This window comes from Empedobacter sp. UBA5987 (genome assembly GCF_002429865.1).
Classification (GTDB): Bacteria; Bacteroidota; Bacteroidia; order Flavobacteriales; family Weeksellaceae; genus Empedobacter; species Empedobacter falsenii_B.
Window position 1 is genome coordinate 14,656 of record NZ_DJBB01000020.1, and the last position, 40,640, is coordinate 55,295.

A 40,640-nucleotide genomic window follows, 5' to 3' on the forward strand; every position below is an offset into this window, starting at 1 on the left:
CCGGGCTACGCTACACCCCGATAGATTTCATTATCGTGGGTGCAAATGTAAGGTGATTTTTGAAAATTAACCAAATATTTTTAAGAATATTTTTCGGAAACTTTCATATATGTTTCTAAATCTTTATCTCCTCTTCCTGAAAGATTCAGAATCACAATGTCTTGCGGTTTAAAATTAATTTTTTCTAAAGCAGCTAAAGCGTGAGAAGATTCTAATGCAGGAATGATTCCTTCCTCTTTTGTCAACATAAAAGCTGCTTCCAAGGCTTCATCATCTGTTGCATTTAAGAATTCAGCACGTCCCGTTTTGAACAAATGCGCATGCAAAGGACCAACACCAGGATAGTCTAATCCAGCCGAAATTGAATAAGGTTCAACAATTTGTCCATCTTTATCTTGCATCAATAACGTTCGGCTTCCGTGAATAATTCCTTCCGTTCCTTTGATCGTTGTAGCAGCAGTTTCTCCAGATTCAACACCTAAACCAGCAGCTTCAACCGCGATTAATTTAACAGAATCATCATCTAAGAAATGATAAAAAGCTCCTGCAGCATTACTTCCGCCACCAACACAAGCAATCACGTAATCAGGATTTTCTTTTCCATATTTCTCTTTCATTTGCGCTTTAATTTCTTCCGAAATAATCGCTTGGAATTTGGTTACCATTGCTGGATAAGGATGAGGTCCAACGACAGAACCAATGATGTAAAAAGTTTCAGGATTATTGATCCAATAACGAATTGCTTCATTTGTTGCATCTTTCAAAGTTTTACTACCTGATGTTGCTGGAATAACTTCTGCGCCTAACATTTTCATTCGCGCAACATTTGGTGCTTGACGAGCAATGTCAATTTCTCCCATAAAAACGATACATTCTAATCCCATCAATGCACAAACTGTTGCAGTAGCAACACCATGTTGTCCAGCGCCAGTTTCGGCAATAATTTTGGTTTTACCCATTCGTTTTGCCAAAAGTGCCTGACCAATTGCATTGTTGATTTTATGCGCTCCTGTATGATTCAAATCTTCTCGTTTTAAAAGAATATTGGTGTTATATTTTTTTGAAAGATTTGGTGCAAAATACAATGGACTTGGTCGACCAACGTAATCTTTTAATAACAAATTAAATTCGTTTTTGAATTCGTCTGTATCGGCATATTTTGCTAAAGCTTCTGATAATTCTTCACAATTATGATGTAATAATTCTGGAATAAATGCTCCTCCAAACTCACCATAAAAACCTCTTTCGTCAACTTCGTATTTCATTTTGTTTCTTTTTTAATTTTGTTCAATTCGTCCATCAATTGTATCGATAAACTGTTTTACTTCGTCAGTTTTTTTAATTCCTGGTGCTGACTCAAAACCACTATTGATATCAAATCCAATACATCTCGGATGTTGAAAATTTTTCAAGATAAATGCATCTTCCAATGTTATTCCGCCACTTAATAAAAAGGGTGTTGATAACTGATAGTTTGTTAATAATTGCCAATCAAATTTCTTTCCAGTTCCGCCATAATCACTTGATTTTGTATCGAAAACAAAACTATCAACAACTTGTTGATAAGTGGTTAATTGTTGAAAATCTTCAATTGATTTTATACCAACAGCTTTCCAAATTTTAAAGTCTAAAAAATTTTCATCAGTTAATAATCGTTGATGTTTTTGATTGATTAATTCTTCACAAAAGTCTGCTGTTTCATCACCATGTAATTGCACAACATCTAATTTATATTGTTCAACTTTTTCAAGAATATTTTCAATTGATTCATTCACGAAAACGCCAACTTTTTCTGCATTCGGAAAAATTTCAAAAATAGATTCATCTTCTACAAATCGTTTTGATTTTGGATAGAAAATAAAGCCAACATAATCAGGTTCGATTGCTGAAATTTCTTTGAAATTTTCGATGTTATTGTTTCCACAAACTTTTACTTGAAAACGTTTCATTTTGATTCTTTTACAAATTGTTCAAATGCTAAACTAGGATATTCAGCTTTCATAAAATTTTCACCAATCAAAAATGCCTGAAATCCAGCTTGTCTTAGTTCTTTTACTGTTTTAGGATGAGAAATTCCACTTTCCGCAACTTTAATTAAATCGGTTGGTAATTGTTTTAAAATTTGTTTTGATTTTTCAATATCAACTTCAAAATTTTTCAAATTACGATTGTTAATTCCAATCAAATCGATGAATTCATTTACTTTTTCCAATTGATCTTCTGAATGCAATTCTAATAAAACTTCCAAACCAATTTCTTTTGCTGTTTTCGCTAAATGATACACTTCATCTTTCGTCAAACATTCTGCAATCAACAACATCAAATCTGCACCAATCGCTTTCGTTTCGTAGACTTGAAATTCATCAACAATAAAATCTTTGCGCAAAACTGGAATATTCAAAACTTCTTTTGCTTGTTGAAAATCATCAAAACTTCCACCAAAAAATTGTTCATCTGTCAAAACAGAAACCACAGAAGCACCATATTTTTCGTAACCCGAAACGACTTCTTTTACGTTTGCATCTTTGTTGATAAAACCTTTTGAAGGAGATTTACGTTTAAATTCTGCAATAATTCCAGATTTTGATTTATCTAAAATTGAAGCTTTCGCAGATTTTACAGGAAGCAAGAAATTTTCCGAATTTCTAAAACTTTCGATTGATTGAGTTTTTTGTTTTTCTAAAATTTCAATACGTTTTTGTGAGACAATTTCGTCTAATATCGTTTTCATGGTTTCATTAATTTTTGGAATACATTCAAGGCATTTTTACTGTCTAAACTTTCGTTCGCAATCGCTACACATTCGATTAAATCTTTGGTTGGATAAATTGTTTTAAGCGCTAAAGCTGCGTTTGCTAAAACAACTTCTTTTTGTGCTTGAGTTGAATTTCCTTCTAAAACACTTAAAAATATTTTCGAATTTTCTTCGATTGATTTTCCACCTTTTATCTCATCAGGTTGAAGAATACTTAAACCAAAATCTTTACTTTCTAAAACAAGTTCACCCGAATTATTGTACACTTTTGTAGGAGATGTCAACGAAATTTCATCATAACCAGCCAAGGCAGTTGAAATCGAATATTTCACACCCGAATTTTGCATCACATAATGATATAATCGGGCAGTTTTGACATCATAGGTTCCTAAATTTTGGAATTCTGGTTGAACAGGATTCACCAAAGGTCCCATCAAATTGAAAAATGTTTTCACCGCTAAACCTTTTCTAATCGGAGCAACTTTCGCTAAAGCTGGATGAAAAAGTGGCGCATGTAAAAATGTAATTCCAACTTCGTCGAACTCACGTTTCAATTTATCTTGATTAACAGAAAATTCGTAACCAAAATTATCCAACATATTCGAAGAACCACTCACAGATGACGCTCCGTAATTTCCTTGTTTGATAATTTTCTCACCAGCTCCAGCCAAAACAAAACAACTCAATGTTGAAATATTAAAAGTATCTTTTCCATCACCGCCCGTTCCAACAACATCAATCGCTTGTTTTGGTAAATCTACTTTGATGCATAAATCTAACAACGCTCGACGATAACCTTTTAATTCCTCCAACGTAATGTTGCGCATATTAAAAATGGTCACAAAAGAAGCTAATTCGACGGCTGAATATTTTTCTTCCGAAATTTCCACCATAATTTGATACGCTTCATCTTCGCTCAAGGTATAATTTTCGAATAATAAATTTAATAATTTTTTCATTGTTTTAAGCTTCTAACCAATTCTTAATTATCTCATCTCCAAGTGGCGTCAAAATAGATTCTGGATGAAATTGAACACCACGAACATCATAGATTTTATGACGCAAAGCCATGATTTCTCCTTTTGGACCAACTGCTGTAATTTCTAATTCTTCAGGAAAATCTTCGTTCGAAACTACCCAAGAATGATAACGACCAACTTCTAATTTCTTCGGTAAATTATGGAATAAAACTTCGTCTTTTATCACTTCAATTGTTGATTCAACTCCGTGAAAAACTTCTTGCGTATTTAATAATTTCCCTCCAAAAACTTCTCCGATTGCTTGTTGACCTAAACAAACTCCAAAAATAGATTTTGTAGGTGCATATTTTTCGATGATTGGTTTTAATAAATTTGCTTCATCAGGGATTCCTGGACCAGGAGAAAGTAATATTTTATCATAATTATTTACATCTTCCAAAGCGATTCCATCATTGCGAACAACGGTAATATCATCGGCGAATTTCTTCAGCGAATGCACTAAATTATAGGTGAACGAATCGTAATTATCGATAACTAAAATTTTCATAGTTTATAGGTTTTGAGCGATTTCTATTGAGCGACGAAGCGCTCCTAATTTATGATTGACTTCTTGTAATTCATTTTCTTCAACTGATTTGGAAACAACTCCAGCACCAGCCTGAAAATATAAGGTATTTTGTTTGCTGACGAACGTACGAATCGCAATCGCCATATTGATATCTCCGTTAAATCCTAAATAGCCAATTCCACCACCATAAACGCCACGATTTTGATTTTCGTAACCGTCTAATAATTCCATTGCTTTGAATTTTGGTGCGCCAGAAAGCGTTCCTGCAGGAAAAGAATCGGCAAAAACTTTCATTGTATTCACACTCGGATCCAATTGTGCAGTTACTTTCGAAACCATGTGAATCACATGCGAGAAATATTGAATTTCTTTGTATTGCGCGACTTTTACATCAGTAGAATTTTGACTCAAATCGTTACGAGCTAAATCAACTAACATCACATGTTCCTCGTTTTCTTTAGGATCTGCGATTAATTTTTCGGTTAATTCTTTATCCAAAGTTGGACTTCCTGTTCTACGAACTGTTCCTGCAATTGGATGAATTTCTGCATGATTATTATTGATGATAATTTGCGCCTCTGGCGAAGAACCGAAGATTTTATAATTTCCGTAATCGAAATAAAACAAATAAGGCGAAGGATTTACCGAACGTAAAATGCGGTAAACATTGAATTCATCACCCGAAAATTTTTGTTTGAATTGACGAGAAGGAACAATCTGAAAAACATCTCCACGAAAACAAGATTGTTTACATTTTGTGACCATTTCTTTGAATTCATCATCCGTTAAATTCGATTGAATTTCAGATTCGACATTAAATCGATATTCAACAATTGATTTATTATGAACAACACTTTTAATTTCAGAAAATTTAGAAATTGTTTCTTCATTTTGATATTCGATAAACTGAATTTCGTTGTGAAAATGATTGAAGACCACAATATTTTGATAGAACGAATATGAAAATTCTGGAATCGTAGCTTCGTTTCCTTTTGCCGAAAATTTTACTGTTTCGAAATGTGGAATCGCATCCCACGCAATGTATCCGAATAAACCATTTACAGGTAAATCTTCTCCATTTTCAATAGCAAATTTAGAAGTAAATTCTTTGAATTTTTCTGTCAATTCTTGACCATTCAATGCATATTCTTTTGTTTCTCCATTTACATACGTTTCATTCACAATTCCGTTTGTAACCTTAAAAGTCGCGATCGGATTTAGGCAAATAAAAGAGTTAGCATCTGTCTTCGAATGATAGTCAGAACTCTCTAATAATAAGGCATTCGGATAAATATCTCGCAGTTTCAAATAAAGCTGAACAGGAGTCGTTAAATCTGCTAAAACAGTTTCTTTCTGTATCTTAAAAGTTAAATTCATTTGTTAAATATTTAGGTTTAGAGCACAAAAAAAGGCTTGTCGGTTACGACAAGCCTTTTCTACATATAACTGCAAAGAGGTCTTACGAACCAACGTTTTGTTGTTCGATATTCCACCACCAGTTATTTGTAAATAATGTTTTCATTGGGACAAATTTAGAAAGGATTTTGAATTGTACAAATTATTTTTTGATAAATTTTTTAGTTGAGTGAACAATTGATATTTTTGAGTGAATAATAAAAACACAAACAAAATGGAATATAATTATAACAATCTGATTGTTGAAGTAGAAAATAAAATTGCGTTAGTTACTTTAAATCGTCCGCAAGCATTAAATGCATTGAACAAAGATTTATTAAATGATATTTCAAACTTTTTTACGGATGCGGATTCTGATTCTGCTATTCGAGTAATTATTTTGACTGGTTCTGGTGAAAAATCTTTTGTTGCCGGAGCGGATATCAAAGAGTTTGCAAGTTTTGATGGTCGTCAAGGTGAGCAATTAGCTGCAAAAGGGCAAGAAAATGTTTTTGATAAAATTGAAAATTCTAAAAAACCTGTAATCGCCGCAGTGAATGGTTTCGCTTTAGGAGGTGGTTTAGAATTAGCGATGGCGTCTCATTTTCGTATAGCATCAACTAATGCAAAATTAGGATTACCAGAGGTTACATTAGGTTTGATTCCGGGTTATGGAGGAACGCAACGTTTGCCAAAATTAATTGGAAAAGGTCGTGCAATGCAGGCAATTATGACAGCAGATATGTTTACAGCTGAACGCGCGCATGAAATTGGTTTAGTGAATGAAGTTGTTGAGCAAGCTGAATTAATCAACCGTGCTAAAGAAATTGCGACTAAAATCTCTAGAAATTCTTCTGTAGCGATTCGCCATGCGATTAGAGCGATTAATGCATCGGATAAAGACAATGGTTTTGAGGTTGAAATTGAAAGTTTCGGAAATTTATTTGATGAAGAAGATTTCAAAGAAGGAACAACTGCTTTTGTTGAGAAAAGAAAACCTAATTTTAAGTAAATTTTAATTTAAAATAGTTCATATAAAAGCTTCAAGATTACTTGAAGCTTTTTAATTTTACATCATGAAAAAAATAGTTGTTGGATTCATTTTGATGATGAGTTCTATTGTGTTTTCACAAGAAATTTATCAAGTTATAGCGCAAGAAGGATTGACAGTTAGAACAAGTCCGAATGGAAAACGAATTGGTAAAATTCCGTATGGATATCCTGTTAAAATTTCAGAAAAAGGTGAAGCGTTTGCAATTAAAGATAATGGGAAAGCAAAAAGTGGAAACTGGGTGAAATTAGATGTTAGCTCGTCTAAATTAATTTTGGATGAAGGAGTTAATGATTCTTCTGCTCAAGGCGATTTGTATGCGTTTAGTGGTTATTTAATCACACAACAAAATTTTGTCAATCAATTCGAAACAGAAATTTCTACGCACCCAGCTTTTAGCGAATTTTATTTAGCAACAGCTTACAAATGCTTCGCAATTAAAGGCGACTTTTTTGGTGACGGTGTGGTGGATTATTTATATAGAATGATTGATACAAAAGGAAATATCCGTTTATTTATTGTGAATAATATGAAAAAAGGAAGTCAAATTTATGGTTTGGGAGGAGCAAAAGATCCGTTCAAAATTACAAATTATGATTTCGGAACGTTGATGATGATTCCAAAAGGAACGCCACTTTATTCGAATTATAAAGATGGAGTGAAACGAAATTTAAATGGAGTTTCTAAAAATGAAATCGTAACTTTAGATTATGATGCGATTTATGTGCATCAAGATAACGCAAAAGAAGGCGGATTTATTTACCGAAAAGATGGTAAATGGAATTGGCTGAACCAAAAATAAAACTAAAATAATTATGCAAAATATAGAAGGTAAAGTAGCTTATATAACGGGGGGAACAAAAGGAATTGGATTAGGAATTGCAAAATCATTGGTAGAAAATGGTTTGAAAGTGGCAATTTCTGGACGAAACATTGATGATGTTGAAAAAGCTCGTCATTATTTAGGAAATCAAAATGTATTGGCTATTCAGTCGGATGTGAGACATTTCGAAGATGAACAAAATGCAATTGAGCAAATTATTTCTGCGTTTGGACGTTTGGATATTGTGATTGCAAATGCTGGTTTAGGAAAATTTGCGCCAGTTGATGAACTTTCTTTAGAAGATTGGAATGCGATGATTGATACTAACCTGACAGGAGTTTTTCATACAATAAAAGCGTCTGTTGAAGCACTAAAAGTTTCGAAAGGATATTATATTTCGATTGCTTCTTTGGCGGGAACAAATTTCTTTGCGAATGGAGCGGGTTACAATGCTTCGAAATTTGGCGTTGTCGGTTTTACCCAAGCAGCGATGTTAGATTTGAGAAATTATGATATCAAATGTACAACGATTATGCCTGGTTCTGTGACTTCAAACTTTAATGATCATGTGCCAAATTCGGAGGATGGATGGAAAATTCAGCCCGAAGATTTAGGACAAATGGTAGTTGATTTATTGAAAATGAATCCAAATGTTTTGCCAAGTAAAATAGAAGTTCGTCCTACGAAAACAAAATAATTTAAAGATCTCGATAAGAGATCTTTTTTTATGAAAAAAATATTTCGTAATTACCAATAGTTTACATAGTTTCGTGGAAAAATAAGAATACAATAAAGGTATTTTTTTAACGAGCACTTTTTAATGAATTTTAAAAAATCAGTCAATCATTTTCGTCGTACAATTATGCGTCGATTAACAGGAGGAATAGGTGATGGTAATTTGCCAAAGATAGACAAAGAAAAACCTCTTGAACTTAATAGAGTACTGATAAACAGACCCAATCAGCGTTTAGGAAATATTCTATTGATTACACCTTTGATTCAGGAAATTATCCGATATAATCCTGGTGTTAAAATTGACTTATTTGTAAAAGGTAAGGTTGCTCCGATTATTTTTGAGAACTATCCTCAAGTTGATCAAATTATTGAATTACCTAAAAAACCTTTCAAAGAATTGATTCAATACGCTAAAGTTTGGCTAAAAATCAAAAAAAAGAATTACGATTTAGTCATTAATGTTGATAAAAATTCATCTTCAGGACGACTTTCAACTTCTTTTGCGAATTCTAAGTATAAAATTTTTGGAAATGAATTTGAAATGAATTCGAATCAAGAAATTCATATTCATCAAGCGCAATATCCAGTTTATCTGTTTAGAAAATTCATAGAATTATTTAAAAATAAAGAAGGGAATTTAGATATTCCAACTCTAAATATTCAGCTAACAGAGAAAGAATCTTTGAAAGGAGTAGAAATGTTAAATGAATTGATTCAAGATCCTTCAAAGAGAACGTTGGCGTTTTTTACGTATGCAACAGGTGTAAAATGTTATGATGAGGAATGGTGGATAGAATTTTATAATTTATTTTATCCAAAATATTCGCAAGAATATAATCTAATTGAAATTTTACCTGTCGAAAATATTTCGATGCTAAATCATAGATTGCCTACTTATTACAGTAAAGATGTGAGAGAAATTGCAGCTGTGATGAAAAGTTGCGAATTTGTGATTGCAGCCGATTCTGGTATGATGCATTTGAGTTGTGCAGCGCCTACAAAAACAATTGGTTTGTTTAAAGATCAAAGCTTCTTAGAGCGTTATAAACCTTATGGAATAGGAAATGCTGTAGTCTTGATTAATAATGAAGATAAGGGTATTCTTGTTCAAGAAATGGATAAATTATTGGTTTAAAAAAAAACTGTTTTTTATCATCAAACAAAGTTCGTTTCGATTTGATATGAAATAAATTAGCTTCAACAAAAATATTTTAATTTCGTTTGATTATTTCATAGCTTTGTCCTCTGAAATAATTTAAAAATGTCAACAGAGTTTACAATTATCATCCCAATTTATAATGAGGAAGATAACTTGATAAGATTGGAAGAAACAATGAATCAATATCTGTCAAAGTCAATAAAACGGACTGAAATTTTATTGATTAATGATGGTTCTAAAGACAAAAGTTTGGCTCTTATGAAAGAGATTTGTAGTAGAAATCAAGCTTTTCATTATATTTCTTTTGACAAAAACTATGGTTTGTCTGCTGCTATAAAAGCTGGTTTTGACACAGTGAAATCTAAATGGGTTGGTTATATCGATGCCGATTTGCAGACAGATCCTGAAGATTTCAATAAATTATTAGCGTTAGCAGATCAATTTGATTTGGTGACTGGTGTTCGTGCAGATCGCAAAGATTCTTTCGTGAAAAATATGTCATCTAAAATTGCTAATTCTATTCGTAGAGCATTTACCAATGATGGAATGGATGATACGGGCTGTCCATTAAAAGTTATAGATGCTGAAAAAGCGAAAAAAATTCCGATGTTCAAAGGATTGCACCGATTTTTACCAGCTATGATTTTATTACAAAACGGAACGGTTACTCAAGTTCCTGTCAAACATTTTCCACGTATCGCAGGCGAATCAAAATTCAATCTATGGAACCGTTTATTAGGTCCTTTAATGGATTGTTTTGCATTTGTTTGGATGAAGAAAAAATATATCAATTATAAAATTCAAGAAGAAGCATAATGCCAAATTGGGTTATCATCAGTATTGGATTTCTTGCGCAAGCACTTTTTTCGAGTCGCCTTATTTTACAATGGATTGTTTCCGAAAAGAACAAGAAAGTTCTTACACCAAAATTATTTTGGGAAGTTAGCTTGTTTGCCTCTGTTTTGCTATTTTTATATGGTTATTTGCGTCATGATTTTTCAATTATGTTGGGACAAACATTGACGTACTATATCTATATCAGAAATATTCAACTTCAAAATCATTGGAAAGAATTTCCGAAAATAGTACGTATTTTTTTGTATATTTTTCCTGCATTTATTGTTTTATATGGTTTCAATAACGGAATTTTTGATGTAGATTTATTATTCAAAAACGATAAAATTCCGATGTGGCTTTTATCTTTAGGAGTCGTATCTCAGGTACTTTTTACATTTCGTTTCGTCTATCAATGGATTTATTCCGAACGAAAACACGAATCGCAATTACCAATGGGATTTTGGGCCATTAGTTTAACAGGATCATTGTTGATTTTAATTTACGCGATTATTCGAAAAGATCCCGTTTTATTTGTTGGTCATTTTATGGGATTTATCGTTTATGCTCGAAATATATTAATCAAACGAAAAGAGAAAAATGGTTCAGTGGATTAAGCAAAATTCAGTTTTATTTTTAATCATCGTAACAATTTTGATGTTGTTTGTTAATCTTGGCGTTTTACAAACCAACATTATGGAGGCTCGAAACATTATTTCGGCGCGAGAAATGGTACACGATGGAAATTGGATTTTTACCACGCTTAACGGTTTGCCTCGTTATGAAAAGCCACCTTTACCAACTTGGATTACAGCTGTTTTTGGAAGTTTTTTTGGTTTCGAAAACTTTTTTTGGCTACGCATTCCAGTTGTTCTAATTACCATTTTATTAGTCGTTTGGTTCTATAAAACATTAAAGCATTTCGATTTAACAAAACAACAAGTTGTTAATTCTTCATTGGTTTTAATCACTTCATTTTACGTGTTTTTCTCAGGGAGAGATAACAATTGGGACATGTACACGCATAGTTTTGTGATGGGAGCAATATTGTTTTTGGTGAAAGAATTTCAATCATCAAAATTTAATTTATTCAATTTTATTGCTGCATTTTTCTTGTTGGCTTGTTCGATAATGAGCAAAGGTCCAGTTTCGTTGTATGCGTTATTTTTACCTTTTTTAATTGCCTATTTTATTGTTTATAGATACAAATTAGGAAGAAATTTAGGAATTACAATTTTAACGATAATATTATGTTGTGTTGTAGGATTTGCATGGATGATGTATGTGAAATATTTTGATCCAGAACATTTTTTAGCGGCTTCTCAAAAGGAAGTGAACAATTGGCATAGCTATAATACTCGCCCAATTTATTATTATTGGAGTTTCTTTACGCAATCTGGTTTATGGACAATTCCGGCTTTGGTAAGTTTGATTTATCCCTATCTAAAGAATAAAGTTGCAAACAAAAAAGCCTATCAATTTGCTTGGTTATGGACGATTTTATCGGTGGTTTTATTATCTGTAATTCCAGAAAAAAAATCAAGATATTTATTACCAGTTTTAATTCCTTTAGCGATGAATATTGGCTTTTATATCGAATATTTACGATTAGAATTCAAAAATTTATCAAATAAAACTGAACGATATTTTACCAATTTTGCGTTTGGTTTATACGGAATAATAGGAATCGCAATTTCAGTTGGTGTTTTTATTTATACAAAAGATCGTTTGTCAGAATTTTTGGTTTGGTCGATTCCTTTTGCTGTCGTAGGATTAATTTTAGGAATCTCAATTTTTAAAGGATTAAAGATAAAATCATTCGAACAGATATTTTACTCAACTATTTTATTGATGTGCTCAGTTGTTGCGTTTGGATTTCCACTTTCCAAATTAACTTTTTCCGAAGAATTGTATTCTTCTGCTAAAAATCTGAAAAAATTAGAACAACAAAATCAAATCAAAACATACGAATGGCAAAGTTTTGTTCCTGAAATAGTGTTGGATTATGGGACTTCAATTCCTGCAATTAACGATGGAAAGAAAACTATCTTTCCGAAAGAAGAGAAATTTGGAATGTTAGCAAGTCCGTCAGATTCTACTTTTTTTGCGGATCATTTCAATAATTATTCAATCAAAAAAATTGGTGTGGTCGATTTGAATCATTCTTCAAAAAATCAAAAAAATTATAACGATCGTATCCAAAGAAACTATTATTTGATTCAAAAAAAGTGATTAAATTTCGAGTAAAATTTTTAGCTTAAATTTTCGTTATTCTAATAAAATCTTTTGCAGTTTCGGATTCTATTTTTTCTATGTTTTTGGTTAGTGAACAGTTTTGTTTTTGCTCAACATTTTGGGTGGAAAAATCCTAATTTTAGACAAGATTCTGTTCAACTTTCTGATACGATAAAGCTGCAAAATAAAGGAATTTTGTCAGAAAAATTTCAAATTTTAGATTCAATAGGAAATCCAATTTCAAAAGAATTTTATACGATAAATTTTGAACGAAACGAGGTTTATTTCAATTCTTCAATCGCCAAACAAATGGTGAAAATTCAGTATTTTGTTAATCCAAAATTAGCCGAATCTGTTTTTTATGCCAAAAATCCGAATATCATTGTTAATGATGCAAAACCAGTTGATATTTTTCATCGAATAGAACCGAATTCAAAACAAGCGAACAAAGATGTTTTTGATGGTTTGAATAGCAAAGGATCAATGGTTCGTGGAATTCGTTTCGGGAATAATCAAAGTGCGTCTGTGCAATCTTCGTTGGATTTGGAATTGTCTGGAAAATTATCGGATGATATTACAGTAAATGCGGCGATTGCGGATAATAATGTGCCAATAGAATCGGATGGATACACGCAAAATTTGCAAGAATTTGATAAAGTTTACATCGAATTAGCCAGTAAAAATTCGAAAATTAGAGCTGGACATATTGATATTAATACCAATCAAGAACGAGATTTTTTCAATCCATTTAATCAAAAAGTAACAGGTTTACAATTGTCAACTCAGTTAAAAAGCGAAAAATCGTCGACCAATATTTTTGCTTCTGGAAGCATTACACGAGGTGAATTTATGCGTGTTAATTTTGTTGGACAAGACGGAAATCAAGGTCCTTACAGGCTTTCTGGAAAGAATAATGAATTGTATGTGATTATTATTTCGGGAAGTGAAAAAGTATATATTGATGGTGTTTTGTTGGAGCGTGGCGAGCAAAATGATTATGTAATTAATTACAATACAGGAGAAATTTCTTTCACTTCAAACCGGTTGATTACCGCAAATACGCGTATTAATGTGGAGTATTTGTACAATTCTCGAAATTATTCACAAGTTTTACTTTATGGTGGAGCTGAATACGAATCGGAACGATTGAAATTGTCAGGTTTTTTCTTTTCTCAAGGAGATTCGAAGAATAATTCACTTGGAAATGATTTGACAGATGCTGAAAAGCAAATTTTGGCAAATGCAGGGAATGATCCAGATAAAATGTACACCATTTCTGCAGAGAAAACGACGTATGATTCGAATAAAATCTTGTATCGAAAAGTAAATCAAAATGGATTAGATATTTTTGAATATTCGACGGATCCAAACGATGAATTGTATCAAGTGGCTTTCACGTATGTTGGCGCTAATCAAGGAAATTATCGACAAATAAATGCGAATCAAAATGGGAAAGTCTTTCAATATAACGAAGCAATTGCTGGAGTTTTACAAGGTGATTATGAACCAATAAAGCAATTAATTTCGCCTAAAAAGTTGCAGATTTATACGTTGAATGGACAATATCAATTGAGAAATAATGGAAATGTTGGTTTTAATTTAGGTTTGAGTAATTATGATCAAAATTTATTTTCATCGATTGATGATCAAAACAATTCTGGTTTAGCAACTCGTGTTTATGGTGAAAAAACATTTTCTTTCAAAAATTGGAAAATTACACCTTATGCGGAATGGAATTTTATTAATAAAAATTATAAAAGTGCAGAGCGTTTACGAGCTGTTGAATTTGCACGAGATTTTAATTTGGAACAAGAATTAAGTGGCGTAAATCAGAATTTTATCACAGCAAAAATCAATTCATCTTGGAAAGAAAAATTTAATGCACAATATAAATTCGATTATCTTGAAAATACTGGTTTGTACAAAGGTTTGAGAAATCAACTTGATGCAAATTATAAAACTGAAAAAGACGAAATCGTTGCGCAAGCAAATATTTTATCAACAAAAGCAACGCTTCAAAATACCAATTTTGCGCGTTATATGGTAGATGGAAAACGAAAAATTGGAAATAAATTTTGGGTTGGAGCGAGAGTTTGGGGCGAGAATAATGACATGGATGATTTGACAAAAAATCAAAAATCAGATTTAAGTTTTAAATGGAATGAATTTCAGTTGAAAGGAGGTTTTGCAGATTCGCTTGGTCATAAAATCGATTTGACGGTTTATCAACGTCAAGACGATTCGGTTCGTTTAGGGACTTGGCAAAATATTCAACAAAGTAAAGGAGCTATTTTTAATTCAACATTAATACAAAAACAAAATCATCAATTAAATTTAAATTTCCATTATCGACGAGTTAATTATCAATTTTTAGATGCGCCGAACGAAGATTTTATGACAGGAAGCGTAAAATGGTACAAAGCTTTTTTCAATCAAGGTTTACAATTAAATGTAGATTATGAAGTGGGAAGCGGTGTGGAACCGCAGCGTGAATTTCAGTATGTAAAAGTTTCGGATGGAATGGGAATTTACAAATGGACGGATTATAACGGCGATGGAATTGAGCAAATTGACGAGTTTGAAGTGGCAGAATTTATCGACCAAGCAAATTATATTCGCGTGTATACGAATACAATCGAGTATTTGAAAACGAATAAAAATCAATTCAATTTTACGTTGCGTTTTCGTCCAAAACAAGTTTTTAATACCGAAAATGAATTCTGGAATCGTTGGATGTTTCAGCAAAATATCTCGGCAAGTAACTCGTTGCGCAAAGAAGGAACGACGTTAGAATGGAATCCTTTTACGAATTCGGCTCAAATTTTAGGTAAAACAAGAAGTATTCGTTCGTCGATTTTCTTTAATCAAGGAACACAATATAAATGGTCGTCAAATTTTATTTACAATCAACAACAATCCCAAACGTATGTTTACACAGGTTCTGAATACCGTGATTCAGACAGTTATTTGTTGCAAGCGCGTTATAAGATTTTGCAAGATCTAATCGCAAGTTTCGATACTGAATATATGGTGATTAACAGCGATTCTGAATTATTTTTGAGTAGACGATATAAGTTAAATAATCTTCGTTTATCACCAAAAATTACGTATCAAACAGAAAAAAATCTTGTTGCGTCGTTGTTTTATAATTATCAAAATAAGAAGAATGTTTCGGGTGAAGAGCAATTAAATCAGTCGGATTTGGGAACAGAAATTCAATGGAACGGTTCGGATAAAATGAGTTTGTTGGGAAGTTTTAGTTTTATCAACAATAAATTTATCGGAAACCAAGAATCTGTTGTTGGAAATCAAATGATGGAAGGTTTGCGCGCTGGAAATAATTTTGTTTGGCAGTTGCAAATCCAACGGCAAATCACAAGTTTTTTGCAATTGAATATTTCGTATGATGGACGAAAAACCGAAGAAAATAAGCCAATACATACGGGAAGTGTGCAAGTGCAAGCGAGGTTTTAAATAAAAAAAGACGATTTTATAAAATCGTCTTTTTTTATTATTTTTACATTCTATTTACTTCATCTTGATTTCCAGTTTCGCGATTTTTTACTGATAATTTATTACTTCCGAATTTATAATTCAATCCAATTCTTATGCTTTGAGTATCCCATACATTCGCAAAAGTTTGTACGATTCCATTGTTATTTTGTGATAAATATTCTTGCGCTTTGAAAATATCTGTTGCATTCAAACTCAATTCTAATTTTTTATCTAACATCAAATATTTGAACGAAAGATTGAAACGAGCATAAGGTTTTAGTTTATAATTTTGGAAAGTTTCTCCAAAATTTTGAAAATAAATCAAGTTAATAAACATCGTTTTTTGTTGATTAAGCGTAAAATCATTTGTCGAAAATAATGAACTCGACCAACCTTTGAATCGCTTAGAAGAAATTGCAACATTTGCGCTCGAATAAGAAACTTCAAAAGTAGTAACGCTTGACCACCATTTTGTAGGATTTATCGTCATATTTTGGCTCAAACCAAAGCTATCCGAATCTACAAAATTCATCCAAACAAAAGTATTATGTTTTGTGTTCTCATCAATGATTGAAGCTTGATTGACACCATCTCTCAAACTTGAATAATAAAGTCGAGTATCAAATTTTTTGTAAGTAAAAGTAAGTTCTAAATTGTGTGTAAAAGCTGGTTTCAAAAAAGGATTTCCTTCGTTGTAAACATATTCGTTTTGTATCATTCGAAAAGGATTTAAACTTTCGTAATTTGGACGATTGATACGACGCGAATAATTAATTCCTAAACTTTTACTTTTATCAAAAGTATGCAACAAATAAAATGACGGAAACAGTTTGATATAATCTGTTTTATTCGTTTGATTATTTTCTCTCGAAAAACCTTCTGTTTGTGTTGCTTCTAATCTCAAACCAGCTTGCATCTGCCATTTTTCTCCAAACTTTTTACTTCCGTTCAAATAAATTGCTTCGTTATTTTCTTTGTATTTGAAAAGATTCGACAAATTTTCATCAAATGTATAGTTGTAATTTTCGTCTGCTTTATATGCTTCAACCAAATTATTTGATTTTGATTGCGAAAATTTAGCACCAAAACTCCAATTGAAATTTGTTAAAGGAAGTTCTACATCAATTTTTGACGAAAAATTCTCAATTCGATTGTTTAAATTACTTTTTCCACCAAAAAAAGAATCTTCTATTAACTGATTATTTTTGTAAGAATTGGTTGCATAAGTTCTATTCATTGGAGATGAATAATTGGCGTAATCGGCATCAAACGAAATCTTTTTACCTAATGAATCAAGTGCAAATTCTGAATAAAGATTGACCAAAGATTGATTTGTTTTACCATTTTCGAATGAATTTCCTTTATTTGTTTGATAAATTTCGTTCGCTAAATTCTTGAAAAACATTTGTTGTGGATTTTCTGAATTATATTTCGAATTGTTGAACGAAAATTTAGAGCCAATTGTCCATTTATCGGTTAATTTATAATCAACAGAGAATCGTCCTCCAAGATATTTGTTGATATAATCTGTGTAAGAAATGTTATGTCTGCGCGCATCAGAGAAAAATAATTCGTTGTTCCATGTTCTTAGAAATCTTCTATCTCCAGCATTCAATGAAGTCTGAATTGTCCATTTATCTTTTTGTAAATTATAAGCCGCATTGTAGCGCTCTGTGTTTCTTTTGCTTCGCGTATATGATGCGCCAACAGTGGAATTCCAGCTATTATTTTTTATTTTTTTTGTTACAATATTTACAATTCCACTATTTCCTTCTGCCTCATATTTTGCAGGTGGAGTCGTAATGACTTCAATTTTTGAAATATCAGAAGCGCTCATACTTTCCAAATAATTAACCAAATCCGTTTGCGACATATAAGTTGGTTTGTCATCAATCAAAACCATTACAGAATTTTTTCCAGAAACCGCAATATTGTCATTTGTTACATTCAAACCAGGAGTGACGCGTAAAACATCCATTGCAGTTCCGCCAGCAGCTGAAGTAGAATTTTCTACATTGAAAACAAAACGATCGATTTTTCGTTCCATGATTTTCTTTTCAGCTCCAACGACAACTTCTTTCAAGTTTGTAGATGTTTTAATTTCAATCTTTCCTAAATCGATAGAATTATTCAATTGAATATCTTTCTGAAAAACAATTTCTTCAAAATAGTTGATTTCAAATTTGTACGTATTTTTCTTTGCTTCAATAGCGAATTTTCCAAGTTCATCTGTTGTTAAATTGATAATTGTGTCTTGATTAGATAAGGTAATGTCAACATAAGGAAGCGCTTTATTTTGCTCCATAACTTCGCCTGTTAGTGTATAGTTTTGAGCAAATAGAAAACTAGCGCTAAATAAAATGATAAGTTGAATAAATGTTTTCATGTTGAATTAATTTTAAACAAATATTCTCCAAATCGATTCTTTTTGAACTTTAAAATCGACAAACCCTACTATATTATCGACGAATTTGATTAAAACCAAAAACCTCGAGAATCTCTTGAGGTTTTTGATTTAATTTATTTTTCCTTCATAATAAACAGGATTTCCTTTTTCATCGAAACCAATTATAGTTAATTGATAATCTTTTGGTTTATCGTTGTTGAAATATTCTATTTCTGTGTCTTCTCCTGGAGCTGTATACAAATTAGGATTCCAAAATAAAGTACTTCTTATGTCATTCGGAACATCGTTGTAAAGCGATTCGTAATCATCATTGTTAAAATATGGAAGGGATTGATTATAACCACCAATTTGAATTAAATTATTAGGTAACATAGGCGTGTTATCAACTGGCGCATCACTTCCTCGTTTAGAGTAAATTGCAATTGCATTACCAAGTAAACCAGCGCCTTTGAAAATTTTTACCATCGCAATATCTCTAGGATTAATACTAGTTAAATTATCTGAAGTCATTTTCATTTCGTTCCAATAAATTGCAACTTCAGAATTTCTAATTTTTGGAACTCCGTTAGAAACCGTTAATCCTGCAACTCGTCCAGCTAAAAAGTCCATAATATTTGTATAACCTTCTATTGGCTGAGATTCGTTTACGAAATCTATCACAGTTTCGTTTATGTTATTGAACATTCCGCTACTTAATTCATTGTTCAGCTTCTCAGTTTTCGATTTTTTATCCGCTTTTACAACAACTTCTTTCAGACGAATACTTTTATCATTGATGATTTTGATGTTCTGTTTATACGTATTCTGCTTCTCGACTTCTTCTTTATTCGTAATTTCTTCTAATAAATAAGGCGTTGCAGGCAATTTGGATTTATAACTTGTACTTTTATAATTTGGCACAACAGATAAAGTTAAAGTTCCGTTGTTGGCAGATTTTCCATTTTCCGAATTCAAGAAATAATTCATCGCCATTGGCCCATAATAAAACAAATTATTCATCTCGAAGTTTCCTTCATAATCAGTATCAAGCGTTGCAAATTCTTTTCCATTATTCTGCATTTTATAAATAATACTCAACGAAGCATTGCTCAATTCTCTCCCGTTATTATATGCTTTCACTTTGTAGGAAAGATATCTACGATCGTTGTCAATAGTAGGTTTTACGATATTTCCAACCACTAAATCTTCCCAATTAAATCTTTTCCATTTTTCTGTTATTAAAAGCGCATCCAGATTTTCTGAGAATTCATTATTTTTAAAATATTGTGTAGGATGATTAATTTTCGAACTAAAATCTCGCGTCAATAACATTGCAGAAATTAAATTGTCTTCATCATTATTTTTTTGATCTTTGATAACAGCCGAAAAATTAATTTCTTCAGGATATTTTACCTTAATTGTGTTTAATTCTCGTGGATTAGCCGTTGTTTCGAAAGAAATTTCAGGTTTTTTGTACGATTCTTTTGGATTGATAAATATCAAACGATGAGCAACCTGAATATCATTTGCATCAAAAATGGCAATGTTCAAAATACCTTTGTCATTGTCTAAAACCTCTTTTGGAACATAAGTTGAAACCGATTCCACACTTTTTACAATTTGAGAACTCATTACAAGTTCATTATTAATTGTTCCAATAATTTTATGATTCAATAAAGGATTTTCTTGATTGATGCTTTTTAATTGGATCACAATGTCTTTGCTATTTCGAACAACTTTCATCAGAATCCCATCTTTTTTAGCTTCAGGTAAATCAATAATTTGTTGATTTCCTTTTTCGTCATTTAATTGTACTTGATAAGATTTGCCTTCTTCTGCTCTCAACGCAAAAGTCGCAACGTTTTCATCTAGATTATCAAATGTTGTAATTTTATTGGTAGGATTATTTTTCTCGAATACAAAACCATTCCATTTTTTTGGTAAATCTCCGTCCGATTTTAATCTTACAGCAAATTTAGTTGTTTGATTTTGAATAAAATTTCCACCTTCCGCAAAAGCTTTTGCATTCCATTTTAAATTTGGATTTGGAACAAGTTTTAATTTAGAATTTGGATTATAAATCTTGACTTGATTGATATGTTGAAATTCTTCTGAGAAGAAAGTCATGTACGTTGTGTAGGCTCTTACAAAGTAAATTCCTTCTTCGTTTTCGTTTTTGGTATTCAGTGTTCCGTCACTTTCACCGTTCACAATCGGAACCAATTTTCGGTTGATTAATTTTTTGTCTTTATCGTATAATTCAACAATAAGATTTGTAGAAATTAAGCTTGGTTTGTAGCCATTTAATGTATAAGCTTTGAACCAAATATTATCTCCAGCAATGTAATCTTCCTTATCAAATAATAAATAAACTTTTTCTTGAGCGTAATTTGTATCCAGACTTTTTATAGCCGTTTCCAATTTTGATTGCGCAAAAGTTGTAATCGAGCAAAAGTATAATGCGAGTAAATAAATATATTTCATGCGAGAATGATTAATCTAATAGAATGAATTTGAATTCTTAAAATTATCATTATTTAGATGATTTTCATTCATACTTTTTATTAAAATTTATCATAACTTTTGATTGAATGACGATTTTTCTTCTCGAATAATGTTAATTTTTGTTAATGAATTTAATTAAAAGACTTTAACAAAAAAACCTCGAGAATTTCTCGAGGTTTTGATTTATAAAGAAATGTTGTTAGATTAAATTCCGTCAACAATTGCGTTTAATGTTGCAGATGGACGCATTGCAGCAGTTGTTTTAGCAAAATCTGCTTTGTAGTAACCACCAATATCTTGAGGTTTACCTTGCGCTCCGATTAACTCTTCGTTAATTTTTGCTTCGTTTTCTTCCATAGCTTTTGCAACAGGAGCAAATTTAGCAGCTAAATCAGCATCTTTTGTTTGATTTGCTAATGCTTCTGCCCAGTACATTGCTAAGTAAAAGTGAGAACCACGGTTATCGATAGTTCCTAATTTACGACCTGGAGATTTGTCAGTCGCTAAAAATTTAGCATTTGCTTCATCTAAAGCATCAGCTAAAGTTTGAGCTTTTGCATTTCCTTGTGTTTGAGAAACGTGCTCTAAAGAAGCTTGTAATGCTAAGAATTCACCTAAAGAATCCCAACGTAAGTAACCTTCTTCTACGAATTGTTCGATGTGTTTTGGAGCAGATCCTCCCGCACCAGTTTCGAATAATCCACCTCCGTTCATTAATGGAACGATAGATAACATTTTAGCAGAAGTTCCTAATTCTAAAATTGGGAATAAATCTGTTAAGTAGTCACGTAAAACGTTACCAGAAACAGAAATAGTATCTTTTCCTTCTCTTGCACGGCTTAAAGTTTCTTTCATCGCGTCTTTAACGTCCATGATACGAATATCTAAACCTGTTGTATCGTGATCAGCTAAGTATTTTTCAACTTTTTTGATGATTTGTTGATCGTGAGCTCTTCCTTTATCTAACCAGAAAATTGCAGGAGTATCAGATAAACGAGATCTGTTAACTGCTAATTTAACCCAGTCTTGAATAGGAGCATCTTTAGTTTGAGACATTCTGAAAATATCAGAAGTTTCAACTTTTTGCTCTAATAATGTGTTTCCGTTTGCGTCTTCAACTTTGATTGTTCCGTTTGCAGGAGCTTGGAAAGTTTTGTCGTGAGAACCATATTCTTCCGCTTTTTGAGCCATTAATCCAACATTAGGAACAGAACCCATAGTTGTAGGATCTAAAGCACCGTTTGCTTTCATATCATCTACAACAGCTTCGTAGAAACCTGCGTAAGAACGGTCTGGAATAATAGCTACTGTATCTTCTTCAGCACCATCTTTGTTCCACATTTTACCTCCGTTTCTTACCAATGCAGCCATAGATGCATCAACAATAATATCAGAAGGAACGTGGAAGTTAGTAATTCCTTTATCAGAATTCACCATTGCTACACGTGGTCCGTTTGCTAAATCAGCTTCAATTGCAGCTTTGATTTCTGCTTCTTGTGCATGACCTTTGATTTTTTCGAATAAATCAGCTAAACCATTGTTCGGATTAATATCTAATGCTTTGAAAGTATCAGCATATTTTACGAAAACATCTTTAAAGAAAGTTTCAACGATAGCTCCAAAAATAACAGGATCAGAAACTTTCATCATTGTTGCTTTTAAGTGAGCAGACAATAATACGTTTTTATCTTTTGCTTCTTGAATAGCTTCTTGAACAAATGATCTTAAAGAGTTTAAGTTCATTACAGAAGAATCAATTACTTCTCCAGCTTTTAGAGGCGCTGCTGATTTTAATTCTTGTACAGAACCATCTTCTCCGTAAAATTTGATTGTATATTCAGTTGCGTTTTCTAACGTAGTTGAATTTTCAGTACCATAGAAATCACCGGATTTCATGTAAGCAACTTCTGTTTTGCTGTCTGTAGCCCAAGCTCCCATTTTGTGAGGATTAGCTTTTGCATAGTTTTTAACAGCTTTCGGTGCACGACGGTCAGAGTTTCCTTCACGTAAAACTGGATTTACAGCAGAACCTAAAACTTTTCCGTATCTAGCTTTGATTGCTTTTTCATCTTCATTTTTTGGTTCAGCTGGATAATTTGGTACAGCAAAACCTTTCGCTTGCAATTCTGCAATTGCTTCGTCTAACTGAGGAACAGAAGCCGAAATATTAGGTAACTTAATGATATTTGCTTCCGGAGTAGTCGCCAAAGCTCCTAATTCTGCTAAAGCATCAGGAATTCTTTGTTCTTCTTTTAAGAATTCAGGGAAGTTAGCTAAAATACGTCCAGCTAAAGAAATATCTGGAACTTCGATTGTAATATCAGCTGTTTTCGTGAATCCTTGTACGATTGGCAAAAATGAGTGAGTTGCCAACATCGGAGCTTCATCCGTAAGTGTGTAATGAATTTTTGACATTATGTTTTAAATTTTTTTGAGACTATTTTAATAATAGTCAATTAAAAATACATTTTTTCAATTTTGAATGCAGAAACTGCAAACTTTGCAAATATACAATATTTAGCAGATTAAGTTGACCATAAATCAATCATTTACACTAATTTTAGTATAATTTTTAACATGATTTTTGATAGGTCGTCAAGTTGATAATTTATTGAAAGAAAATTGTTCAAGTTGATAATTTTTGACTGATTTTTTTTTCAACTTTATGTATAAGTTCACTTTTGAGAAAGTCGTCTTTTTAATGCTTCTTAAGAAACCAATTTTTATAAACTTAGTTTCTTTCTTAATTTTGCAGAAAACAATTCTTTTGAAACAAAATTTAGCGACAATCGCATTTTATAATGTCGAAAATTTTTATTCTAAATCTTCAGACGAATCTTTTTTGCCCAGTAATTTTATCAAATGGAAAGATAATCGTTATGATACAAAGGTGAATAAGATTGCATTTTGCATCTCTAAAATTGGTAAATTAGAAACAAATGAATTGCCATATTTGGTTGGTTTGGCTGAGGTTGAAAATGAAGAAGTTTTAGAAGATTTGATTCAAAATGATTTTTTGAAAGATGGCGATTATAAAACACTTTTATATGAATCATTAGACGAAAGAAAAATAAATGTTGGATTAATTTATCGTCAACAATTTTTTGAAGTTTTAGAAAGCGAACCAATTAGATTTATCTTTAAAGATCAATATGATACAAAATCTTATACACGAGATATTTTATATGTGAAAGGAAATTTAGTTGGCGAAATTATTCATATTTTTATTGTTCATTTGCCTTCTAAAATTGATAAAGAAGTCAATCAATTAAAACGTCAACATATTTTTAAAACGATTCGAAAAAGAATTAACGATTTGTTAACCGAAAATTATTCGGCAAAAATTGTTGTGATGGGAGATTTTAATGATGCTCCAACAAATTCTGACTTAATTGATGAATTGGATACTCGTTCTAAACAAGAAGAAATAAACAGAAACGAATTATTCAATCCAATGGTCAGTCTACAATCGTATAAAAGAGGTTCGATGATCTTTAAGAAACAATGGATGTTATTCGATCAACAGCTTTTTTCGAAAGGATTTTTTACTTCTCACACAAATTTAGAATATATAAAAACAGATATTTTTGATGCTGATTTTTTGAAGAATACAGGCGGAAAATCTACAGGTTTGCCATTCAGAACTTTTGTTGGCGGAAAATATTTCGGTGGATATAGCGACCATTTTCCCGTTTATACCATTTTAAAATATTAAATTTGTAGCGGTATAATTTTAAGAATAGGTGAGAATCCACGAAAATGGTCAGGTTGAGATTGACGGAATCGATAAGTTGATTCTGAATGCCTTTATGGACAATGCTAATATACCTGTTTCGCAATTAGCAAAAGAATTAGGTATATCAAATACGGCTGTTCATCAACGCATTAAGAAGCTCGAAACTTCGGGTGTGATAGATTCGACAAAAGTAATTGTAAATCCTGCAATTTTAGGCTATTCAACGATGTCATTCGTTGGTGTTTTTATGGACAAACCTTCTTCTTATAAATTAGTTGTGAAAGCTTTGGAAGAAATTCCAGAAGTAGTGGAAGCTCATTTTACAACGGGAAATTACGGGATTTTCCTTAAAATTTTGAGTCGTGATAATCTACATTTAATGAATGTGTTGAACAAAAAAATTCAGCAAATTGATGGCGTTACACGTACAGAAACTATAATTTCGTTGGAGCAACCAATAGATAGACAAATAAAACTTTAATATACAAAGATGAATATTAATCAATATTTAGACTCGACGTATCTTAAAACACCTGAACAAGCAGGTATTTCGAATTCTGATACATTAGAGATGGTGCATAAGTTAGCACAAGAAGCTATTGATAATGATATCTATGCGGTAATGATTCGTCCTGATTATGTAAGATCAGTTCGTGAATTATTGGATGAGAAAAAATCGAATGTTGTTTTGGGAACTGTAATTGGCTTTCCTGAAGGGACTTACGATTTGAACGAAAAGTTGAGAGAAGCGCAAAAAGCAATTGCTGATGGAGCCGATGAATTAGATTTTGTAGTAAACTACGAAGCGTTCAAAAAAGGTGATAGCGATAAAGTAAAAGAAGAAGTAGAAGCTGCAACATTAGTCGCATTGCGTGAAGGTAAAGTTGTAAAATGGATTATCGAAACTGCTGCTTTAACAGATGAACAGATTGTTGCTATAACACAATTAATTCGTGATACTGTTTTAGAAAAAGCAGGTGAAGAAAAAGCATCAAAAGTTTTTGTAAAATCTTCTACAGGTTTTTATAAAACTGAAAATGGAGAACCAAATGGAGCAAATGAGCATGTTATTAAATTGATGCTTGAAAATTCAGGTTCGCTTCCAGTGAAAGCTTCTGGCGGAGTTCGCACAACAGAAGAAGCTGAAAAAATGATCGCTTTAGGCGTGAAAAGAATTGGAACATCGTCTGCATTGGCGATTTTAAAAGGAGAGCAAGGAGCAAAAGGTTATTAGAAAATTTCTACATTAAAATACGTTTTAAAAGTCTCAATATTTATTGAGACTTTTTTTTATTCATTAAAAATAAGCTTTCTTTTTTAGTTAATTTTTTAAAATACTTAAATAGCATATTGTATTTTATTATTTTTGGAGCACTAAAATTATAACTTGATTTATATCAAGTAATTTGGTTAAAAATGGTCCTAATTTTGCATTGATAACACTGATAAAATAGTATAGACGTATGTTGTGGAATAATCGTAAAGTTTATAATAATTTGGTTTTTGATGTAGGTATAACTGCATTTGAATTGAATGATATCCTACATACAGAAAAATTGAGAAAAGAGTTATCTGTTGATGAGTATTTTGGAATAATCTGGTCTGGTTCTAAAAAATTTGTTCATAAAATAAATGGAAAAGAATATTCGATTCCTAAAAACCATTTTCTTTTTATAGCTCCCAATATCTCTCAAGAATTTGTGAAACAAACTACTCGTACTGATGCTTATTATATTGTTTTTAAACAAGAATTTTATTCAAAATCAATCGAAGAGAACTTGAAGTTAGAAAATTCTACACTTTTTTCGCGAGATATTATAAATATTGTTGAGAATACAATTTGTTCTGCTCCAATTTTTGAGGCTAATTATTTGCAATATTTCATTACTGCATTCGAAAATGAATTAGATATGAAGCTTGCTCATAATCTCTTGGAACGTATTATTATCAATGGTCAAATGGAAACATTTGATATGCAAAGCCAATTTATACAAGATGATTTTGATGTAGAACTTGCGACAAAATTCAAAAAACTTTTGCAAGAAAATGTCAAGGAAAATAAACAAGTATCTTTTTACAGTGATAAACTTTTTATTACAAAAAGAAGGTTAGATAAAGCAACTCAAATCGTTTTTGGAAAAACAGCAAAAGAAATGATTGTTGAAGAATTGATGAAAAATGCAAAGATTTTATTAGTCAACTCAAAAATGTCAATAAAAGACATTGCGCTGGAACTCAATTTCCTTCAAGAAACCAATTTTACTGCGTTTTTCAAGAAAAACACTGGGATTTCTCCGACTAAATTCAGACAAAGCACTCCGAATTAAATAGTTAGAAATGTCGTTTTTCATCATCTTTTGGTATGATTTAATCTTTTAAGAACAAAAAACAACTTCTACATTTGCATCGCATTTGAGAATAACCAATCTTAAATATATAAACTACCAGTTTATTTAACAAATATTTTTTAATAAATTTTTAACAAATTTTAAAATGATGAAAAAATTAGCATTTTTTTTAACAGTTTTCTGTACATTAACTTCAGGATTAGCATTTGCACAATCGGATTTGATTGGACCTAAAACAGCAACAGCTACATTAAACGTAAAACTACACCCAATTCAAACAATTCTTATTGGTGCTAATAGTACAGTTGATCTAGAATATCAAACTAAAGAAGATTATTCTAACGGTGTTACAAAAACTATGAATGACCACTTAATTGTATATAGTACTGGTGGTTTTGCTGTAAAAGTAAAATCTGAAAATGAAAACTTAGTTAGAAAAGAAGGTGATAGTAAAATCGCTGTAAATACAATTAACTTAGTAGCAACTTTAGGTTCAGAGAATAAATCAAAATCAACTTTCAGTAAAGTTGTATTAGATACATCAGACAAAAACTTGATTTCTAGTACAGATGGTGGTACAGCTTTAAAATTTAACGTTGCGTATAGTGGAATAGGAAAAAACGATTATGTAAACAATTATTACAATGTTGAGAAGCCTACCGTGTATACAACTACTGTAACTTATACAATAGAAGCACAATAATATAAAAAATAGGAAGTGATATTGAAAAATATCACTTCTCTTTTTGCTTATGAAAGTTCTTCGTTTTTTAACAATCGTTTCTTTTTTAGCATTAATCGTTTCAACTAAGATTAGTGCACAATCAGGTATTTCTGTAAGTCCACCAAGGACTTATTTTGCGTTAAATCCTGGTGAGTCTGAGCGTAAAAAGATTATGGTAACCAATGTAAGTGATGTACATACATTAGAGTTGTCTGTTTCTTTTAATGATTGGAAGTATGATGAGTTTGGAGGTAATGTAGTCTCTGAACCTAATACTTTACCAACAAGTAATGCAAACTGGATCACAGTTTTACCAAGTAATACATTTACACTTTTGCCAAGAGAATCGAAAGAAATAGAAGTTCTGATGCAAGTTCCAGAAAAGATAAATACAGAGAGTGTGCATACAGCAATGATGTACATCACGCAAACAAATCCGATTGCTGGACAAAATAAAAGTGGAGAAAATATTATATTCTCGATTCGTACAGGTATCAAAATTTATCAACGATTAAATATTGCACGTGATACAAATGTAGAGTTTACAAATTTTGTTTACGATAAAACTGAAAATCGTTTGGTGCTTAATATTTCGAATGAAGGAAATGTTTGGAGCGAAGGAACGATTACAAATGAAATCATTAACCAAGAAAATGGTCAACAAATAAAATTGCAAGATGCAGTTTTCTATAGTTTACCCAATGATAAAAGAATTGTATATATACCATTGCCAAAGGATTTGCCAAAAGGCTCGTATATTGTTACCTCAACTTTAAGTTTTGAGAAAGATGATCAATTGAAAATTGCTGAATTGACGTTCTCAAATGATAAATAGTAATTTGTTTCAGAAAATAATTTCAACAATTACATTATTGTTGACAATGGCAGTGTCTGCTCAGTTTACGTTAAATGCCCATAATAAAGGTTGGGTGCAAGTAAATGGAAGTAGTGGAGTTACGGTGACTAATGTTGTGGCTGTAGAAATGCACATGTCTGGTGCTTTAAATTATAAAAATTGGTCTTTAGTTGCGCGTGTTGTTTCGCCTATTGTAAATTCTGAGAAAAAAGAATTTCCTGTCGAAAAACTGAAGCTAAAATTTAATAATTATACAACTTCTCAATATTATTCAGAGAATTATCCTACGCTAAATCAATTAGGAGTTATTCAGAATAACATCGCGATGAGTTTTTCTCCAAATTATTTTATTCGAAATTCTCCTTTAACAATAGCAACATCAGCAGGAAAATATGGAGCAATTGTCTTGAATTATGATATTGTGATAGATGCAGGAACATATCTAAATGCTCTAAAATCATGGAACAATTATCCAATTCAATTCGAGTTTTCTTTATTGAATGAATTTGGAACCCTGATTGGTAAAAGTCTTTTTCCGATTGAAATGCAAATTAGTCCAAACGGAAATTACGAATCAGCTCCGGCGTTTTCTATTGCGGTCGATGGTTCTGCTGTAAATGCAGAATTGGTTTTCAATACAATACAAGATTATAGAAATGGTGTGAAGAAAGAATATCAAAATGGCTTAATTGTTTCTTCTGATACAGCTTACGATATTCAAGTTTCGTCGATTAATCAATATTTACAATCGAGTGATGCACAGAATTTGGAATTAAATTCAATCAATGTTCAGATAAAAGACATCGAAACAAATAATCTTTCTAAGGAAATAAAACTTTCGAATTACAATCAATCATTGATGACGAATAGTTCTAAAACAGCTTCAAAAAAATACAATATTATTTATTCTACAACTCCGTCGGATAATAAAATTTTGAATAGCAAACCTGGGAATTATTCAACTTCTTTGCTGTACACGATTACACCTTTGTAAAACAATATGTTTTTTTCAATCAATTATTTTCGGAGCGTATTTTTTATTCTGCTTATGCTTGTTAGCGGACAAAATTTGCGTGCTCAAACAATAAATAACGGATTGAAATTTAGTACAATAAAAGAAGTTAAATTAGAAGATAGCAACAACTTTTCTGTTATTCTTCAATTAGAAAATACAACCAATGATACGATAAATGCTCGTCTGGGACTTAAAATTCCTTCGGCTATAAGATCGTATTCGCAAGATAATCTTCAAATAAAAATCAATCCAAACAAGAAGGCTTTTATTCCTATGCAATTTACGGTGAGTAAATCGCAAATGGCTGGGAAATTAGATTTAGAATTCAGTATTATTGATTTTTTAAGTAAAAAAGAAATAGGAAAATCTGTTACTTCAGTTGTTGTTTTGCAAAAGAGAAACATCAAAATTTTTCCTGTCCAGAGTAATATTTTTTACCGTCAAGAAGGAGATTCTATTCATTATGAATTAAAAGTAATGAATATGGGAAATCAAGCCGAAGAAATTTTGTTAACCAATGTACTTCCTGATTTCAGAGGAAGTTATACTTATAATAACAAACGACTTATAGTTGAAGCTTTTCAAGAAAAAATTGTTCGATTTTCTAAATATGTCGACCGAGATATGATTAAAATTGAAAGTTTTCAGGCAAATGTTTCGGGTTATACAACGACCAAAGATTTTGCAGGAAATGTGTTTTTTACGATACAGAATGCAAGTTCCAATCGTGTGTATATAGATCCAACAATGCTAAATCAGAATTGGACCAATTTTTCTTCAAATTATGTTCGATTAACTGCTCGCGATATTAATTCTGCTAATGCGAATTATAACTTAATGGCTCATCAAGAATTTTCGGTTGGGTTGAATGAATTTGCATATAATATTAATGGAACAACTTGGAATAAAAATCAAGACATGGTTTTGACAGATTCTTGGGTGAAATATCAACGCAAAGACAAAGGAATTTTAATCGGATCAATCAATAACAACGATTTTGATATTCCAGTTAACGGACGAGGAGTGATGTTTTTTAATAATTATGATAAGAATGATAACCGAATTGTAGTCGGAACGGTCGAAAAAAATTATAATTTATTAGATGATTTGACGAACGATGTTTTCAAGAATAGCAACACAACTTTTGCGAATGGACGATTTTTAATAAAAGATAAAAACGAATTAGAAACAACAGCTTTGTTTGATAGAACTTATTCTACAACGAACTTTATTTTGACAAATGGTTACAAATGGGTTACACCAAATAAGTGGAATCATTCAGTGAAATTTGGGTATGGTTTGTCAAAATTTAAAGAGACAAATGATGTTGAAAACTCGATGTCGATTTCTGCAAATGTTTCTGGAACAATTGGTAAATTTGATTTTTATAGTTCCAATTATTACAGCTCAGGATATTATCCGGGGACACGACGTGGAGCATTGTATCTTAATCAGCGTTTTCAACGAACGTTTTCTAAATTTTCGTTGTGGTCTTCGTTAACGGTTACCAATAACAATCCGAAATCTATCGATCCATATTTGATGAATTATACAAAAGCGAATGAGTCGAAAGCGTTACGTTTTGAGACGGGTATATCATTCAAATTGGCAAGTCATTTTAATGTTTCGGTTTCTCCTAAATTGAATTTAGAAAAATCAAATATTCTGAATTATGAGACGTTTAAGTATATGCCGATGGACTTTAAATCAGCTTATTTGAACGGAACATTTACGTGGTTGTCTAATTCTCGTGTGCATCAGTTGGTGTTGAATGCTTTGGGAGGATTTTCTGAACTAAAAGAATTGAGAAATGCTGATCCAATTGTTTATGGACAATTAACGTGGAGTGTTAAAAACTTTCAGTTAAACTCAATTTATCAAAGAGGAAGTATGATGATTGCAGAAGTTTATTCGATGAATAATTTAAATCATCAATTAGAACGTTTTACAAATTCGGCGAGTTTTCGTCAAAGCTTTTTTCAGAAAAAATTGAATACAGCAGTTTCTACTTATTATAATATTGACAAAAATTTTGGAAATACCTTAACTTTTGGAGCTTCTTTAGATTATCAACCAATTGATAATTTTATTGTGAGTACACAAGCTAATTTTAGTCATTACGATTCGAAAACATTGAATAGCAAACAAACTTATTTGCAAGTTGGTGTACAATATAATTTACCTGCGAAACGCACTGTGACAGATATAAAAGATGGAACATTAAATTTGTTTGTGTTTTATGATTACAATGCAAATGGTATTTTTGACGAAGGTGATAAAGTGGCTGATAGTCGTAATGTAAAGATAAATGAAACGAATTTTATTACAGATTTAGAAGGAAATATCAAGTATAAAAAAGTTCCTTATGGTAATTATTTAATCAAACTTCCTGGACAAAAATGGTTTGCACAAGATTACGCGGTTAATATTAATGCGAAAACGACTTCTATTTCTATTCCAATGCAACAAACTGGTGTTGTGAGAGGGAAAGTTGAGTATGAATTATCTTCAAATTTAGAGTATCAGGTTTCGGCAAATTTATTCGGGTTTACGTTGATTTTTAATCACGAAAATGGACAGATATTTACAGTTAAAACAAATGATAGAGGTGAATATACAGCTTTTTTACCTGTCGGAAATTATACGTTTCATCTTGTTGAAAATAGTTTACCAGAACATGTTTATGCAAAAACATATTTGAATAAAATAACGGTAGAAAAGGAACAAAATACAGAATATGAACCGCTTATTCTGAAAATTAAGGAGCGAAAAGTTAACATCAAACGTTTTGGGAGTTAATGGATATTTTGATTTACTTTGTATCAAAATAAACTCTAAATGCCACTAACTTTTTGCCATCCAGCAATTGTTCTTCCGTTAAAAAAGCTAAAATCGAATTGGTTTTCGATGACGGGATTAATCATTGGTTCGATGTCGCCAGATTTAGAATATTTCTCTCGAATGGAGATTGTAGCGACGTATATTCATTTGTTTTGAGGCGTTTTGTATTTTGATTTACCAATTGCTCTTATTTATTGTTTCGTTTTTCACTTATTTGTCCGAAATGTTTTAATTCATCATTTACCTTATTTTTTAAAAGAACGATTTGCTCAATTCCTAATTTTTGATTGGATTGATTATTTCAAAAAACATTGGATAATTGTGATTCTTTCAATTATAATAGGAGCTTATTCGCATCTTTTTTGGGATGCTTTCACACACGAATGGGGATATTTTGCGAAATTAATTCCAGCTTTAGAAGAAACTTGGTTTCAAATTCCTTTCAATAATCTCGAAGTAAAGGGATATAAATTTCTACAACATTTTAGCACATTTTTAGGTGCGATTTTTATAGCTTTTTGGATGTATAAAATGCCAAAACAAATTCTTCCAAAAACTAAATTTGATTACATTTTTTGGTTAAAAGTTATCTTGTTAAAAACTATAATTTCAGTAATACGATTTGTATTTTTTCCTATCGAAATTTCTTTAGGAAATCTTATCGTTGTTATAGGAATGAGTGGTTTTTTGAGTTTGGTTGGTTTTGGAGTGAAGGAGAAATATTGTTAAATAAAAAAATCTCTTCAATAATACTGAAGAGATTTTTTATGTATTTATAATTTTAATATTTATCGAAGTGTAATCACATTTTGACCAACTTTGTATCCATTTTGGTAAATATCGATTTTATATTCACCTTTTGGAAAGTCATAATCAACCCAGTCAAAATTAACTCTTGAACCAGACATATTATTATAATTAACTTTTACACGATCAGAATATTCTACAGAAGATCCAGAACGTAAAGTTGTTTCACCAGCATCAGCACCTTTAAATTTTCCTATCTCGCCGTTTGGTTTATAAATAGATACATACAATTCTTTGGTTTCTGAAGTCGCATTCAAGTTTTTATCCAAATCAAAAGACACACGAACTTTATCAATTCTTCTTGCTCGTGTCGTTTCAACTTCTTTTCCACTCGATTTTACTCGCAAACCTTTTATTGTATAGTTAGAAATCGATAAAGTGGAATTCGTTTCTTTGATTAAATTCTGATGATTTTCTTTTTCAGTACTCAAATTTGATTCAACAGTTTTTTTCTGCTCATTTAAATGAGAATTTTCCGAAGTTAACTCTGTATTCTTGTTTGTCAGCTTTTTATTTTCGTCTTTCAAGCGAACAATTTCTTCTTTATAAACTTTAATATCTGCTTGTAAAGAGGTTATCAAACGTTTAGCACGCTGCAATTCTCCACTTGTAATTCCTTCTTTATTTAAGATTGATTGAATCTCTTTTTGTTTTTCCAAAATCAATCGATCTTGATAACTTAAAGAAGAATCTTTTTTTACAACACGAGTTTTAGCATCATCAAAATCTGATCTAATTATACGTAATTCTTGTTTCAGAATTTCTCTAGATCGTTCCAAATCATTGATATCGCTTTGCATTTCTATCGAAGATTTTGCATTTGCTTCTTTAGAATATACAATATACCCAATAGCTAATAACAAGGATACTGCTAAAACAGCAATAATAATATTCTTTACGAATTCATTTTTATGTTTAGGGTTTGTAGAGGGCTCGAGATCTTTGTATTCAGTCATTTTAATTATTTCGAGGAAAAATTATTAAATCAAAAATTAAACCAATTTTATAATAATCAATAACTAATGTTAAATTTAACATTTATAAATTGTAATAAAACTTAATAAATAAAGACTCTTTAATCGTTTGTCTCTTTTTTAATGTCTTCAGAAGCTTCGTCTAATTTATTTTCGGCTTTTGTTTTTAACTCATCAGCTTTTTCTTCCAATTCTGTTTTTTCTTCTTTAAAAGTTTCTTTCAAATCCGAAACTTTCTCTTTCACAAAAGCACTTGTTTCTTTCATTTGCTTTTCCACAATATCTTTTACTTCGTTATAATCTTGCTTCGATCTTTCTTTAAAATCTTTAGCGGCTTCTTTCGATTGTTCTTTCAAATCACCTGAAGCATCTTTTATATTATTGATTGTTTTACGCGCAAAATCCGATGCGTCATCTGCAATCAATGTTCCTGCTTTTTTTACAGTTGCCGAAACATCGTCAAATTTATCTCCCGCAACATCAATCGCAGTTTCCGTTTTTCCTAAAATTCTTTTCAAAAAAGTTCTAAGTCCCATAATAATTTATTTTGTTGATTATTTTCAGTTTAAATTTACAGCTTCATTCGCAATTTTAGAATGAATTAATTTAATTTTTTATTTAAAAATATGAATTTCAATTATTTTAAACGATATTATCTCGGAATTTTAATGTTCAGTTTACTGACTATTTTTAGTTGTAATCCGAATAAAAATCAATCCGAAACACATCAAAATACTTCATCCGAAGAAATATCCTTCAAATATTCGACCAAAAACAAAAATTTTGTCAGCGCGCATCGTGGAGGAAGTGGAATACATGATTTTCCAGAAAATTGTGTCGAAACTTTTGAACATCTTTATCAAAAAGGAATACAAATTTTTGAGATTGATGTTGCCGAAACAAAGGATAATCAACTTATTTTAATGCACGATAATTCGTTGCAACGAACAAGCACAGGGCGACAAGATGTCAATCAAGTTGACTTAAAAACCATTAAGGAATACTTTTTGGTAGATGATTTTGGACAACAAACGTCATACAAAATTCCGACTTTTGCAGAAGCGTTAAATTGGGGAAAAAGTAAACCAATTTATTTTATGGTTGACATCAAAAAAGGTGTTGATTATCGTGATATTGTAAAGACAATAGAACAAGAAAACATGCAAAAACAGGTTGTTTTGGTGACGTATACAGTTGGTCAAGCGAAAAAGTTGCATCAACTTGCGCCAGATATGTTATTGTCTGTTTCGATGCGAAACGAACGAGAATTTAATGAAATGATGAACAGCGGAATCCCGACAGACAAAATGGTTGCATTTACGGGAACTCGACGCAATGACAAAACATTTTTAAATAAAATTCATGACAAAGATATTTTGGTCATTTTTGGAACATTAGGAAACCTAGACAAAAGTGCTTCGACGAGAAATGGACAACTTTACCGCGATTTAGAAAAAGACGGTGTCGACATTTTTGCAACAGATAGAGCAATTGATGTACATCAAACGATTAATAAAAATTAAATGGAAACAATATCACTTAAGGATTCAAATTATTTCTCAAAATTGATGTTAAATTATATCAATCAAGATGAGAATTTGAAAGACTTCTACAACCTATTTCCAACCAAAGAAAACTATATAAAACAAGCTCAAAATAAACTTGGACATTATAAAAATAGAGCAATTCTTGTTGATCAAATTTCTAAACAATTGAGTCATTTAGATTTATCTGAAAAGCAACAAAATAATCTAAAAAAATTAAGAGAAAAGAATACAGTAACAATTACAACTGGCCATCAGTTAAATTTATTTACTGGTCCAATTTTTTTCTTTTACAAAATTTTACAAGTTATCAAATCTTGTAAAGAACTCAATAAAGAACAAAGTGAAATCAATTTTGTTCCGATGTTTTGGATGGCGACAGAAGATCACGATTTCGAAGAAATTAATCATTTCAAATTTGGAGATCGAATTATTCATTGGGAAAAAGAGTTTGGCGGACCTGTTGGACGTTTATCAACAGATGGTTTACAAAAAGTTTTTGATTCATTTTTGTCATTAATTCCAAATGGAAAAAAGAAAACGGAACTACAGAATTTGATTGAATCTTCTTATTTGTCGAATGATAATTTGACAGACGCAACACGAAAATTGGTTCATTTATTATTCAAAGATCTTGGATTGTTGATGATTGATGGAGATGATAAAGAATTGAAAAAATTGATGATTCCAACTTTTGAAGAAGAATTAATTCAGTCAATATCGTTCAAAAAAGTAATACCTCACAATGAGAAATTAGAACAATTGGGGTATTCTATTCAAGTGAATCCTCGTGAGATAAATTTGTTTTATATCAATCAAAATAATTCGCGCGAACGTATTGTTGAACAAAATGGAACGTATTTTGTCAATAACACTTCAATCAAATTTTCGAAAGAAGAAATTATTGCCGATTTACATCAAAATCCAGATAAATTTAGCCCAAATGTGATTTTGAGACCATTGTACCAAGAAACAATTTTACCAAATGTTGCCTATGTTGGCGGCGGTGGCGAAATGGCTTATTGGTTACAACTGAAAGAAATGTTCAATCAATTTGAAGTTGATTTTCCACTTTTAGTTTTGAGAAATTCATTGTTAATCCGAACTGAAAAACAATACGAAAAACAACAAAAATTAGATCTATCAAACGAAGATTTATTTTCGAATAGTTTAGCAATCACAAAAAAACGTTCGATAAATTCATCAGAAATTGCTCCAAAACTTCCTGAATTGGAAGAAGAATTAAAAAGCATTTTTGAACGTTTGGAACATTTGAGTTCGTTAACAGAATCTTCTTTTGCCGATATGATACAAGCGCAGCGCACAAAACAGTTGAAAGGTTTTGAGAAAATAAAACAACGTTTGGTGCATGCAGAAGTGAAAAAAAATGAAGATTTATTGAAGAGAATCGAGCAATTATTAAATGATCTTTCTCAACAAAATGGTTTGCAAGAACGTGTGAAAAATTTTGCTGATTTTGATTACATTAATATTCAGTATTTCATTGATTTTATTGAAGATAGTCTTCGACCTTTTGAATTTGAGTTCATCATAAATACATTGAAAGAGGAACTCTAAACAAAACATAATTTGTATATTTGACCACGAAAATTCATCTAAATGAAAAAAATATTAGCTTTATTGTTATTTGTTGGTGCATCAGCACTTTATGCTCAACAAAAAACGCATACAGTTCAAGCAAAAGAAACCGTTTACGGAATTTCGAAGCAATATGGTGTTTCGCAAGAAGAATTGTATAAAGCCAATCCTAAAATTGAAAAAAATGGGATTCATCCAGGTGATTTGATTGTGATTCCAGGTAAAGGAACTACGACAACCAAACCAACTGAAACCAATACACAAACGACTACGTCAAACGTAAAAATTTCGGACGATAATTATCAATATATTACAATTGAGCCGAAAGAAACGGTTTACAATTTGACAAAAAAATATAAAATTTCGGAAGAAACATTGAACTCATTAAACCCTCAAATCAAAGAAAGAGGTTTAGAAATTGGTGACGTAATCAAGCTTCCAAAAGATGTGACAAATAAAGTTTTTTCTGTTCCAAAAGGAACGCATTTAATCAAAAAAGGAGAAACTTTATACACTTTAGCAAAACAGTATAATGTAAGTGTTGACGATTTATATGCAGAAAATCCAGCTTTACAAACAGGTGTAAAAGAAGGAATGGTGATAACGATTCCTAAAAAATCTGGTTCTGTTGTAATCGAAGAAAACACGATCAACTATGTTGTTCAGAATGGAGATTCGGCTTACGGAATTTTAGAAAAATACAACACGAATTTAGATGAGTTATTGCGTTTAAATCCTGATTTAATCAATGGTTTAAAAGCTGGAATGACACTTAAAATTCCATTGCAAAAAAATGCTAAAATCATCAAATACGGAACTGCAGGAAAGTTGAAACGTGCTAATGACAATGAAATTAATGTTGCTATTATGCTACCTTTTGATGTTGCAAATAATCCGCAATTAAAAAATTCGCAAGCAATGCAATTTTTTACTGGAGCTAAATTAGCGTTGACTCATTTGGCGAAAAAAGGTAAAAATGTAAATGTGAAAGTGATCGATACGAAAAACGGAAACTTGCAAGATATTTTATCAACAACAGATTTTAGTAAAACGGATGCTGTTATCGGCCCGTTGAACACGTCTGATATTACAGAAGTTGCCAACTTCTTCAGTAATTCTGGTATCGCTGTGATTTCGCCTTATGCAAATGACGATTCGTTAAATTCTTTCAATGATTTATTGATTTCTAATCCAAAAGATGAAGTAATTGCAGATCAAATCATCGAAGAAATTGGGAAAAACTTTGCTGGAGAACAAGTTTATTTATTAACAAATCGTGACGATCAAGAGTTAGCAAGTTATACGAAAAAACAATTAGAAAAACAGTTGAAAGCAAATGTTGTCATTGTAGATAGTGTTGCAAAAATTGTTCAACCACACGATAAAGTTAACGGTGAAGATTATTATACGCCAATTATTACGGTTTTAGTTGGTGATGATGATAATTTGGGAAAACAATATTTAGAAAAATTAAAAACATTTAACAAAGACAATATCAAAGCTTACGGAATAAAATCGGTTTCGGTTTATGATGTTTATAACGCAGATAATGCAAAAAATATCGATGCATTCCGCGAATTTGGTTTTTTGTTTAGTACTGCGCGATTAATCAATACAAGAGATACGGAAGTGCAAAGTGTGATCAAAGATTTCAAAGAAGTTTATTGTGAATTTCCGACACGTTACGAGCAATTAGGTTACGACGTAACTTACGATATTGTGGACAGAATGAATAATAAAGGTGATGTTACCAACAATATTACAACAGAAAATACACGTTTGGCATCGAAGTTTGCATACAAAAAAATAAGCGGAAGCAAAGCTTATACGAACGATGCAAGCCGAATTGTACGTTTACCTAAAAAGTAATTTTATCAAAAATTATATACCAAAAAGCGATGCTAAAATTTAGCATCGCTTTTTCTTTTTATCAAGATTTAGAATTAAAACCTTGTATTGAACGGATTTTTTCTAAATTTGACTATGCACAAACTTAAAGACAATTTACTCGTAAAAGTTATTCTTGCCATTGTACTCGGAATTTCACTCGGCGGAATAATACCAGAAGCTATTGGTCGTATTTTTATGACTTTCAATGATTTTTTTAGCGAATTACTTAACTTTTTGATTCCATTAATCATTGTTGGATTAATTGTTCCATCAATTGGAAGATTAGGACAAACAGCCGGAAAATTATTATTAGCAACCGTTTTAATTGCTTACGGATCAACCATTTTTTCAGGATTATTAGGTTACTCAGCGAGTATGTCTATCTTTCCACAATTATTAGAACATCAAACTGGTCAAATTAATTTAGCCGAAAAAGCAAAAGAATTTACACCATACTTTTCGATAGAATTTCCTCCGTTATTTGATGTAATGCCTGCTTTGGTATTTTCATTTCTTTTCGGAATTGGATTATCACGATTGAAAGATTCGACTTTTGGGAAATTTGCAGATGATTTTGAAGAAATTATTACGTATTTAATTCAAAATTTAATCATTCCATTATTACCAATTTTCATTTTCGGGATTTTCTTGAACATGTCATATTCAGGACAAGTGGTAACAATTATGAATGTATTTTTGAAAATAATTGGTGTAATTTTCGTGCTACATGTTTTCTTGTTAGTACTTCAATTTACAATTGCTGGAATTATCGCGAAAAAGAATCCATTTAGCATGATGAAATTGATGTTACCAGCCTATTTCACAGCATTAGGAACACAATCTTCAGCGGCTACAATTCCTGTAACAATTGCGCAAGTAAAGAAAATTGGTGTTCGTGACGAAATTGCTAATTTCGCTGTGCCGTTGTGTGCGACAATTCATTTATCTGGTTCGATGTTAAAAATCGTTTGTTGTTGTTTAGCATTGATGTTAATCCAAGGAATGGAAATTGATTTTGTTCAATTTTTAGGATTTATCATGATGCTTGGAATTGCAATGGTTGCAGCTCCTGGAGTTCCTGGTGGAGCGATTATGGCAGCAATTGGTATTATTGCTTCTATGTTAGGATTTAATGCAGAAAATCAAGCATTGATGATTGCACTTTATATCGCAATGGATAGTTTCGGGACAGCAGGAAATGTAACTGGGGATGGTGCTATTGCTGTAACGTTGAATAAATTATTCAAAAAAGAAGTTCAATAAAAAAATAAAATATTAACCCAAATAAAAAAAGAGTTCCAAAAAATATTGGAACTCTTTTTAGTTTTAAGAATAGACACTATCCCACGAAGTGTGTAAGTTAAAAAGTTAGGGCTTGGATTTTT

31 protein-coding genes and 1 pseudogene are annotated in these 40,640 nt (G+C 31.3%); 21 read left to right on the forward strand and 11 right to left on the reverse strand.

What is annotated here, in order from left to right; genetic code table 11:
- Nucleotides 1–80: 80 nt before the first annotated feature.
- Genes trpB through B3J26_RS03715 form a run of 6 tightly spaced genes read right to left on the reverse strand, consistent with a single transcriptional unit; the run spans nucleotide 81 to nucleotide 5,680 of the window.
- Nucleotides 81–1,265, reverse strand: a complete 1,185-nt coding sequence (trpB, locus tag B3J26_RS03690; protein WP_291073313.1) for a tryptophan synthase subunit beta — start codon at nucleotides 1,263–1,265, stop codon at nucleotides 81–83.
- Nucleotides 1,266–1,277: 12 nt separating this feature from the next.
- Nucleotides 1,278–1,949 (reverse strand): phosphoribosylanthranilate isomerase, encoded by a 672-nt coding sequence (locus B3J26_RS03695; RefSeq protein ID WP_291073314.1) that lies wholly within the window; start codon nucleotides 1,947–1,949, stop codon nucleotides 1,278–1,280.
- The gene (gene trpC, locus B3J26_RS03700) at nucleotides 1,946–2,731 is read right to left on the reverse strand and encodes an indole-3-glycerol phosphate synthase TrpC (RefSeq protein ID WP_291073316.1); all 786 of its coding nucleotides are present in this window, start codon (nucleotides 2,729–2,731) and stop codon (nucleotides 1,946–1,948) included. The genes B3J26_RS03695 and trpC overlap by 4 nt, the downstream gene beginning before the upstream one ends.
- On the reverse strand, nucleotides 2,728–3,714 hold the full coding sequence (gene trpD / locus B3J26_RS03705; protein ID WP_291073318.1) for an anthranilate phosphoribosyltransferase: 987 nt from the start codon (nucleotides 3,712–3,714) through the stop codon (nucleotides 2,728–2,730). Before trpD ends, trpC begins: the two co-directional genes overlap by 4 nt.
- Nucleotides 3,715–3,718: 4 nt before the next feature.
- Entirely contained in the window at nucleotides 3,719–4,282 is a 564-nt protein-coding gene (locus tag B3J26_RS03710; protein ID WP_291073319.1) for an anthranilate synthase component II, read from the reverse strand.
- Between the two features lie 3 nt (nucleotides 4,283–4,285).
- Entirely contained in the window at nucleotides 4,286–5,680 is a 1,395-nt protein-coding gene (locus B3J26_RS03715) for an anthranilate synthase component I family protein (RefSeq protein WP_291067886.1), read from the reverse strand.
- Between the two features lie 253 nt (nucleotides 5,681–5,933).
- On the opposite strand from B3J26_RS03715, the gene B3J26_RS03720 reads away from it, so the two are divergent.
- The 8 genes from B3J26_RS03720 to B3J26_RS03755 all read left to right on the forward strand — a co-directional run bounded on the left by B3J26_RS03720 (nucleotide 5,934) and on the right by B3J26_RS03755 (nucleotide 16,009).
- Entirely contained in the window at nucleotides 5,934–6,710 is a 777-nt protein-coding gene (locus B3J26_RS03720; protein ID WP_291067885.1) for an enoyl-CoA hydratase/isomerase family protein, read from the forward strand.
- A gap of 64 nt (nucleotides 6,711–6,774) precedes the next feature.
- Nucleotides 6,775–7,551 carry a hypothetical protein gene (locus B3J26_RS03725; protein WP_125349992.1) on the forward strand — a complete coding sequence of 259 codons (777 nt, stop codon included), beginning with the start codon at nucleotides 6,775–6,777 and terminating at the stop codon, nucleotides 7,549–7,551.
- 13 nt (nucleotides 7,552–7,564) lie between these two features.
- On the forward strand, nucleotides 7,565–8,269 hold the full coding sequence (locus tag B3J26_RS03730; RefSeq protein WP_038330800.1) for an SDR family oxidoreductase: 705 nt from the start codon (nucleotides 7,565–7,567) through the stop codon (nucleotides 8,267–8,269).
- A 123-nt stretch (nucleotides 8,270–8,392) separates the two neighbouring features.
- Nucleotides 8,393–9,442, forward strand: coding sequence for a glycosyltransferase family 9 protein (locus tag B3J26_RS03735; RefSeq protein WP_291073320.1), 1,050 nt, complete (start codon nucleotides 8,393–8,395; stop codon nucleotides 9,440–9,442).
- 126 nt (nucleotides 9,443–9,568) lie between these two features.
- A complete protein-coding gene (locus tag B3J26_RS03740) occupies nucleotides 9,569–10,282 on the forward strand; it encodes a glycosyltransferase family 2 protein (RefSeq protein ID WP_291073322.1) in 714 nt (237 codons plus the stop codon).
- Nucleotides 10,282–10,917, forward strand: coding sequence for a lipid-A-disaccharide synthase N-terminal domain-containing protein (locus B3J26_RS03745; protein ID WP_291073323.1), 636 nt, complete (start codon nucleotides 10,282–10,284; stop codon nucleotides 10,915–10,917). Before B3J26_RS03740 ends, B3J26_RS03745 begins: the two co-directional genes overlap by 1 nt.
- Nucleotides 10,901–12,532, forward strand: coding sequence for an ArnT family glycosyltransferase (locus B3J26_RS03750; RefSeq protein ID WP_291073326.1), 1,632 nt, complete (start codon nucleotides 10,901–10,903; stop codon nucleotides 12,530–12,532). The genes B3J26_RS03745 and B3J26_RS03750 overlap by 17 nt, the downstream gene beginning before the upstream one ends.
- A 93-nt stretch (nucleotides 12,533–12,625) precedes the next feature.
- Entirely contained in the window at nucleotides 12,626–16,009 is a 3,384-nt protein-coding gene (locus tag B3J26_RS03755) for a hypothetical protein (RefSeq protein ID WP_280050062.1), read from the forward strand.
- 43 nt (nucleotides 16,010–16,052) lie between these two features.
- Here B3J26_RS03755 and B3J26_RS03760 read toward each other — a convergent pair whose 3' ends face one another.
- From B3J26_RS03760 to B3J26_RS03770, 3 genes are all read right to left on the reverse strand, one after another.
- The gene (locus tag B3J26_RS03760) at nucleotides 16,053–18,416 is read right to left on the reverse strand and encodes a TonB-dependent receptor domain-containing protein (protein ID WP_291073327.1); all 2,364 of its coding nucleotides are present in this window, start codon (nucleotides 18,414–18,416) and stop codon (nucleotides 16,053–16,055) included.
- Between the two features lie 129 nt (nucleotides 18,417–18,545).
- Entirely contained in the window at nucleotides 18,546–20,900 is a 2,355-nt protein-coding gene (locus B3J26_RS03765) for a hypothetical protein (protein WP_291073328.1), read from the reverse strand.
- A 225-nt stretch (nucleotides 20,901–21,125) separates the two neighbouring features.
- Nucleotides 21,126–23,336 (reverse strand): NADP-dependent isocitrate dehydrogenase, encoded by a 2,211-nt coding sequence (locus B3J26_RS03770; RefSeq protein ID WP_291073329.1) that lies wholly within the window; start codon nucleotides 23,334–23,336, stop codon nucleotides 21,126–21,128.
- A gap of 352 nt (nucleotides 23,337–23,688) precedes the next feature.
- On the opposite strand from B3J26_RS03770, the gene B3J26_RS03775 reads away from it, so the two are divergent.
- From B3J26_RS03775 to B3J26_RS03815, 9 genes and pseudogenes are all read left to right on the forward strand, one after another.
- Nucleotides 23,689–24,636: an endonuclease gene (locus B3J26_RS03775; protein WP_291073330.1), complete on the forward strand. Its 948-nt coding sequence runs from the start codon at nucleotides 23,689–23,691 to the stop codon at nucleotides 24,634–24,636.
- 28 nt (nucleotides 24,637–24,664) lie between these two features.
- The gene (locus B3J26_RS03780) at nucleotides 24,665–25,138 is read left to right on the forward strand and encodes an Lrp/AsnC ligand binding domain-containing protein (protein ID WP_038330779.1); all 474 of its coding nucleotides are present in this window, start codon (nucleotides 24,665–24,667) and stop codon (nucleotides 25,136–25,138) included.
- A 9-nt stretch (nucleotides 25,139–25,147) separates the two neighbouring features.
- On the forward strand, nucleotides 25,148–25,891 hold the full coding sequence (gene deoC / locus B3J26_RS03785; RefSeq protein WP_188319314.1) for a deoxyribose-phosphate aldolase: 744 nt from the start codon (nucleotides 25,148–25,150) through the stop codon (nucleotides 25,889–25,891).
- A 229-nt stretch (nucleotides 25,892–26,120) separates the two neighbouring features.
- Nucleotides 26,121–26,984, forward strand: a complete 864-nt coding sequence (locus B3J26_RS03790; protein ID WP_291073332.1) for a helix-turn-helix domain-containing protein — start codon at nucleotides 26,121–26,123, stop codon at nucleotides 26,982–26,984.
- Between the two features lie 169 nt (nucleotides 26,985–27,153).
- Nucleotides 27,154–27,708 (forward strand): hypothetical protein, encoded by a 555-nt coding sequence (locus B3J26_RS03795; protein WP_291073333.1) that lies wholly within the window; start codon nucleotides 27,154–27,156, stop codon nucleotides 27,706–27,708.
- 49 nt (nucleotides 27,709–27,757) lie between these two features.
- Nucleotides 27,758–28,564 carry a molecular chaperone gene (locus B3J26_RS03800; protein ID WP_291073336.1) on the forward strand — a complete coding sequence of 269 codons (807 nt, stop codon included), beginning with the start codon at nucleotides 27,758–27,760 and terminating at the stop codon, nucleotides 28,562–28,564.
- A complete protein-coding gene (locus B3J26_RS03805) occupies nucleotides 28,554–29,579 on the forward strand; it encodes a hypothetical protein (protein ID WP_291073338.1) in 1,026 nt (341 codons plus the stop codon). Before B3J26_RS03800 ends, B3J26_RS03805 begins: the two co-directional genes overlap by 11 nt.
- Nucleotides 29,580–29,681: 102 nt before the next feature.
- A complete protein-coding gene (locus tag B3J26_RS03810; RefSeq protein WP_291073339.1) occupies nucleotides 29,682–32,399 on the forward strand; it encodes a hypothetical protein in 2,718 nt (905 codons plus the stop codon).
- A gap of 39 nt (nucleotides 32,400–32,438) precedes the next feature.
- Nucleotides 32,439–33,170, forward strand: a pseudogene (locus B3J26_RS03815) (DUF4184 family protein).
- Nucleotides 33,171–33,229: 59 nt separating this feature from the next.
- On the opposite strand, the gene B3J26_RS03820 reads toward B3J26_RS03815, so the two are convergent.
- Both B3J26_RS03820 and B3J26_RS03825 read right to left on the reverse strand, forming a co-directional pair.
- Nucleotides 33,230–34,204, reverse strand: coding sequence for a hypothetical protein (locus B3J26_RS03820; RefSeq protein WP_114998747.1), 975 nt, complete (start codon nucleotides 34,202–34,204; stop codon nucleotides 33,230–33,232).
- Nucleotides 34,205–34,323: 119 nt separating this feature from the next.
- Nucleotides 34,324–34,758, reverse strand: coding sequence for a hypothetical protein (locus B3J26_RS03825; RefSeq protein WP_114998746.1), 435 nt, complete (start codon nucleotides 34,756–34,758; stop codon nucleotides 34,324–34,326).
- A gap of 132 nt (nucleotides 34,759–34,890) precedes the next feature.
- Between B3J26_RS03825 and B3J26_RS03830 the strand changes: the two genes are divergently transcribed.
- The 4 genes from B3J26_RS03830 (at nucleotide 34,891) to B3J26_RS03845 (ending at nucleotide 40,518) form a co-directional block, all read left to right on the forward strand.
- Nucleotides 34,891–35,745 carry a glycerophosphodiester phosphodiesterase family protein gene (locus B3J26_RS03830; protein ID WP_291073342.1) on the forward strand — a complete coding sequence of 285 codons (855 nt, stop codon included), beginning with the start codon at nucleotides 34,891–34,893 and terminating at the stop codon, nucleotides 35,743–35,745.
- Nucleotides 35,746–37,344, forward strand: coding sequence for a bacillithiol biosynthesis cysteine-adding enzyme BshC (gene bshC / locus B3J26_RS03835; RefSeq protein ID WP_291073344.1), 1,599 nt, complete (start codon nucleotides 35,746–35,748; stop codon nucleotides 37,342–37,344). It abuts the gene before it with no gap.
- Nucleotides 37,345–37,386: 42 nt separating this feature from the next.
- Nucleotides 37,387–39,234, forward strand: a complete 1,848-nt coding sequence (locus B3J26_RS03840) for a LysM peptidoglycan-binding domain-containing protein (RefSeq protein ID WP_219033797.1) — start codon at nucleotides 37,387–37,389, stop codon at nucleotides 39,232–39,234.
- A 114-nt stretch (nucleotides 39,235–39,348) separates the two neighbouring features.
- Complete coding sequence (locus B3J26_RS03845) at nucleotides 39,349–40,518, forward strand: dicarboxylate/amino acid:cation symporter (RefSeq protein WP_291073346.1); 1,170 nt, start codon at nucleotides 39,349–39,351, stop codon at nucleotides 40,516–40,518.
- The last annotated feature ends 122 nt before the right edge of the window (nucleotides 40,519–40,640 follow it).

Excerpts from the sequence above, each read along its gene's own strand:
- trpB (WP_291073313.1), bottom strand. The coding sequence starts at position 1,265 with ATGAAATACGAAGTTGACGAAAGAGGTTTTTATGGTGAGTTTGGAGGA.
- B3J26_RS03695 (WP_291073314.1), bottom strand. The coding sequence starts at position 1,949 with ATGAAACGTTTTCAAGTAAAAGTTTGTGGAAACAATAACATCGAAAAT.
- trpC (WP_291073316.1), bottom strand. The coding sequence starts at position 2,731 with ATGAAAACGATATTAGACGAAATTGTCTCACAAAAACGTATTGAAATT.
- trpD (WP_291073318.1), bottom strand. The coding sequence starts at position 3,714 with ATGAAAAAATTATTAAATTTATTATTCGAAAATTATACCTTGAGCGAA.
- B3J26_RS03710 (WP_291073319.1), bottom strand. The coding sequence starts at position 4,282 with ATGAAAATTTTAGTTATCGATAATTACGATTCGTTCACCTATAATTTA.
- B3J26_RS03715 (WP_291067886.1), bottom strand. The coding sequence starts at position 5,680 with ATGAATTTAACTTTTAAGATACAGAAAGAAACTGTTTTAGCAGATTTA.
- B3J26_RS03720 (WP_291067885.1), top strand. The coding sequence starts at position 5,934 with ATGGAATATAATTATAACAATCTGATTGTTGAAGTAGAAAATAAAATT.
- B3J26_RS03725 (WP_125349992.1), top strand. The coding sequence starts at position 6,775 with ATGAAAAAAATAGTTGTTGGATTCATTTTGATGATGAGTTCTATTGTG.
- B3J26_RS03730 (WP_038330800.1), top strand. The coding sequence starts at position 7,565 with ATGCAAAATATAGAAGGTAAAGTAGCTTATATAACGGGGGGAACAAAA.
- B3J26_RS03735 (WP_291073320.1), top strand. The coding sequence starts at position 8,393 with ATGAATTTTAAAAAATCAGTCAATCATTTTCGTCGTACAATTATGCGT.
- B3J26_RS03740 (WP_291073322.1), top strand. The coding sequence starts at position 9,569 with ATGTCAACAGAGTTTACAATTATCATCCCAATTTATAATGAGGAAGAT.
- B3J26_RS03745 (WP_291073323.1), top strand. The coding sequence starts at position 10,282 with ATGCCAAATTGGGTTATCATCAGTATTGGATTTCTTGCGCAAGCACTT.
- B3J26_RS03750 (WP_291073326.1), top strand. The coding sequence starts at position 10,901 with ATGGTTCAGTGGATTAAGCAAAATTCAGTTTTATTTTTAATCATCGTA.
- B3J26_RS03760 (WP_291073327.1), bottom strand. The coding sequence starts at position 18,416 with ATGAAAACATTTATTCAACTTATCATTTTATTTAGCGCTAGTTTTCTA.
- B3J26_RS03765 (WP_291073328.1), bottom strand. The coding sequence starts at position 20,900 with ATGAAATATATTTATTTACTCGCATTATACTTTTGCTCGATTACAACT.
- B3J26_RS03770 (WP_291073329.1), bottom strand. The coding sequence starts at position 23,336 with ATGTCAAAAATTCATTACACACTTACGGATGAAGCTCCGATGTTGGCA.
- deoC (WP_188319314.1), top strand. The coding sequence starts at position 25,148 with ATGAATATTAATCAATATTTAGACTCGACGTATCTTAAAACACCTGAA.
- B3J26_RS03790 (WP_291073332.1), top strand. The coding sequence starts at position 26,121 with ATGTTGTGGAATAATCGTAAAGTTTATAATAATTTGGTTTTTGATGTA.
- B3J26_RS03795 (WP_291073333.1), top strand. The coding sequence starts at position 27,154 with ATGAAAAAATTAGCATTTTTTTTAACAGTTTTCTGTACATTAACTTCA.
- B3J26_RS03800 (WP_291073336.1), top strand. The coding sequence starts at position 27,758 with ATGAAAGTTCTTCGTTTTTTAACAATCGTTTCTTTTTTAGCATTAATC.
- B3J26_RS03805 (WP_291073338.1), top strand. The coding sequence starts at position 28,554 with ATGATAAATAGTAATTTGTTTCAGAAAATAATTTCAACAATTACATTA.
- B3J26_RS03820 (WP_114998747.1), bottom strand. The coding sequence starts at position 34,204 with ATGACTGAATACAAAGATCTCGAGCCCTCTACAAACCCTAAACATAAA.
- B3J26_RS03825 (WP_114998746.1), bottom strand. The coding sequence starts at position 34,758 with ATGGGACTTAGAACTTTTTTGAAAAGAATTTTAGGAAAAACGGAAACT.
- B3J26_RS03830 (WP_291073342.1), top strand. The coding sequence starts at position 34,891 with ATGTTCAGTTTACTGACTATTTTTAGTTGTAATCCGAATAAAAATCAA.
- bshC (WP_291073344.1), top strand. The coding sequence starts at position 35,746 with ATGGAAACAATATCACTTAAGGATTCAAATTATTTCTCAAAATTGATG.
- B3J26_RS03840 (WP_219033797.1), top strand. The coding sequence starts at position 37,387 with ATGAAAAAAATATTAGCTTTATTGTTATTTGTTGGTGCATCAGCACTT.
- B3J26_RS03845 (WP_291073346.1), top strand. The coding sequence starts at position 39,349 with ATGCACAAACTTAAAGACAATTTACTCGTAAAAGTTATTCTTGCCATT.